Genomic DNA, 56,463 nt, shown 5'->3' with positions numbered 1-56,463 from the left:
TGAAGCCTGGCACCTGCACCTCGTGTACACCCGTAGCTACTGGGACGATTTCTGCCGTGGTGTGCTGGGCAGGGATATCCATCACGAACCGACCGAAGGCGGTGCTGCTGAAAACTCCAAATTCCACGATTGCTACAGGCGAACGAAGGAACGGTATCAGGAAGAATTCGGCACCATGCCGCCGTCCGACATCTGGCCGGGCGAGCAGATTCGCTTCGGCGACGTCGAGCGACACACGGTCGTCGAGACATCGCGGTTGCCATATGTCACGAAGAGCCAACTCGGCACCGCTGCCTTCTATGCCTTTTTCGTCTTGTGGACTGGATGGAGTCTCGATTGGAATTCGTCCGCGTGGACGTTGATTGCCGGATTGACGGTTTTCTTCGCCCTTACGCGCCTGCTTCCTGTCTGGCGGCCGCGAAAAGACAGACGGAACGCCAATGGCGGTGGCTGCGGCAGTGGTGGCTGCGGTGGAGGCGGTGATGGCTGCGGCGGCGGGTGTGGCGGCGGCGGTGAATAAGCGGTTCCGGGCAGGAATGTCTCCTGCCCGGCCATTCTTCCGGACCGCTGACGTCTGCTATGGCCGCCCCTATGTGGTGCAGCTTTCCCCCCCGCTTAGCGGGCGATTTCTGCCACAACTTGTAGCTTGTGTTTACCACCACGGGTTAAACCCAAAGACAGGCAGTTGGCGGGAACGACGGGATGACATTATCTCCTGACATCATTTGCGATTCAACTCCGAATGGTTGCATCGCGAGCCACGTCCCAACCGGTGCGATTATTTCACTGTTTGTTCTCTTGGGCACTTTCCAAGCATGGAAGCGCCTGGATTTGAATGTTTTTTGAAAAACTGCCGCTGGCCAGTTTTAGCTTTCAAAATGGCTAGTTTGAAACTTGTCGGGCCAGTACCTGGAAATGTTTTTCACTAACGATTTCGTTCACTCCAGTGAGCTGTTGCTTCGCATTCTCGTCTTTCTAGCGAAGCGGCTCGGGAGCCGCTTCAAGTGCACCACATTGGCTTTCAGGCGTCCAGTTTTGGATTTGGCACCAAGATGATGCCGTCAATTCACGAAGCCGAGGCGGCATCGGTCCTCAGCTGCACCCGCTCGTCGAGCCGCAGGTGTCGCACTTCTCGCAGGTGCCGTTCCGCACCATCGTGAAATTGTGGCATTCCGAGCATTCGTTGCCGGTGTAGCCCTGCATTAGGGATTGCTGGCGCCTTGTAGCGGCAAGCGCCTTGGCCTCGGCCGCTTCTTTTGCGGCATCGTCGGTGAACAGCCCAGTCGGGTCGGTTGCCTCGTCGTAGACGATATCCTCGACCAGTTCCTTCGCCCGCTCCTCGTAGTCTCGCTTATAGGCGATCGCTTCGTCGCTGGCCGGCTTCAGCGCCAGCACGTTGGAGCCTGAGAACGCCGTCGGCGCCGAGCGAGTGGGAGCGGGAGAGGGGCTTGAACCCCCAAACCCCTTGGGGTCGGCACCCATGCCCGATACCAGCTTGACCGGCGAGACGCCGCGGGTCAGCCCCTTCGAGAACGGCGTCGCCTTGCCTTCGTTGATGCCGCGGCCGAGTGCGGTCTTGTCGAAATCCGACTGGTCGACATGGGCGAGGTCGTGGCGGGCAAGATAGGACACGGCAAGCTCGCGAAACACGTAGTCGAGGATCGACGTGGCGTTCTTGATCGCGTCGTTGCCCTGCACCATGCCGGCCGGCTCGAATTTGGTGAAGGTGAAGGCTTCGACATATTCCTCGAGCGGCACGCCATATTGCAGGCCGAGCGAGATGGCGATGGCGAAGTTGTTCATCATCGCCCGGAAGGCCGCACCTTCCTTGTGCATGTCGATGAAGATCTCGCCGAGGCGACCGTCGTCGAATTCGCCGGTGCGCAGATAGACCTTGTGGCCGCCGACGACCGCTTTCTGGGTATAGCCCTTGCGGCGGTTCGGCAGCTTTTCGCGGTCGCGATAGAGGCGTTCGACGACGCGTTCGACGATCTTTTCGGTCACCTGCACGGCGCGCTGTGAAGCAGGTGCTGCGATCAACTGCTCGACGGCATCGTCCTCGTCGTCTTCGACGTCGGCAAGCAGCGAGGCGTTGAGCGGCTGCGAGAGTTTCGAGCCGTCGCGATAGAGCGCGTTGGCCTTCAGCGCCAGCTTCCACGACAGCATGTAGGCGCCCTTGGCGTCTTCCACCGTCGCGTCGTTCGGCATGTTGATGGTCTTGGAAATGGCGCCGGAGATGAAGGGCTGGGCTGCCGCCATCATCTGGATGTGGCTGTTGATCGACAGTGAGCGCTTGCCGATCTTGCCGCACGGGCTGGCGCAGTCGAACACCGGCAGGTGCTGGTCTTTCAGAAATGGTGCTCCCTCGAGGGTCATCGCACCGCAGACATGGATGTTGGCGGCCTCGATGTCCTTCTTCGAGAAGCCGAGCGCCGGCAGCATTTCGAACGAGAAATCGTTGAGCTGCTCGTCGGTGAAGCCAAACGTCTCCTTCACCCAGTCCGCACCCAGCGTCCACTGGTTGAAGACAAACTTGATGTCGAAGGCCGACTTCAATGCTGCGTTAAGTGCCGCGATCTTGTCGTCGGTAAAACCCTTGGCCTTGAGCGAGCCGGGGTTGACGGCGGGCGCCTGGTTGAGGTTGCCGTGGCCGACAGCATAGGCCTCGATCTCGGCGATCTGGCTTTCCGAATAGCCGAGCGTGCGCAGCGCTTCCGGAACGGCGCGGTTGATGATCTTGAAATAGCCGCCGCCGGCCAGCTTCTTGAATTTGACCAGCGCGAAGTCGGGCTCGATGCCGGTGGTGTCGCAATCCATGACCAGGCCGATCGTGCCGGTCGGCGCGATCACGGTCGCCTGCGCATTGCGGTAGCCATGCTCCTCGCCGAGTTCGATGGCGCGGTCCCAAGCAGCCTTGGCATGGGCGGCAAGCTCCGGCTGCTTCAGGTCGGAGGCGACCAGCGGCACCGGGTTGACGGCGAGTTTTTCGTAGCCGTCCCTGTCGCCATAGGCGGCACGGCGATGGTTGCGCATGACGCGCAGCATGTTCTGGGCATTGCGGTCGTAATCGGGGAAGGCGCCGAGCTCGGCGGCCATTTCGGCCGAGGTGGCATAGGCGGTGCCGGTCATGATTGCGGTGAGTGCTGCGCAGATGGCGCGGCCCTCGTCGGAATCATAGGGAATGCCCGAGGTCATCAGCAGGCCGCCAATATTGGCGTAGCCGAGGCCGAGCGTGCGGTATTCGTAGGAGAGCTTGGCGATCTCCTTCGACGGGAACTGCGCCATCATGACGGAAATTTCCAGCACCATGGTCCACAGCCGAACCGTGTGCTCGTAGGCAGCGATGTCGATGGTGCCGTCGGCGTTGCGATAGGGCAGCAGGTTGATCGAGGCCAGATTGCAGGCGGTGTCGTCGAGGAACATGTATTCCGAGCACGGGTTGGACGCCCGGATCGCACCGGCCGCGGCGCAGGTGTGCCAGTCGTTCATCGTCGTGTTGAAGTGCAGGCCCGGGTCGGCCGACGCCCAGGCGGCATAGCCGATCTTTTCCCACAGATCCCTGGCCTTCAGCGTCTTCAGCACCTTGCCGTCCTTGCGGGCGGTGAGATGCCAGTCGCCGTCCTGCTCTACGGCGCGCAGGAAATCGTCCTTCAGCGAGACCGAATTGTTGGAGTTCTGGCCCGAAACCGTGAGGTAGGCATCCGAATCCCAGTCGGTGTCGTAGGTCTTGAACGACATCGAGGTGTAGCCCTGCCTGGCGAACTGGATGACGCGGTAGATGTAGTTCTCCGGCACCCCGTCCTTCTTGGCCAGCTTGATCTCACGCTTCAGCGCGGTGTTGATCGCCGGGTCGAAGCAATCGTCGTCCTGGCCTTCGCAGTTGATGCAGGCCTTCATGATCGCTTCGAGGTGCTTCTTGACGATCTTCGAGCCGGTGACCAGCGAGGCGACCTTCTGCTCCTCATTGACCTTCCAGTCGATGAATTCCTCGATATCGGGATGGTCGGCGTCGACGATGACCATCTTTGCGGCGCGGCGCGTCGTGCCGCCCGACTTGATGGCGCCCGCCGCGCGGTCGCCGATCTTGAGGAAGCTCATCAGGCCGGACGAGCGGCCGCCGCCGGACAGTTTTTCGCCTTCGCCGCGCAGGAACGAGAAGTTGGAGCCGGTGCCGGAGCCGTATTTGAACAGGCGCGCTTCACGCACCCACAAATCCATGATGCCGCCTTCGTTGACGAGATCGTCCTGCACGCCCTGGATGAAGCAGGCATGCGGCTGCGGATGCTCGTAGGAAGACTTCGACTTGGTCAGCTTGCCGGTGAACGGGTCGACATAGAAGTGGCCCTGGCTCGGGCCGTCGATGCCATAGGCCCAGTGCAGGCCGGTGTTGAACCATTGCGGCGAGTTCGGCGCAACGCGCTGGGTGGCCAGCATATAGGCGAGCTCGTCGCGGAAGGCGCGCGCGTCTTCCTCCGACTTGAAGTAGCCGCCCTTCCAGCCCCAATAGGTCCAGGTGCCGGCGAGCCGGTCGAAAACCTGGCGGGCGTCGATCTCGGAGCCGTAGCGCTCAGCCTCGGGCAGTTTTGCCAGTTCGGCCTCGTCGGCGACGGAGCGCCACAGGAAGGAGGGGACGTCATTCTCCTCGACCTTCTTCAGCCGTGCCGGCACGCCGGCCTTGCGGAAATATTTCTGCGCCAGGATGTCGGCGGCAACCTGGCTGAACTGCGCCGGCACATCGATATTGTCCAAGCGGAACACCACCGAGCCATCCGGATTCTTGATCTCCGAAAGCGCCTTGCGGAATTCGATCTCCGCATAAGCCGCCCGTTCTTGACCTGCTAGCCCTTGCTTGGTGAAACGACGCTCGATGCGCATTGGTCCTATCCCTTTGTGTCTAGATATAGCGCCTTTCCCAGGGGATTTCTGCCCCCCATTGCGAAACGCGCGTGTCCGCCGTCTGCCGGCGTTCGAAAACGGCCGGCTCCCTTTCACGAGGCTCCGCCCGCCCTGCTGGTCGAACTCCTTGCGAAGTAGCCGTCCAACGCGCCGACGGACCCTGCGGGTCCCTCAAGACTGAAACTTTTTTGCGACTCCCTCAATCGAGGGAACTTCACATTATCTAGCGTCGAACCTACCTGCAAACACTAAATATAGTATTAACAGACAATTTATTCCAGTCCGACATTTTTCCCTTTCGTCCCCAAAAAAACCCAAAATCCCGACGCCTCCGCCGGCCCCGTAGCCAGGGCGGAAATGCGGCCAAACGCACATAATCCGGGAAAAAAGACCGGGCTCAAAACTTTCCGGTCGCGCTCTCAACAGGAGCGCATGGCCTATAAAAGGCGACTCGTTTTGCGCCGTCAAGGATTCGTTTGCGTAGCTTTTGTGACCCCAACATCTTGTGTGTCACATATGTGGATAACGGGGAAAGAAGTAGCCGCAGGATTTTCGATTCTTACCACGTGCAGGCCGCCGGCCCGACAGCGCATGCCCAAAGCTGGAGTAGCCAAATCGATTCGCTTTGCCAAGAACATCGCCGGTGATGCGCGGCAGGTGCGCGGCTTTGGCCGCTATGCTTGCTCAGGAGAACTGGTGCGGGTCGGCACAGAAATAGGCGATGATCTGGCCAAGGTCCGGCTCGTTGACCATGCGCGCGGCCTCGGCTGGGCTGACCCATTTGCGGATGCGCGACCGCTTTTCCTTCCACCGGTCGGCGATCTTGTCGACCCGCAGCGGAAACACCAGGACTTCGCAAGGCACTTCCTCGCCGGAAGCCAAAGCCTTGGCATAGAAGTAGCGGCCGGCTTCGTGGTGGGAGACCGTGCCGCGCAGCCCGGCTTCCTCGCCGGCCTCGCGCGCCGCCGCTTCGCAAAGCAGTTCCTTGGCCTCAGGCCAGCCCTTGGGAAGCACCCAGCGGCCGGTATCGCGGCTGGTGATCAGCATGATCTCGACGCCATGCCCGGTATCGCGCCAAGGCAATGCTGCAACCTGCAAACGGCACGGCGCTGTGCCGAAGAGCCGCTGGACCCTTTCGGCCAAATGGTTGTGCGTTACTGGCCTCGTCAACATCGGAGAAGCTTGCCCCAGCCTCCAGAATCACTTGCCGTCTCGTGAATCTTACGGCTAATCATAAGCAATAAAAGTAAAAAACCTCATACGCACGAATTAACCACACACGAGACGTCGATTCAGGAATATCGTGCGCCGCTGCACTCTTTCAAGAAGTGCGCCGGCAAGAAGGCCGCCCCGGTATGTTCCGGGAGGAGAAAAAGCAGCTGCCGCGAATCAGCCGGCGTGGTCGTCGGCGATCGGCTTCTGGTAGGTGAAGCCCATGTCCCACGGAAAATAGATCCAGGTGTCCTGGCTGACCTCGGTGACGAAGGTGTCGACCAGCGGCCTGCCTTTCGGCTTGGCGTAGACGGTGGCGAAATGCGCCTTGGGCATCATGGCGCGGACGATGCCCGCGGTCTTGCCGGTGTCGGTGAGGTCGTCGATGATCAATACGCCGGCGCCGTCATCGGCGAGCAGTGCCGGCGTGACCTCCTTCAGCACCTGCAACTGCCCCTGGCTGGCATAGTCGTGATAGGAGGCGACGCAAACCGTCTCGATGACCCGGATGCCGAGTTCACGCGAGATGATGGCGGCCGGCACCAGGCCGCCGCGGGTGATGCAGACGATCGCTTTCCATTGGCCTTTGTTGGCGCCGGCAAGCCGCCAGGCGAGCGCACGCGCGTCGCGGTGGAACTGATCCCACGAGACGGGAAAGGCCTTTTCGGGAAGGGACATTTTTCTGCGCACTCCGCAGCGCGCGAAAAACCGCGCGCAGACACTTGAAGGAACGCGCGGAATTAACTGGAAAGCCCTGGGCCTGGCAAGGGGCGATGCAAGAACGGGGCGGCGGCAGGGCTTCAGACAAAAGAGGGCCTTCGGCTCATGTCGGTGTGACCAGTCCTGGGTGTTGGCGCCGCCCCTCATTGCCCTGCCGGGCATTTCTCCCCGTTAACGGGGAGAAAGAAGCTGGCCGCAACCTTGGCACCCATTCTGCAACGCTGGAGATTGGCGAAATCCTTTGCGAAGGCGTCTTTCTCCCCGTCACTATACGGGGAGAAATGCCCGGCAGGGCAATGAGGGGCGGCGCAACACTGAAGGATTGCCCTGCAAGCGATCCCTGTGGACTTACCGCGACAGGAAAGCTGCCACCGGCAGGGTGCGCAGCACCGTGCGGGTGACCCCGCCGAACAGCAGCTGGCGCAGCCAGGAATGGCTGTAGGCGCCGAGCACGAGCAGGTCGGCGCCAGTTTCGGCTACCCTGGTCTGGATCACCTCGTCGACCGAGTGGCCGGCCGATTGCAGCACCGAGACGCTGACCGTGGCGCCATGCCTGGACAGGGCGGCGGCGATTTCGGCGCCGGCCGCCTCCGGGGCCTCGTCGAGCGTATCCGGTGGGTCGATGACGACAATATCGGTTTTTTCGGCCTCGATGATGAAGGGCAGGGCGTCGAAGGCGGCGCGCGCCGCCTCCTTGCTGCCGTTCCAGGCGAGCAGCACATGCTTGAAGCTGGTGACGAGCGGTCCTGAGTGCGGCACGACCAGCACCGGCCGGCCGGCGTCATAGACCAGCGTGTCGACATCGGCGCTCGGATCGCCGCCCGTCTCGCGCTGCGCGGCGATGATCAGGTCCGCGGTGCGAACGGTCGGGATGCCGGTCAGCGCGCTGTCTCCGGAAAAGCTCTCGAGGCTGCGCCACTCGAAGGACAGGCCGGACTCCTCGACATGCCGGAGGAAAACCGCCCGCAATTTTTCAGCGCGCTCCTTGTTCATGTCGGCCGAGACTTGCAGGAACTCGGTGTCGGGAAAGCCTGTGGCCGAGGTGTAGGGGACGGGAAGCGCTTCGGCATGAATGCCGATGAGATGGCTCTCGAACTTGTCGGCAAGCGGAATGGCGCATTCGAGCACGCGCTCCGCGTCCTGTTCGTTCTGCAGTATGGCGACGATGGTCTTGAATCGCATGGTAACCCCTCAATTCTCGGGCGAGCGAAACTCGCCCGCATGAAACGTTACAGCACCATGCTTGGTTCCGGCTAACCCGGATACGGGCTAATGCATGTCGCCCAAAAGCATACTTTGGGCACGAGGGTGCGCAGCGGATTTGGGATAGCGCCGTGCATACAGACAAGAAAGTTAAAGCGCGTCGCATGGATCGTCTCAGACGTGACGCGCTTTAGATCAGCTGGCCGCGCTGGTGAGGCCTGCGACCATCGCTTCGACCTCGGCGCGGGCGGCGTCCAGCGCTTCCTGGCTGCGGGCACGGACGACCAGCTCGGTCCAGAACTTGCCGTCGCCATATTTTGGATAGGAGCCGATGATCGTGTCCGGGTGCGCCTTCTGGATGTCGCCCAGCGGTCCGCCGACCAGGCCTTCGCCGAACGGACAGTGCACCGTGGCCGACAGCATTTTGGTGCCGGCCTTCAGCGTCGGCACCACATTGTCGAGCATCGCCTGAAATATCGCCGGCACGCCGGCCATGACATGGACGTTGCCGATGCGAAAGCCCGGCGCGATCGACACCGGATTGTCGATATGGTCGGCACCGCGCGGCATCCGCGCCATGCGCTTGCGCGCCTCGGTGTATTCGATGCCGCGCGCCGCGTAGCTCGCTTCCAGCATGGCATAGGCTTTGGAGTCGTAGTCGCAGGGCACGCCGAACGCCTTGGCAATGGCATCCGCGGTGATGTCGTCATGCGTCGGACCGATGCCGCCGGTGGTGAAGACATAGGTGTAGCGGGCCCGCAGGGCGTTCACTGCGGCGACGATCTCGTCTTCCTCGTCGGCAACGATGCGCACCTCCTTCAGGTCGATGCCGATCGCCGTCATGATGTCGGCGAGGTGGCCGATATTCTTGTCCTTGGTGCGGCCGGACAGAATCTCATCGCCGATGACGAGCATGGCGGCGGTGACGATTTCGGGCATTGGAGGCTCCGGCAGAAGGTCGCGTTAGGCAGGCAGGTCGCCCGAGGCAGACAAGGTCGCCTGGGCAGACAGGGTCGCCTGAGCAGACAGGGTCGCCTGAGATAACGCGGCGGATGGTTGGCGGCAATGCGCCTCTTCTTCCTTCTCCCCTTCTTGTGGGAGAAGGTGGATTGGCGCGCAGCGCCAAGACGGTTGAGGGGTGTTGGACGGAGTGCTGTTGGTGCCAAGCTGGAACACCCCTCATCCGACCGAGCTTCGCTCGGCCACCTTCTCCCACAAGGGGGAGAAGGGAGAAGGCGCCCCGCAGGGCGCTATTCCTTCACCGCTCCGGTCATCGAGGAAACGTAGTGCTCGACGAAGAACGAATAAAGCACCACCACCGGCAGCGAGCCGATCAGGGCTCCGGCCATCAGCGCTCCCCACTCGTAGACGTCGGAGCGGACAAGCTCCGTGAGCACCCCGACCGGCACCGTCTTGTTTTCGGACGACTGGATGAACGTCAGCGCATAGATGAATTCGTTCCATGACAGGGTGAATGCGAAGATGCCGGCGGAAATCAGGCCGGGCACCGACAGCGGCAGCACGATCTTCATGAGGATCTGCCAGCGGCTCGCCCCGTCGATGAGCGCGCATTCCTCCAGTTCGAACGGGATCGAACGGAAGTAACCCATCAGCAGCCAGGTGCAGAAAGGCACCAGGAAGGTCGGGTAGGTGAGGATGAGCGCGAACGGGGTGTCGTAAAGCCCAAGGTTGAACACCATCACCGACAGCGGGATGAACAGGATCGACGGCGGCACGAGATAGGCGAGGAAGATCGCCAGCCCGACCTGCCGCGCCCCCGAAAACCGCAGCCGTTCGATCGCATAGGCCGCGAACACCGCAGCCAGCAGCGACAGGAACGTGGCGGCGGTGGAGATGATGATCGTGTTGAGCAGCCAGCCCGGATAGGACGTATCGAACAAGAGATAGCGGATGTGCTCGAAGGTCGGATGCACGACCCATAATGGATTGAAATTGGCGTAGTCGGTCATCTCGAGGTTGGGTTTGATCGCCGTGATCGTCATCCAGTAGAACGGGAACAACAGCACGATGACGAACACCAGCAACGGCAGATAGACCGTCACCACGCGCCGCGGCAGGCTCTGAAGGTAGCCCATGCCGCCTTCGTCGAGTTCCGGACGTTTCGTTTTTTTGATCGTGGCCATGTCAGTCTCCGCCGCCTTGCTGCCATTTGCGGCGTTGCAGGCCGAAATAGCTGAACAGGATCGCCGCAAGCAGGAACGGGATCATGGCGACCGCGATAGCGGCGCCCTCGCCAAGCTGGCCTCCCGAAATGCCGCGCTGAAACGACAATGTCGCCATCAGATGGGTGGCATTGACCGGTCCGCCGCGGGTCAGCACATAGATCAGCTGGAAATCGGTGAAGGTGAACAGCACCGAAAACGTCATGGTGATGGCGATGATCGGCGTCAGCAACGGCAGCGTCACAAAACGGAACAATTGCCAGCGACTGGCGCCGTCGAGCGTGGCGGCCTCGTAGAGCGACTGCGGAATCGTCTGCAAGCCGGCCAGCAGCGTGATCGCCACGAACGGAATGCCGCGCCAGACATTGGCGGCGATGACCGAAGCGCGCGCGTTCACAGGATCGCCGAGGAAATTGATGCGATGGTCGATCAGGCCCATTTCCATAAGTGCCCAGGACAGGATCGAGAACTGCGAATCATAGATCCACCAGAAGGCGATTGCCGACAGCACCGTCGGCACCACCCACGGCAGCAGCACGATCGCGCGGAAGAACGATTTGAAGGGAAGGTTCTGATTGAGGATAAGCGCCAGCCAGAGGCCGAGCGCGAATTTCAGGATCGACGCGCTAATCGTGTAGAGCAAGGTGTTGAAGACGGAGAGCCAGAAGACGGCGTCATCCGACAGATATTGGTAGTTTTCGATGCCTATGAAGATGCCGGGGCGGCCGATGCGGGCATCGGTGAAGCCGAGCCAGATGCCGAGCCCGAGCGGATAGGTCAGGAAGACCAGCAGCAGCGCTGCCGCCGGCAGCATGAAGCCGAAGCCAAGCGCGTTCCGGCTGTCGGCCAGGAGCGATAGGCTCCGCGACAGGATCGACGGACGCGGCTGAACGGCAGCGGACGACACGGCCATGGGACGGCTCCTCATAAGCTCTGCTGGCATGGTGGCCTGAGTGGCCGCCACACGATTCTGGGAAACAGACCGGGCAGCGCGGTCGCGGCTGCCCGGCTGCGCTGCGATCAAACGCGATAGTAGCGGTTGGCGCGTTTCTCCGCCTCTTCCACCGCCTCCTGCGGCGTCGCCTGGCCCGTCACCGCCTTGGCGAACATGTCGACCAGCACATAGTCGGCCATGGTCGCAGCCGAGGCGTAGCCGAGCGGCCCGGCATAGCCATTGGGTCGCAGCGTCGCCGAGGCTTTGGCGTAAGCTGCGTTGTTCGGGTCGGCCGTCCACACAGGATTGTTCTCGAAGGCTTTGAGTGTCTGGCAGCAATAGCCGGCGGAGGAGGTGATCCACTCTGCCATTTGCTGTTCCTCGAACATGAACTGCAGATAGGCTTTTGCCGCGTTGGGGTAGGGCGTGTAGTCGAAGATCACCGCCGTGGTCACCTGGAACAGCTCGACGGATTTCCCGACGGGACCGATCGGCAGGCTGGTCGTGCGCATATCCTTTGCGATTTCAGCCAGTTTCGGATCATTGTCCTTGTTGGTTTTTGCCGTGTTATACACGGAAATGCCGTTGGCGATGACGCCCAGTTCGCCGGCCAGGAAGGCGCGGTTGTTGTTCACGTCGAGCCAGCTTTCGGTGCCGGGGATGAAGGTCTTGTAGAGTTCCTGCGCGTATTCGATCGCCTTGAGCGTCTCGGGGCTGTTGATCGTCACCTTTCCGCTCTCGTCGACCATCTGGCCGCCATGGCTCCACAGCAGCCAGTGAGCATAGTTGTTGCCGTCGCCGACGCCATGGCCGTGCGTGAAGCCGGCCGGATGCCCCTTCGCCTGCAAGGCTTTGCAAAGCTCGAGGAAGCCCGCCGTGTCCTTCGGAAACTCCGAGAAGCCGGCCTCCTTCACCCAGCTTTCCCGATAGACGATGGCATTGCCGATGGTGGCCAGGGGCAGGCCGAGGAATTTTCCCTCCCGCGTCGCATACTGCTTTGGTCCGTCGTGCCAGCCGCCATATTTCGTGCCGAGATACTCACCCAGTTCCGACACGTCGTGCAGCTTGTCGGGGTACTGGTGCGGGTCGTCGAACCAGACCAGCATCAGATCTGGACCGGAGCCGACATTGGCGGCAACCGCCGCCTTGGGGCGAATGTCCTCCCAGCTTTCCTTGTCGACGCGGACCTCGACGCCGGTCGCCTCGGTGAACCGCTTGGTGTTGGCCAGCCATTGGTCTTCATCGCCCTGAACGAACGGCGACCAGCGCAGCATGCGCAGCTTTGCGCCGTCTTCGGGCTTGTACGTCAACCCCTCCTGGGCAAAGGCGGAAGAGCCGACGAAGCGGCTTCCCAAGGCTCCCGCCGCCACGCCGGCGGTCGTGCGGATCACGTCACGTCTGGTGAATTTCATGCTCGTTTCCTCCTGTTTATTGTCTCGCCTTATGGTTCTTACTGCCGGGCGCGCAGTTCGAAGCGCTGCCCGGTTTCGCCATGAAAGAGATGGATGAGGCCCGGTTCGGCCGTGAGCCGGACGGTCTCGCCCGGCGTGAAGGAATGGCGCTCGCGGAAATTGGCGACGATCTCGTCACCGCCGGCCGTCCGGCCGATAAGCTGCACTTCCGACCCGGTCGGCTCGACCACCACGACGGTGACTGGAATGCCGTCGTCCTGGGATAGCCGCAGATGCTCGGGGCGTATCCCCAGCACCACCTGCTCGCCACTGCCGGTCGACGGCACTGCGGCCAGCGGCAGGGAAATCCCCCCGGAACCGCGAAAAGACGGTGAGCCGCCATCGACAGCGATTTCGCCCCTCAGCATGTTCATGGCGGGCGAGCCGATAAAGCTGGCGACAAAAAGGTTGTTGGGCCGGTCGTAGAGTTCCAATGGCGGCCCGATCTGCTCGACGATGCCGTCATGCATGACCACGATCTTGTCGGCCATGGTCATGGCCTCGATCTGGTCGTGGGTGACATAGACCGTCGTGGTCTTCAGGCGCTGGTGCAGTTCCTTGATCTCGGCGCGCATCTGCACCCTGAGCTTGGCGTCGAGATTGGACAGCGGCTCGTCGAACAGGAAGACCGCCGGATCGCGCACGATCGCCCGGCCCATGGCGACGCGCTGGCGCTGGCCGCCGGAAAGCTGCCGGGGATAGCGCTCCAGCAACGGCACCAGCCCCAGGATTTCGGCGGCGCGCTTGACGCTGGCAGCGCTTTCGGCTTTCGCAACACCCTTGAGCATCAGCGAGAACGCCATGTTCTCGGCGACGGTCATGTGCGGGTAAAGCGCATAGTTCTGGAACACCATGGCGACGTCGCGTTCTTTTGGCGCAACGTTGTTGACGACGCGCTCGCCAATCGCGATCTGGCCGCGCGAAATCTTTTCCAGGCCGGCGATCATCCTGAGAAGGGTCGATTTTCCGCAGCCCGACGGCCCGACCAGCGTGACGAACTCGCCATCCTCTATATCGACGCTGACACCGTGGAGAATCTCGACGGTTCCGAATGATTTGTAGACATCGCCAATCGCGACAGACGCCATCGATTTCCTCCCGAATGCTTCCTGCGACGTCTTCGAAGGAAACCGCTTTCCTGACTGGCCGCGGCAGTTCCCAAAGCTCCTCCCTGGTCACGCGCGATGATGAAACGGTAGCGCTACCAGACTGCCCTGTAAAGCGGCTGCGTGGCAAGCACGCTTCTTCGCCGCGCCTGATCGTGTTTGTCCCCGATGGGATTGGAGTTCGCCATGTCCAGGGTCGCAGCAGGAGAATGATTTGCCCAGCCCCAGCCCTTGAAACCGGAGGTGCGAGAAGCCATCAGCTACGACACCAGCCTAATCGGAAACTTCGGTTTGCGGGCGGTCGCGGCCGTCGGCGAGCTCGTCATGCCATTTGCCTTCGGCGTCCTCGTACTGGATGCCGTCGGTGGTGCCGGCGACCTGCTGTTCGGCCGAAGCGATCTCGGCGGCGCGCAGCGCGTCCTCGTGAGTAGGGAACGTCTCCGAAAATGTCTCGCCGACCTTATAGGCCCAGCCCCCGTCATGCTCGACGATCTTGTAGGTCAGCTTGGCCATGAAATCCTCCAGTGGAAAAAGCTCAGGTTGCTCAATGCGGTTTGCCTTGGGGCAGTTTGCGGTCGGGCAGTTTGCCTTCGGGCAATCTCTCTTCGGGAACCAGCACGTCCGATTCCATGGCAGCCTCGACCAATGCCCGGCGCGCATCCGCTGTCGAACGATAACCTTCCAGCACTTTTAGGCAAGTGTCGAGAGCATCGCGATGCCGAGGGCCACGATTGAGCGGCCAGACGGTCATCAGGCACTCCGCAGCTTCCTGGGTGCTGCGGATCTCACGGTATTTGCCGACACGGCCAAGTTCGACCACGACCGGCTTTTCAAAAGGCTTGCTGTCCATCATCGCCGCCAACGCGGAGCCGCCGATTTGGTTGCACGCCCCTTGGCGTGCGCAAATGTCTCGGGGTAACGGTCGTTGCGGCGGCGGCCCTGCAATCGGGCCGGTCAGCCGGCCGCCTTCATCCAGTGCTGCATCGTCGTCACCGAGCGGGCAAGCTGCGGCGCCGGCTGGATTTTTTCGCCGAAGGTGGCCGCGGCGCGCCACGCCCAGCGCGGATCGGCGAGGAAGGCGCGGGCCAGGGCCACCATGTCGGCACGGCCCTCGGCGACGATCGCCTCGGCCTGCTTCGGATCGTCGATCAGGCCGACGGCCCTTGTCGGGATTCCGGCACCGTTACGAACGGCCTCCGCCAGATGCACCTGGTAGCCGCGACCTGCCGGCAGCTTCTGCAGGGGCGAATTGCCGCCGCTCGAGCAGCAGAGATAGGCGACGCCCGTTGCCTTCAGCGCCTTGGCCACTTCGATTGCGTCGTCGACGTCGAAGCCGCCATCGACCCATTCCTTGACCGACAGGCGCGCCCCGAGCATCAGCCTGGGCACTGCCTTTCTCACCGCCTTGGCGATCTCGACGACAAAACGCATGCGGTTTTGCAGCGAGCCGCCCCAGCGGTCGGTGCGCTGGTTGGAAAGCGGCGACAGGAACTGGAAGATCAGATAGCCGTGCGCGGCGTGCAATTCGATGAAGTCGAAGCCGGCACGTTCGGCCCGCCTTGCCGCCTCGGCGAAGCGTTCGATGATCTGCAGGATCTCCTCGTCCTCCAGCGCCCGCGGCACCTGCCAGCCCGTGTCGTAGGCGATGGCCGAGGCCGACACGATCGGCCACGGGTCCTGATCGGCGTTCAGCGGCCCGCCGCCTTCCCAAGGTTTTTGGTTGGAGGCCTTGCGGCCGGCATGGGCAAGCTGCGTGCCGAACCTGGTGCCGGGAGCGGCAACGCGCCTGGCCGCATCCAGCGCGCGCCGGGCGGCCGCCTCGTTGTCGTCGGAATAAAGGCCGAGGCAGCCATGCGAGATGCGGCCGCGCCGCTCGACGTCGGTCATCTCGACGGTGACCATGCCGGCCCCGGACATCGCCAGGTTCATCCAGTGATACAGGTGCCAGTCGCTGGCCGAGCCGTCTTCGGCGGAATACTGGCACATCGGCGCCACCGCAATGCGGTTGGGAAAGGTCAGGCCGTCAAGCGTGATCGGCTGGAAAAGGGAAGGGGTCATCAGGAAACTCCGGGGAGGGGCTGTCGCTATTTAGGCAATGGTTTGCGCCTGCGCCATACACGAGGCGGTGAAGCGCTGCCCGTCTGCCCCTGCCGGGCACCTCAAACGTTCCGCAGCAGGCACCGTCGGCCAAGCTGCTGTCGGGATTGCGCGAAGGCCCGATCACCGCTACGCCTCGCCGGCAACACGGAGTTCACCATGGAAGATCGCATTCGCATCCGTTCGGAGGAAGTCCTTTCCGACGACTGGGCCGTCCTGAAAAAGACCGTCCTCGACTATCGCCGGCGCGACGGGCAATGGGAGACGCAGATCCGCCAGACCTACGATCGCGGCGACGGCGCGGTGATCCTGCCTTACGACCCGGAGCGCTCGACGGTTCTGCTGGTGCGGCAGTTCCGCTACGCGGCCTACGCCACCGGCCACCGCGAGCCGCTGATCGAGGCCTGCGCCGGCCTGCTCGATGAACACGATCCCGAAACCTGCATCCGCAAGGAGGCGGAAGAGGAACTCGGCTACCGGCTGAAGGACGTGGAGCGGCTGTTTTCGCCCTATATGAGCCCTGGCAGCGTGACTGAGCGGCTTTGGTTCTTCGTCGCCCGCTATTCACCGACCGACCGCATCTCCGACGGCGGCGGTGCATCGGACGAAGGCGAAGACATCGAGGTCCTGGAGATGCCGCTCGACGAGGCGCTGGCCGGCATCCACGACGGCAGCATTATCGACGCCAAGACCATCATCCTGATCCAGCATTTGAAGCTGAATCCGATCCGGGTTTGATCCAAGCCCGAACCTGGATGCGCCAGCGCAGTGGCGCCGGCGTTGCTGGTGCGGACGACGGGAATCGAACCCGTACGATCAGAGATCGAGGGATTTTAAGTCCGAGGTGAGGTGGTGCGAGCGACGGGGATCGAACCCGTAAGCCATTGTAGTGGCGGCAGATTTTAAGTCTGCTGAGTTTACCAGTTTCTCCACGCTCGCTGGCACAGTTGGCCCTGTTTGGCACAGCCGTGGCACTGTGTCACGAAGGTTTCTCAGCAGGATTGGCACGGGCAAACTTGGTGCGCTGCTGCGGTGCAGAACCTTTTGATGGCGGAGCGAGGCGCCCCCCTCTGTCCTGCCGGACAGAGGGGGGCGCGAAGGATCGCTACGGAGCGCGTTTATTCTGAGCCGTTGCATTCTTCGGCGGATGTCACGGAATGGATCCCAGGGTCTGCGCCGCGTCGCTAGGATGACGAAGGCGCGGCGGCTTTCGGCCAATCGCAGACGTTGGAGAATTGGCGGCTGCAGGCCGGTCAGCAGCGACGGGCCATCCACTGATTCAAACTTGATCAAAATCATCCCGGAACCATTTCGCAACGGCTGAGTTTCGGGCTAAAGCTACTGGAACCCCTGACATGGCAGAGTTTGACGCAGGACAAGGGAAGTCTGTTGCCAACGCGGTACGGCAATTGCTGCGTTCTGAAGACTATCGCCGGCACCTGCACGGCGTGCTGAATCTTGCCGTCGACCCACGACTGCCCAGCACCTTTGTCCCATTGCTTGAGGCGCTTGATCAGGCCGGACGGGAACTGTTTTCGCATTCCCGGAGCCCAAACGAGCGATAACCGAGAAAACGCGCCAATCTTCTCCTGCACCCGCTAATCTCCTCCTGCACTCCATGACTCAACGCTACGACACTGAGAAGACACCTGAAGGCACCTGGGACATCATCGATGTGTTCACGGGACTGCCGGTTGTCGAGGTCGGCGTCCCGTTGATCGACATGCCGATCGAAGAGGCCGACGATCTGGTCGAGCTTCTCAACTGCCGCGACAGGGAACTGAGGGGCGATACTTGACGGCCGCCTTGTCTGATCGAAACTCCCGAACGTCAATTCAAAGAAAGATCCGCTAACGGAATCGCCTTCCGTTGAGGCATTTTGTTGTGGATGGCATCGTGTGCTGCTGCTCGGTCTTCACCTCTCGTTGCCCCGACCCTCCGGAGTAGGCGCCGTCGGCGAAGCTGTCGATCTCCCCCCTTGCGGGGGAGATGCCTGGCAAGGCAGAGGGGGGTGCTGTCCCTCCGACTTCTCAAGACCTAAGCCTAAGCTGCCTCGCCCACCGCTTCGTGGGGAGAGGAACCCAAGCTGGTATAGGCCGCGATCCTTCCCACCCCCCTCTGTCCTGCCGGACATCTCCCCCGCAAGGGGGGAGATCGGATGTCGCTTCGGATTTCGCCAATCACCAGCGCAGGAACGATAAGGCGCGGCCCAAACGACCCGCATTCGAGGCGGGTTTTATTTCAGGCGTAGCCGCACACGACCCACAAGTTCCCCGCTGGTCAAAATCCGCGCGGCTTGGCACAGTCGGGAAAACAGGAGTCTCCTCATGGCGAAGGCCGCGCGCTCGACGAAACCAAAACCCTGGGCTGAGGCGGCGACGCATCTGGTCGACGTCGCGATGGGCAGGAGGCCGGCCGATCTCGTCATCCGCAACGGGCGCTGGGTCAACGTTCATTCCGGCGAGATCATCGCCGGCACCGACATTGCCATTGCCGGAGGCCGTTTCGCCTATTGCGGGCCGAATGCCGGCCATGCCATCGGCCAGGGCACCAAGGTGGTCGACGCCGGCGGGCGCTATCTGGTGCCGGGCCTTTGCGACGCGCACATGCATGTCGAGAGCGGCATGGTGACGGTGACGGAGTTTTGCCGCGCGGTCATCCCGCATGGCACCACCTCGATGTTCATCGACCCGCACGAGATCGCCAATGTGCTCGGCCTGCCGGGTGTGCGGCTGATGCATGACGAGGCCGTCGCCATGCCGATCAACGTGCTTGTGCAGATGCCGTCCTGCGTGCCTTCCGCACCTGGGCTGGAGCATGCCGGCGCCGAGCTGACGGTCGCCGATGTCACCGAGGCGATGGGCTGGGAAAACATCGTCGGACTTGGCGAGGTGATGAACTTTCCCGGTGTCGCTGCCAACGATCCGGTGATGGCCGGCGAGATCGCCGCGACGGTGAGGGCGGGCAAGACCGTCGGCGGCCATTATGCCTCGCGCGATCTCGGCCTGCCGTTCCACGGCTATGTTGCCGGCGGCCCCGAGGACGACCACGAAGGCACGCGCGCCGAGGACGCCATCGCTCGCGTCCGCCAGGGCATGAAGGCAATGCTGAGGCTGGGCTCGGCATGGTACGACGTCGCCTCGCAGATCAAGGCGGTGACGGAGAGCGGGCTCGATCCGCGCAACTTCATCCTGTGCACCGACGACAGCCATTCCGGGACGCTCGTCCATGAAGGCCATATGGACCGGGTGGTCCGCCACACCATCAGCCAGGGGGTGAAGCCGGTGACCGCGATCCAGATGGCGACGCTCAACACCGCCCAGCATTTCAGGCTGGAGCGCGAGTTGGGTTCGATCGCGCCGGGGCGGCTCGCCGATCTGCTGATCGTTTCCGATCTGGCCGCAATGACCATCGACGAGGTCTATGGCCGCGGCGTCAGGCTGGCCAAGGGCGGCAAGCTCGACATCGACATTCCGGCCTATGACTATCCGAAGACGGCAAAGAACACCGTCAAGCTCGGCAAGAAGCTCAAATCGGAGGATTTCAACATCATCGCGCCCATCGGCGCCAACGAGGTTCGGGTGCGGGTCATCGGTGTGATCGAAAACCAGGCGCCGACGCGGGCGCTCGAGGCCGACCTTCCGGTGGAGGACGGGCTGGTCGCCATGGACCGCCGCAACGACGTCTGCCAGATCGCGCTGGTCGAGCGCCACCGCGGCACGGGCGGCGTCACCAATGCCTTCGTCTCCGGCTTCGGCTATATGAGCGACTGCGCCATGGCCTCAAGCGTGGCGCATGATGCGCACCACATCATCGTCGTCGGCACCTCCAAGCAGGACATGGCATTGGCGGTCAACCGGCTGGGCGAGGTCGGCGGCGGCGTCGTGCTGTTCTCCAGGGGCAAGGAACTGGCGCTGGTCGAAATGCCGATCGCCGGCCTGATGTCGGACGAGCGCGCCGAAATCGTCGCCGCCAAGGCCGACAAGCTGACCGAGGCAATGCGCCAGATGGGCTGTTCGCTGAACAACGCCTATATGCAGCACTCGCTGCTGGCGCTGGTCGTCATCCCGGAACTGAGGATTTCCGATGTCGGCCTGATCGATGTGACGACGTTCCAGAAAGTCGACTTGTTCGTTTAGTCCAAGGGCGGGCCAGCGCCGCTATCGCAAAACCGCTGCGCACCCTCGCCACGAGGACATGCTTTTGTGCGACGCGTTAGCGCCAGCTTACCGTCGCCTCATCGGGGGTGTGCCAACAAGCCGTTGAGGACGAGATCGATATGCGCCTCGATAAAGGCGGCCTCATCGATAGGATTTCTGTCGGCGAAGATCAGTTTCCAGATCGTGAGGTGAACGGCCGAGCTGATCACCACTTCCGGCGTATTTGCAGCGGCGCTCTGGTGAAACTCGCCCGAAGCCACGCCTTGCTCGATAAACGCGCGAACTGCGTCGAGCAGGGGTGCGATAAACGCGCCATAATGCCGGTCGATGATGTTGGGGAAGCGTGATCCCTCAGCCAATTGGAGGCGCAACAACTCCCTCGTCTTCCTGTCGCCGGCGAGTTTGTCGTATCCCAGGACAAGCAATTGGCGCAAACGGTCGGATTGAGAGCCTCGCAGCGCATCGATGGAAGCTCTGACGTCTTGGAACGGCGCCGAGACATGTCCCATCGTTGCCTCGAACAAAGCGTCCTTCGTCGGAAAATACAGATAGACCGTGCCTTTTGTGACGCCCAGGCGCGCGGCGACGTCTTCGACGCGCGTGGCTGCATATCCCTTTTCGACAAACTCCTCGAACGCCGCATCGAGGATCTCGTGCGGGCGCCTCGCTTTCTGTTCTGCTCGAGAAAGTTTCTTTTCCATAGCTGACATCCTTCGTCGAACTGCTCACACGACTTTGGCCAAAACATCCATTGACTAACTCGTCAGTCAGCGATATCTAGCCCACCGTTTCCTCTGATGCAACGGTGCCTGGAGCAATGAACACATTTCGCGCACTCATTCTGGGTCTCGCCTGTGCCGCCCTGGTCGGCTGCGAAGACCATACCTCAAGCCAAACGGCACCGCAGCCGGTGCAAGCAATTGCCGCCTCGCTGGCTCAATACCAGCCGGGCGCCGCGGTCACCGGGGAAGTGAAGGCCCGGGTTCAATCCGAGTTGTCTTTCCGGACCGGCGGCCGGGTGAGAGAACGCCGCGTCGATGTCGGATCACGGGTGCGTGCGGGCGACGTCCTGATGCGCATCGACGACACCGAGCAACGCGCCGATGTCGATTCCGCCCGGGCGGGCCTGCGGTCGGCACAAGCAACCGTCAAGCAGAAGGCGCTTGCCTTCGAACGCTACAAGACATTGCTGAAATCGCGAGCGATCGCTCAGTCGACCTATGATGCGGCGCGAGAGGCGCTGACGACAGCGCAGGGCTCTCTGGAGGTCGCCCAGGCGAGTTTAGCGACGGCGCTGGATGCGCTTTCCCATACGGAGCTCAAAGCCGACGCAGATGGCGTCATCACCTCGCGCAGCGTCGAAGCAGGCCAGGTGGTCTCTGCGGCGCAGCCGGCGCTGGCGCTTGCGCGCGATGGCCCGCGGGACGCTTCTTTCGAGGTGTTCGAAGCCTTCTTCCTCCCAGGCCGACCGACGAGTGAAGTCGAGGTTGCTCCGGTGGGTGATCGGGCGCGCACGGCACGGGGCAAAATCCGGGAAGTCTCTCCAGTCATCGATACGAGCACCGGGACCATCCGCGTCAAGGTGGCGCTGCCGCAAGAGGCGCAATGGTCGCTCGGAACGTCGGTGGTGGGTGAATTCCATTCACCGTCTCGTGAAGGTGTGATCCTGCCGTGGAGCGCCATGGCCTCCGCCGGGGGTGAGCCGGCCGTATGGGTCATCGACGCGGCAAGCAAATCGGTCTCGCTTCGCAAGGTCGCGGTCGACCGCTATCGAACAGCCGATTTCATCGTGACCGGTGGGATTGCGCCAAAAGATCTGATCGTCACCGACGGCGGAAAATTTCTGAGGCAAGGCCAGGCTGTGGCCTGGCAGGAGAAGTGACATGACCAGCTTCCGTTCACGCATCTCAAGCCGGTTCGTTCAGGTGATAACGATCCTTGTCTTGCTTCAGGCCGTTCTGGTGCTGTTGCTTCTTTCGGGCTGCGACCAAAGCCCAGCCGCGAAAGCGGCCCCGCCACGACCGGTCAACGTCGTCACGGCGAAACCGGAGCAGCCCGCTGTTTTGGGTTTCGCCGGCGTCGTGCGGGCGCGGGTTGAAACAGATCTGGCATTCCGGGCATTGGGCCGCGTCATATCGCGCAGCGTCGAGGTCGGCGATCTGGTGCACAGGGGCGATGTTGTGGCCGAGCTCGATCCTCTGGCGCTGCAGCTTGCCGTTACGAGTGCAGAGGCTGATCTGCGCAATGCCGAGGCGCAGCTCGAGAACGCCACAGCCACCGAAAAGCGCAAGCGCAATCTCGCGTCTGCAAATACCGGCAGCGTTGCCGATTCCGAAGTTGCGGAGCAGGGCCTCAAGTCGGCCGAGGCGGATGTGGGACAGGCGCAGGCTCGTCTCGACAAGGCACGCGAGCAGCTTGGATATTCGCGGTTGAAAGCCGAATTCGACGGCGTGGTGACCGCCACTTCGGTCCAGGTCGGGCAGACGGTCACGGCCGGTCAGACGGTCCTGAGGTTAGCCGGCCTGGATCGGCGTGATGTTGTGGTCGATGTGCCCGAAGCCCAGATCGGTTCACTACGGCCTGGGACGCGCTTCGACATCGCTCTTCAGCTAGACGACACGGTTCGGACGGCGGGCGTTCTGCGAGAGATCGGCCCGGAAGCCGACGCCAATACCCGCACCCACAGGTTGAAGATCGCCTTGAACGAGGCACCCGAGGTTTTCCGTCTCGGCTCCGTCGTCACGGCGACGGCGGCAAGCGAAGCGACGACCCGCGCGATCGTGCTGCCGGCCTCCGCAATCCTTGAGCGGGATGGCGCCGACCATGTCTGGGTGATCGATCGGGCCAAACTCACAATCTCGCTGAGACCGGTCGGGCTCGAAGCCCGGCCCGCCGGGGCTGCTCGTGTCCGGGTCCTGTCGGGGCTGCAGAACGGGGAAGAAGTTGCCGTCGCCGGCGCCAATGAACTCGCGGACGGCCAAAGTATAAGACCTGAACAGGAGCTGCCCCAGTGAACAAATTCAACCTTTCTGACTGGGCGCTCGAGCATCGCTCCCTTGTCTGGTATTTCATGATTGCCTTTGCCTTGGCAGGCATCTTTGCCTATGTCGGGCTCGGCCGCGAGGAAGATCCATCCTTCACCATCAAGACCATGGTGATCCAGGCGCAATGGCCGGGTGCATCGGCACAGGAAGTTACGCAGCAGGTTAGCGACCGTATCGAAAAGAAGCTGCAGGAACTCGAATCTGTCGAGCATACCCGCAGCCTGACCACGGCCGGCCAGACGATTGTCTTCGTCGATCTCCTGCCATCGACGAAGGCCCGGGATGTCGAGCCAACCTGGCTGCGCGTCCGCAACATGATCGCCGATATCCAGGCGGATTTTCCCTCGGGTGTCGTCGGACCTTTCTTCAACGACCGCTTCGGCGATGTCTACGGCAACATCTTCGCCTTCACGGGCGATGGGCTGAGCCAGAGGCAATTGCGCGATCTCGTCGAGGGCGCCCGCACGAAGATTCTGGCGGTTCCGGATGTCGGCAAGGTCGAGATCGCCGGGGCGCAGGATGAAGCGATCTTTCTCGAATTCTCGACCCGCAAGATCGCTGCCCTCGGCATCGACCGGTCTTCGATCATTTCCACGCTTCAGGCGCAGAACGCCGTCACCCAATCAGGATTCATCGAGGCGGGACCGGAACGTATCGCGCTGCGTGTCGGCGGCCGCTTCATCTCCGAGGAGAGCCTGCGAGCGATCAATCTGCGGGTCAATGACAGGTTCTTTCCGCTGACCGACGTCGCAACCATAACCCGCGGCTACGTCGATCCGCCGACCTCCCTGTTTCGTTTTAACGGCAAGCCGGCGATCGCCCTGACTGTCGGCATGAAGGCCGGCGGCAATCTCGTCGACTTCGGCAAGGCGCTGGAAAAGATGATCGCTGAAATTACCCAGGATCTTCCGGTCGGCGCGGCGGTAGAGCGTGTGTCCGACCAGCCGGCAGTCGTCGATGAGGCGGTATCGAGCTTCACGCATGCCTTGTTCGAAGCGATCGCCATCGTGCTTGCCATAAGCTTCGTCAGCCTCGGGATGAGGGCTGGACTGGTGGTGGCGATTTCAATTCCGCTGGTTCTCGCCATTACGTTTCTGGTGATGCAGTACACAGGCATTTCGCTGCAGCGAATCTCGCTGGGGGCGCTGATCATCGCCCTTGGTCTTCTCGTCGACGACGCCATGATCGCCGTCGAGATGATGGTAGCCCGGCTCGAGGTCGGCGACAGTCTCGAAAAAGCCGCTACCCACGTCTACACCTCGACCGCCTTCCCGATGCTGACCGGTACGCTTGTCACTGTCGCGAGCTTTATTCCGGTCGGCTTCAACAGCAGCAGCGCGGGCGAGTTCGTCTTCTCGCTTTTCGTCGTCATTGCCGTGTCGCTCATCGTTTCCTGGGTGGTCGCGGTTCTGTTCACGCCGTTGCTCGGCGTGACGATACTGCCGAAAACCATGAAAAAGCATGCGGATCACAAGGGCTGGTTTGCAGCCGGCTTTGCTCGCATTCTGCATCTTTGCCTGCGCTGGCGATGGGTGACGATCGCCGTGACGGTCGCTGTCTTCGCCTTGTCCATTGCCGGCATGTCGCTGGTCCAGCAACAGTTTTTCCCCAGTTCCGATCGGCCGGAACTGATCGTCGACTGGAACCTTCCGCACAACAGCTCGATCAGCGAAACCAGCCGGCAGATGGCGCGGTTCGAACAAGAGAAGCTCGCCGGCAATCCCGATATCGATCATTGGTCGACCTATGTTGGAAGGGGCGCACCGCGCTTCATCCTCTCCTTCGATCCGCAGCCGAACGACATCACCTTTGGGCAGACCATCATTGTGACCAAGGGGCTGGACGTCCGCGACAAGCTTAGAAAGGACCTGCAGGATTACCTGCATCAGACGTTTCCAGGCACCGACGCCTTCGTGAAACTGCTCGATATCGGTCCGCCGGTCGGCAAGCCGGTTCAATATCGGGTATCGGGCCCCGATATCCAGACGGTTCGCGATCTCGCTGGCAAGCTGGGCTCGATCGTCGGTACCCAATCATCGCTGACCAATCTTGCCTTCGACTGGAACGAACCGGCGCGCGTGGTGAAGATCGACGTCTTGCAGGACAAGGCGCGACAATTGGGCGTTTCCTCGGAGGATATCGCCACGGCGCTGAACAGCATCGTCGAGGGAGCAACTGCGACGCAGGTCAGGGACGACATCTATCTCGTGAACGTGATCGGCCGTGCCGAAGCCGAGGAGCGCGGATCCGTCGACACGTTGCTCGATCTTCAACTATCGAGCAGCAGTGGCAAGGTCATCCCGCTGTCATCCGTGGCGACGTTCCGCTACGAACTCGAACAGCCGACGATCTGGCGGCGCGACCGGATCCCGACCATCACGATCAAGGCCGGCATCAAGGATGCGACGCAGCCAGCAACCATTGTGGCGGCGCTTGCCGAAAAGGTCGAGGCGTTCAAGACGACATTGCCCGCCGGCTACTCCGTCGAGGTCGGCGGGTCTGTGGAGGAAAGCGCCAAGTCCCAGGGTCCTATCCTGGCGGTGGCGCCGGTCATGCTGTTTGCCATGGCAACGCTCCTGATGATCCAGCTCCAGAGCTTCCATCGGCTGTTCCTCGTCTTCTCCGTCGCGCCGCTTGCCCTGATCGGCGTTGTCGCGGCACTGCTGCTCAGCAACGCGCCGCTCGGCTTCGTCGCCCTTTTGGGTGTGCTGGCCCTCATCGGCATTCTCATCCGCAATTCGGTCATCCTGGTCGTGCAAATCGAGGAATTGCGTGGATCTGGAATGTCTCCATGGAAAGCAGTCGTGCAGGCAACGGAGCACCGCATGAGGCCGATCATGCTGACGGCCGCAGCCGCCACGCTTGCCCTGATCCCGATATCGCGGCAGATCTTCTGGGGCCCGATGGCCTATTCAATGATGGGCGGCATCATCGTCGGGACAGTGCTGACCCTGCTCTTTCTGCCTTCGCTCTACGTCGTCTGGTTCCGGATTCGCCCCGATGCCGAGGAGGCATGACGTGACCGCATTTCGCTGCTGGTGCCGTGCATTGCTTTTGCCGCCACTTATTCTGTGCGTCCTGGCTGGCTGCGCGACGCGGCCACAGAGCGTGCTCAGGCCGCTTGCGCTCGCCCCCGGCGGCGATGCCGCTCAAGTCGACATGCTGGTCGCGACGACCCGCAAGCCGGTCGAGGATCCCGGGCGGCTCTATTCTGGCGACAGAGGAACGGCGATCTCATTGAACAGCATCGTTGTCTCCATTCCTCCAGATCGAAATCGCAAAGTCGGCGAGGTCCAGTGGCCCTCGCACGTGCCGGCGAATCCCGAGAAGGATTTTGCGGTCCTGAAGGTCGGCAAAGTCGCATCGGAACAGAATGTCCTGCGGTGGTTTCGCAAGAACCGCAACGCCAAACGGCAGGCCGTCATCTTCGTCCACGGTTTCAACAGCAGCTATTCTGATGCGGTCTTCCGCTTTGCTCAGATCGTTCATGATTCCGGAACGGATGCAGCGCCTATACTGTTCACCTGGCCTTCGCGCGCCAGCGTGTCCGGCTATCTCTACGACAAGGACAGCACAAACTATTCGCGTCGGGCTTTGGAAGACATGATCCTTCAGGCCGCCGAAAGCCCCGACGTCGGCGAAGTCACGATACTCGCCCATTCTATGGGAGCCTGGCTTACGGCGGAGGCGCTGCGTGGCGTCGGCATGCGCAACGGGACAATTCCAGCCAAAATCAACAATGTCATCCTGGCGTCACCGGACATCGATGTGGACGTGTTTCGTCGCCAGGTCATCGAGATGGGGCCAAAGCTGCCGCATTTCACGATCTTCACCTCGACTGAGGACAAGGCGCTGGGGATTTCACGATTGATCTCGGGCGGCGTCAATCGCGTCGGAGCTCTCGGCGACGCCGATCTCGCTCCTCACTCGGCCGATCTCAAGCGGCTCGGCATCACCGTGATCAACACGAGCGCTGTCGATCCACGCGATCCGCTCGGTCATAATGCGTTTGCGGACAGCCCCGAAATGATTCGTCTTCTCGGGCGCGGCTTGGCCGGCCAGTCTTTGGAAGCAGGGCAGGCCACCTTCGCAGGTCAGGTCAGGATGGCGGCAACCAGGACGGCTGGTCTCGCCGGTTCCGCGGCGCGAGCGGCAGTTGTGGCTCCAATGTCGGTAATGAGCGGCGAACGGGTTTTCAAACGCGACCCTTACCGTGAAGCAGAGATTGTGGATGGCGCGATAGCCTACTGAGCCGGCAAGCCCGCCACAGCTTGGGTCCCGTTGTCCACCTCCTCATCCGCCGGTGGCGATGGTCAGCACCTTGAACGGCGTGGTGATGACGATCTCGGCGACGGAGCCGACGGCCTTGCCGATGCCCTGACCGAGATTGTCGATCGGCCGCGCCGGATCGACCTCGTCTGATGCCAGGCCGGCCGGGGCGCGCAGCCGGTCGCCGAGCAGTTGCACCAGGAACGGGTTGTCGGCGAATTTGGCGTGGTTCAGGCGGTCGCCGCCTTTGGTCTTGCTCAGGTCGACAACCGACACGCCATAGCTGGCGAGGTCGGCGGCGTCGCCATAGTCGCCGACGCGCGGCTTGTCGCCGGAGATCAGCGAGGACAGCCTGAGGGCGCGATCGTCGCCCGAAAGCAGGATGGCGAAGGGCTTGTCGGGCTTGCCGTAACGGATCATCTGCTTCTTGAACACATCGACATCGATGTCGGGCGAGGCCAGGATGACATAGCCGAGCTTGTCGCTGAGATCACGGTCGCCGGTGATGGCAAGCTGCCGCAGCGCCTCCATCGTCACCCAGGTGCCCATCGAATGGGCGATGATGTCGATGCTCTTGGCCTTCGTCTTGGCCAGCATCCGCAACGTCTCTTCGAGATCGTCGCGCGCCGCGTTGGCGCTTTCCTTGTCGTAGATATAGCCCGTGGTCTTGCCGCTCGACGCCCATGAGAATAGCACCGGCGTGCCGGAGTATTTTGTGTCGTGCGCGATCTGCGTCAGCCGGTAGATGCCGTCGTCGAAACCGTTGTTGAAGCCGTGTACGAAAACCAGTGCGCGGTCGCCGCGCATGGCGATGTCGGCGCCGACCGCCTTGGCGAATTGCGGGGCGCCTTCGTAGAATTCGACCTCAGTTGCCGTGAAATCCTTCGCCGGATTGCTGTTGGCGGAGCCCCTGACCCGCTCGATGGCGCCGACCTGATGGGTTTTCGGGACGGTGACTTCGACACTGGCAAAACCGGTGGTCGGTGAACGGTCACCGTCGAACACCTGCCGCGGGTCCTTCGTCGCCTTTTTTCGGGTGGTGGCGACGAAGATCTCATGCGTGGCGGCAATGTCGGAGGCAGGCACCGTCACGGTCGTCGTGTTGAGAAGGTCGTGTGTCTTGCGGCCGGCGCAGCCGGTCACGGCGAGCGCAAACGCTACGACGAGAAAAATCTTCGAACGCACCTCACTGCCCGAGCAGGCTGATGCGGTCGGTCACCTCGCGGTCGCTGGCAAATCCGTCATCCTCGCGCAGCCGCTGGCCGATCATCTTCACCAGCTCGGGGTTGTCGGCAAATTTGGTGTGGTTGAAGCGATCCGATCCCTTGACGCTGGAGAGATCGACGACGCTCACGCCATAGTCGGCGAGGTCGGCGGCGTCCTTGTAGTCGCCGACGCGCGGCCGCGAGCCGGCGATCAGGCCGGAGAGCCGCAGCGCCCGGTCGTCGTCGGACAGGAGCAGGATGAATGGCTTGTTCGGCTTGCCGTAGCGGCGCATTTGGCTCTTGAACACGTCGACATCGATGTCGGGCGAAGCCAGCACGACGTCGCCGAGCTTGCCGCCGAGATCGCGGTCGCCATTGATGGCGAGCTGGCGCAGCGCTTCCATGGTAACCCAGGTCCCCAGCGAATGGGCGACGATGTCGATGCGCCGCGCGCCGGTCTGCGCGAGCATTCTCAGCGTCACTTCCAGCTGGTCGCGGGCAGCACTGGCGCTTTCCCGGTCGTAGACATAGTCCCGGGTCTTGGCGCCCGACGCCCAGGAAAACAGCACCGGCGTGCCCGGGTAGCCGGAATCATGGGCGATCTGGGTGACGCGGTAGACGGCGGCGTCGAAGCCGGTGTTGTAGCCGTGGACGAAAAGCATGACGCGGCCGCCGCGCGCGGCGATGTCGGCACTGAGCGCGTTGGAGAATTTCGGCGCGGTGTCATAGCCGACGACGTCGGAGGCCATGAAATATTTGGCCGGGTCGTTCGACTTGCCGCGCGAGCGCCGCTCGATCTGACCGGCTTCGTGGGTTCCCGGCACGGTGACGTTGACGCGGGCATAGTTCAGCGTGGCCGAGCGCTCGCGGTCGAAAACCTTGCTGGGATCGTCGGAGCGCTTGCGCGTCGTGGCGATGAAGATGCTGTGGTTGCCGGCGATATCGGTCACCGGCGCCGACACCATGGCGCTGCCGAGCAGTTCCTCGGTCTGCCGGCCGCCACAGCCGGCAACGAGCAAGGCAAGGACAAGGATACAAATCTTCTTCAACTCTAGAATTCCACTCCGGCCGAAAGGCTTGATCCAACCTCCGCGACCCCTCCCGGACAGCCGAAGTGCGGCAGAAGTAAGTCGTTTCCTGCCGAAATGCGCTCAGCGGCTTGCGACAGTCATCGCACTGTTGCGCGAAAGCCAGAACGATTGCCCTGATCAAACACGTACGGCGTGTGCTAGCTTCGCGAACACCACAGACGATCCGGGGTAATTTTTTCGATGACCAGTTTCTCTTCCCGCGTCGCGGTCGCCGCTGCCGCGATCCGCCAGATCTTCCCGGAAACACCGCTGCAGGAAAACGATTATCTGTCGAAGAAGACCGGCGCGCGCGTGCTGCTGAAGCGCGAGGACCTGTCGCCGGTGCGCTCCTACAAGATCAGGGGCGCCTTCAATTTCTTCCGCAAGGCGCTCGCCGCCGGCAACGATGCCGAGCTGTTCGTCTGCGCTTCCGCCGGCAACCATGCCCAGGGCTTTGCCTTCGTCTGCCGTTATTTCGGCAAGCGAGGCGTGGTGTTCATGCCGGTGACGACGCCGCAGCAGAAGATCGACAAGACGCGGCTGTTCGGCGGCGAATTCGTCGAGATCAGGCTGGTCGGCGACTTTTTCGACGACTGCTACCGCGCCGCCTCCGAATTCACCGAAAGCGCCGGCGCGCACATGGTGCCGCCGTTCGACCACAAGGACATCATCGAGGGGCAGGCGACGGTCGCCTGCGAGATATCAGGCCAGATGCCGGGCGCGCGCATGCCCGACATCATCATGCTGCCAGTCGGCGGCGGTGGCCTGGCTGCGGGTGTGACGCATTATTTCGCCGACCAGCGCCGCGACACGCGCTTCGTCTTCTGCGAGCCGGCCGGCGCGCCAAGCCTGCGCGAGAGCCTCGCCACCGGCAAGCGCATCAAGCTTGCCAGGGTCGACAATTTCGTCGATGGCGCGGCGGTGGCCGAGATCGGCCGCGAGCCGTTGCGGCATCTCAGGGACTTTGCCACCGAGGCCGTGCGGCTGATCCCGGAAAACCGGCTTTGCGCGACCATGATCGAGATGCTGAACGTCGAAGGCGTGGTGCTGGAGCCGGCCGGCGCACTGGCGATTGACGCGCTGAAGGATTTTTCGAAGAAGGAAATCAGGGGCAAGACCATCGTCGCGGTGGTCTCGGGCGGCAATTTCGATTTTGAGCGGCTGCCGGACGTGAAGGAAAGGGCGCTGCGTTTCGAGGGGCTAAAAAAGTATTTCATCATCCGCTTTCCGCAGCGGCCGGGCGCGCTGCGCGACTTCCTCGAATTGCTCGGTCCCGACGACGACATTGCCCGCTTCGAATATCTGAAGAAATCGGCGCGCAATTTCGGCTCGGTGCTGATCGGCATCGAAACCAAGGACCGCCGCAATTTCGAGCTGCTCAACGCCAATTTCGAGGCCGAGGGCGTTCAGTATCAGGACATCACCGACAACGAGACGCTGGCCGGGTTCATCATATGAGCGCCCGGGCGAAGATTTTCGTTGCGTTGTTTTCCGGCATCAATGTCGGCGGCAACCGCATCGTCAAGATGGCGGAGTTGCGGTCGTTCTTCGAGGAACTCGGCTTTGGCGACGTCGCCAGCTATGTGCAGAGCGGCAATGTCGTGTTCCGTTCGGCAAAGGGCGACGCGGCCACGCTGGCCAAACAGCTGGAAGCGGCCTTCGAGAAGAAATGGGGATTTCACTCGCGCATCATGGTGCGCGATCTCGGCTGGTTCGAGCGGCTGGTGGCGGAAAATCCCTATCCGGAAATTGCCGGCGAGCCGACGAAGCTTCACGCCTATGTGCTGGAGCGCCCGCCGACCGCCGACGAGGTCGCGCGGCTGGCCGAAAAATGCACCGGTCCCGAACGGTTCGAGGTCAGGGGCGACGTGCTTTACCTGCACGCACCGGAAGGCCTCGGCAAATCGGTATTTGCCAACCTCATCCCGCGCACGCTGAAAGTGCCCGCCACCGCGCGCAACTGGCGCACGGTGCTGATGCTGCTGGCGATGGCCGGCCGCAATGGCGGAGCCTAGTAGCCTACGCTGCCGAAGCCTTTCTCCAATCGAAGGTCAGCTCTTCGCGGAAAGCGAAGCGTTTGATGTGGTCGGCGACGACCGTCTCCAGCCGCTCCAGCGAGCCGGCTTCGTCGGCGGTCACCGCGATATGCAGCGCTGCCGGGTCGGCATCGAGAACCGTGCGGCCCAGTGAGAGATCGATCGTGCCGTGGCTCGGATCGAACGCGACGGGAAATTTGTGCGCCCAGTGCTTGCAGAGCTGCTGCAGATAGCGGCTCGCATGTTCAGTGACGACAGTGGCATGGCTGGTCGGCATGAATGGATTCTTCCCTAATGTCGCTGGTTACCAGCTTCCAGTGTTCGGCATCGACGCCCAGGGCTCGGCCTTGGCCTTGGCCGGGCCTTTCTGCAAAAGCTCGATCGAGATGCCGTCCGGCGATTTGACGAAGGCCATGTTGCCGTCGCGCGGCGGCCGGTTGATGGTGACGCCCTTGTCCATCAGCTGCTGGCAGGTGGCGTAGATGTCGTCGACCTCGTAGGCGAGGTGGCCGAAATTGCGGCCGCCCTTGTAGTCTTCCGGATCCCAATTGTAGGTGAGCTCGATCAGCGGCGCCTTGTCGGTGATGCCGCTTTGCTCGTCTTCGTCCGCTGCAAGGAAGATCAGCGTGTAGCGCCCCTGTTCGTTTTCGTGGCGGCGCACTTCCTTGAGGCCAAGCTTGTTGCAGTAGAACTCGAGCGAGGCATCGATGTCGGCGACACGGACCATGGTGTGGAGGTAGCGCATGTGATTTTCCTCGAAATGTTGCTTTGCGGCGGAACATAGGGGCCACCCGGCCAAAGGGCAATTCCCGATAGCCGCTCCTGCCGGCAAACAACAAATCCGGTATTCCCGCAATGAACCGTGAAAAAACGCAGCTCAGGTCTTGCACACACCGGAAACGGAAGTGTTAATCTAACGTCAAGAATCAGTTGCGGTATTCTTGGAAAAAGGGGGGCGTTGTTATGGGGGAAAAAGCCTCTTTCATGGGGCGGGACGGAACCGGTCACGACGCCTTGCAAAGAGACGAGAGCGGCGACACGGCCGGTCTTGTCGAGATTGCTGGCGCTATCAAATGGTTCGACGTGGCCAAGGGTTACGGTTTCATTCTTCCCGATGACGGCTCTTCCGGCGATATTCTCCTCCATGTGACATGCCTTCGAAAAGACGGTTTCCAGACCGCCTTGGAAGGTGCGCGCGTTGTCTGCCTGGTCAAGCAAGGTGAGCGCGGATTGCAGGCGTTCCGCGTGCTCTCCATGGATCTCACCACGGCGACCCATCCGGCGGAGATGCAGGAGCAGCGCACCCACGTCTCGGTGACGCCGGAAAGCGGCCTCGAACGGGCGCTGGTGAAATGGTTCAACCGCACCAAGGGCTTCGGTTTCCTGACCCGGGGCGAGGGCACCGAGGACATTTTCGTCCACATGGAGACGCTGCGCCGTTACGGCATTACCGAGCTCAGGCCGGGGCAGGTCGTGTTGGTCCGCTTCGGGCGCGGCGACAAAGGCCTTATGGCTGCCGAAATTCACCCGGATATGGGGACCTTGCCCGTCTCGCATTAGGGTGCGTTGATATTCAGGCCTTACTCAGATCTTTTCGAACGTTTGCGCTGCCCCTCACCTGCCTGCCGGCATCCTCTCCCCGTATAGTGACGGGGAGAGGGGCGCTGTCATCAATGATTTCGCCAATTTCCGGCCGTTGTAGAAATGTATGCCACCGTTGCGGCCAGCCCCTTCTCCCCGTCACTATACGGGGAGAAGTGCCCGGCAGGGCGATGAGGGGCAGCGCTGAGATCAACAATCGGTGGGTCGCAAGCGCAGGGAACTATATACAGGCTGGAACCACTTGAATATCAACATACCTAGGACGATGGCCGAGGAGTCTGAATGACTTACAGGAACTGGCTGACAACGGGCGTAGTCTGCGCCGCGATCGCCTTTGTCATCGCCACAGGCGCTTTCTTCCATTCGCAGCAACCGGCTTCGGCAGACAGCCGGGCGATGATCCTTGCCGTCGACCCGCAGCCGCTGGTCGCGGTGACGAAAGGCGGCGAACGCTCTTTCTCCGTCGAAATCGCCGACACCTCGGCCGAGCGCGAGGCCGGCCTGATGTTTCGCCAGGAGATGGCCGACGATCATGGCATGCTGTTCGTGTTCGAGGAGCCTCGGGATGTCAGCTTCTGGATGAAGAACACGCCAATGCCGCTCGACCTGATCTTTGTCGGTGAGGACGGCAGGATTCGGGCTATCAAGCAAGGCGAGCCGCAATCCGAGGCGATGATCTCGCCCGGCGAGCCGGTTCGCTTCGTGCTCGAGCTCAAGGCAGGCACCGCCGCCAGGAGCGGCATCGACGACGGCGACCTGTTGCGTCACCCGGCAATCGGCACTGCGCACAACTGAACGCGCAGGATCCATCGCAGATGCAGTTTTTTTCCCATGACGGTTTTGATCTTGCCTTCCTCGACCGCCAGCCGGCATCGGGGCAGGGCGATCCGGTGCTCATGATCCATGGCTTTGCCTCGACCCATTACGTCAACTGGGTGTCGCCCGGCTGGTTCAAGGCGCTGAACGATGCCGGCTACCGCGCCATCGCCTTCGATAATCGCGGCCACGGCGCCTCGTCGAAGAGCTATCAGGAGGCCGATTATACGCCGGCAAGAATGGCTTCCGACGGTGCAGCGTTGCTGAACCATCTCGGCATCGAACGCGCCCATGTCATGGGCTACTCGATGGGCGCGCGGATTTCCGCGTTTCTGGCGCTTTCCGACCCGGATAAGGTGGCGACGCTGGTCTTCGGCGGTCTCGGCGTCGGCATGGTCGACGGCGTCGGCGACTGGGATCCGATCGCCGCCGCGCTTCTGGCCGACGATCCCGATGCCACCAGCCATCCACGCGGCCGCTCGTTTCGCGCCTTCGCCGACCAGACCCGCAGCGACCGCCGGGCGCTGGCCGCCTGCATTGCCACCTCACGGGAATTGCTGGCCGAGGCCGACATTGCGCGCATTGCCCAGCCGACGTTGATTGCCGTCGGCACCAAGGACGATATCGGCGGTTCGCCCGACGAACTGGCCGCCTTGATGCCGAACGCCAGGGCTTTCCACATCGAGGGCCGCGACCACATGCTGGCCGTCGGCGACAAGACCTTCAAGCAGCGGGTGCTGGAGTTTTATGCCGAAAATCCGCTGTGAGTACATCGGTGGTTGAGTTGGGGTGACCCAAGGCCTGAAGGATGCAGCGGCTCAGGATAAAGCCGATCCGTAGCGATCCTTCGCGCCGGCATCAAAGGTGCAGCGCCCCGAGCGCTTCGAGCGAACGCGCCATGTTTTGCCGAGCCTGAGCCTCGAACCGCTGCCGGAACTCCTCGGTGTGGAAGATGTGCGGGCGGGCGAGGAAACTCTTCAGAACCGCACTGCGGCCGGCGCGCCACATCGGCTCTTCCACCCAGCCATATTCGCGGCGCACCGCCTGTTCATAGGCGTCGAACGCATCAGGCGGCGCCCCCAGGATCGCCAGGTCCATGTCGAGGAACAGCGCTGCGTCGCGGGCGGCATTCTCGTCGTCAAACTGCGGCAACTCATGTGTGGCGGTGGCTGATATCATTGCAATGATGGAGCCAAGGCGCTGCACATCGGTGCGGCCGGCGAGCTTTTTCTCGGCAAGGACGGCACTCCTCGCCTCGTTGTCCTTGGCCCGGCTGTTATAGATGGCGTCGTGGAACCAGATCGCCGCCTCGACCGCCTCGGGATCGTGCAACGATGCCCGATAGTGGCCGGCCAGCGCCAGCATCGCCTCGATATGGGCAAGGCTGTGATAGTGGCGGCCTTCGGCCTGGTAGAGCGCGGAAAGCTCGCGCTTCAGCGGCTCGTCGATCAAGGCTTGGTTTTCCATGGCCGCTTGAATTTCCGTGAACCAAATCCATTTGACAAAGCACTAAGGAAAATTGAGTTCAACCGTGCTATGATCTGGCTTATAGAGCATGTCGCGCAAAAGTGCGCAGCGGTTTTGGTGCCAAGCCGGAGACATTAGGCCGGAGTCCATTGATGAACAGCGTTACGATTGCCCGCCCGACCATGGTGAAGCCGATCGACCCGATCTGGCGCTCGATCCGCGACGAAGCGATGGAGGCGGTCAACCGCGATCCGCTGCTGGCGGCGTTCCTCTATTCGACCATCCTCAACCAGGAAAGCCTGGAGGAGGCGGTCATCCATCGGCTGGCCGAGCGGCTCGCCCATCAGGATATCGGTTCCGATCTCATCCGCCAGACATTCAAGGCGATGGCAGCCGACGACAAGGATTGGGCATCGACGGTGCGTGTCGACATTCAGGCCTATTACGACCGCGATCCGGCCTGCGACCGCTTCATCATGCCGGTACTTTATTTCAAGGGTTTTCATGCCATCCAGACGCACCGGCTGGCGCATTGGCTGTGGAACCAGGGCCGCCAGGATTTCGCGCTCTATCTGCAGAGCCGGTCGTCCTCGGTGTTCCAGACCGACATCAACCCGGCCGCCCGCATCGGCAAGGGCATCTTCCTCGACCACGCCACCGGCCTCGTCGTCGGCCAGACGGCGGTGATCGAGGACGACGTGTCGATCCTGCACGGCGTGACGCTGGGCGGCACCGGCAAGGCCGGCGGCGACCGCCATCCAAAAATCCGCTACGGCGTGCTGATCGGCGCCGGCGCAAAGATCCTCGGGAACATCGAAGTCGGCCATTGCTCCAAGATCGCGGCAGGGTCGGTGGTGCTGTCGCCAGTGCCGCACAACAAGACGGTTGCCGGCGTGCCGGCCCGCGTCGTCGGTGAGACCGGCTGCGACCGGCCCTCGCGGCAGATGGACCAGCTTTTGCCGTCGCAATCGATGGACCACGTCGTCAGCTTCGACATCTGAACGCTCGGGCAGCGCCCGTTGCAAAGGCGTCTTTCTCCCCGTCACTATACGGGGAGAAATGCCCGGCAGGGCAATGAGGGGCAGCGCAAACCTCTAGCGATTGCCCCGGTTCTCTCGCCGGCTTGCCTTTACATCGCCATTGTCGACGTGCCAGAAGCGCGCTCAAACGAGCAAGACCGACGATCGGAGAAGACTTTTGAAGCCGGACGAAATCAGAAAGCTGGACGCCTATTTCAAGCGCGTCTTCCAGAACCCCAAGCTTGAAGTGAAGGCGCGGCCGCGCAAGGATGATTCGGCTGAGGTCTATGTCGGCGACGAATTCCTCGGCATCGTCTTCAAGGACGAGGACGACGGCGACTATAATTTCTCGATGGCGATCCTCGACATCGACCTCGCCTGAGCCGGGAGGCGCTCGGTGCCGGCCGACCTTGAGCCAGCTTGCTCGCCGCACCCTCTTCTTCAACGTTGGCGATTGGCGAAAGAAGAACGAATAGCCAATCTCCCCCCTTGAGGGGGAGATGCCCGGTAGGGCAGAGGGGGGTGCTGTCCCGCCGACGTCGCGCAAATTTCTGCGCTGCTGCGCGATCAAAAGTCACTGAGCAGATTCTCGCACGGTTCGCTTCATCATCATCCTAATGCCCGGCCTTCAGCATACGCGCAGCCTTGGCGGCGATGGCTGCGTCGAGCGCCTGCCAGTCGACCAGAAATTCCATGGGAAAGCGGTAGGTGAGGCTGAGATTGTCGCCGACCAGAATGTCGCGTTCGCAGGGCGCCAGCGATTGCGCAGCACTTGGGCCGCTCAGGCAGCGGGCCACGAACGGGTCCTTGCCCCGGCGATTGCCGACCGCCAGCACCTCGTTGAAATAGCCCGATTTTTCATCGAAGCCGTAAAGCGTCGTGCCGCCCGGACCGGGCGTGCCGGGCTCGACGATCAGGGCGCTGTAGATCGGCGCGAAGCGGCCGCTCATGTCACGCGACATGACCTGTCGTTCGAACGACAGAAAAATGATGCTCCTGGCTGATCCAGTGTGGTTGAAATCGTCGCGGGCCGCCTCGCTGTAGCCGTCCATTTCGGGATAACGCAGATAGAGGTCGAGGCGCGAGGCGATGCCGTCGCGCCGCGCCTGGTCGAAGCGGATGACATTGGCCGGCACGGCGATGACGTTGTTGCCGATCACCACCTCGTGGACTGTCGTGTCGTCGGTATATCCGGCCATGGCGATCGAGCGGCCCAACCATTTGCCGCCAAGGCTGATCGTCATCGAAAGCACCACCAGCGCCGCGAACACGTAGAACACCCGCTTCATCAGCTGGGAATCGACGACGGTGAGTTGCGGACCGTTGGCGGTGGCTGCCTGCTTCATCGCGATCCCCGATTATCGGCAGCCTGTCTCAATGTGTCTGTTCCCTTGGGCTGTCCTTGAGCGACCCATGTGCGTGGCACGGCTCTTGCGGCACGCCTGTCGAAACACGACTGTGCGATTTCATGGTAAATGGAAGGTGAAGATGGGTCCGGTTGGTCACACACTCGTTGCTTTTAGTGTTGCCTGACGGCCCCGATCTCTTGCGGTTGCACGGCGACGATCTTTGGCGTTGGGCGTCGTGCTGATCGACATTGCATCCCAGGCAGGCACTCTCCTAGGGTCGACCGATCTTTCAGCCTGAGACGATTCGGAGGAGAAAAATGCCGCTCTATGCGATCGATGGAAAAGCCCCCGGTTTCGAGGACGCCGACAGCAACTGGATCGCGCCCGACGCTACCCTGATCGGCGACATACAGATCGGCCGCAACGCGGGCTTCTGGTTCGGTGTCGTCATCCGCGGCGACGACGAGCCGATCATCATCGGCGCCGATACCAATGTGCAGGAACACACGGTCATGCATACCGATGTCGGTTTTCCCTTGACCATCGGGCAAGGCTGCACGATTGGCCATCGCGCCTTGCTGCATGGCTGCACGATCGGCGACAACAGCCTGATCGGCATGGGCGCCATCGTGCTGAACGGCGCGAAGATCGGCAGGAATTCGCTGGTCGGCGCCGGCGCCCTGGTCACCGAAGGCAAGGAATTCCCCGACAATTCGCTGATCATCGGCTCGCCCGCCCGTTTGGTGCGAACACTGGACGATGCCGCGGCCGCAAGCCTGCGCGCTTCGGCCGCCCACTACGTCGCCAACGGCAAGCGCTTCAAGGCGGGGCTGACGAAGACCTGAGGCCAGCCTTGTCAAATCTTCGGCTATAGGTTCACCGGCATCTTCGCCCAACTCACCGTCCATTGGAGCCGCGCCTGGTCATTGCATCGCGCAGCAACGAAGCGCCGGCTTCAAAGCCGGCATTGTCGGCGTCCTCGAGGGCTGTCGTATAGTCGTCGATGCGGGTTTCGAGCGATGGGTCGGCGCCCGCCGCCAACAGCAGGCGGATGGCATCGACGCTACGGATGGCGACCGCATAGTGAAGCGGCGTCCAGTCGTTTACGCCCCGCATGTTCAGGTCTGCGCCCCCATCGATCAGGGTTCGGACTATTTCCAGTCTGTCAGCCCGGTCGGCGGAGAGTGCCGCAATGATTGCCGGAAAACCGCCGTGGTGGTGATAGTTCGGGTCCGAGCCTGCATCCAGTAAGATCGAGATGAAAGCGGCGGGGCTCCAATAGATCGCATACTCCAGTGGATGCCCAAGGCCGAGTTCAAAGGGCATCTGCTCGTCGAACCAGCCGGGTGAGCCGCCGAGAGCCACACCGAGGGCCTCGAAGTCGCCCCCCTTGAACGCGTCGTCGATGGCCTTGAACAGGCGGTGGCGCTCGCATCGATCTTCCGGGATTTCCAACATCGCAGCGATCCGGAGGTTTAATTGGCCGCCATATTGCTCCCGCCCGGCGCTGTCTGAAAGCCCCATGGGCGGGTTGCGATTGGAGAGCAGGTCGATAGCTTTGCGCAGCCGTACGCCGAACTTATCGCATCGACATCAAGTTCGTGATCAGACCTGCCTTGATGTCGAGTGCGGGTCGATGGGCCTCCGGATGACCGATGTCGTTCAGCTGATCGGCCGTCAAGTCGGCCAGTGCCCTGCGTCTTGCGACGGTCCGTCGCCACCCCCTGAAATCGGCGATCATCATTGTTACGCTTTTCAGGCTGGGTCCAAACAGATGTCTTTTCGAGGTGCGGGCGGCGCGAGTTTGCGTGTCAGCCATTTTTAGTCTCCCATTTCGAGATTTGCGGATGAGAGCGTGCCACGCGGGTGTTTTCGGGCTGTTCGGCTGTGCGTGAAAAAAACCGAAAAGCCCGACGAGCTGCCGTTAAATCGGTGTTAAAACTATCCTCCGAAATGTATTCCGCCGCGGCGGTCAAAGTCTGGAGACCATCTGTGCGCATCAGGTTGCTGGGCGGCCTCGAGGTTACTTCGCCGGAGCGCCGGCCCGTCCGTTTCGCCACGCGCAAGACTTCGCTTCTTTTTGCTGCCCTGGTGCTGGCGGGCCACCGCGGCCATCGTCGCGAGCAGCTTTCCGAGGCCTTTTGGCCGGGACGAAGCAATGGCCAGGCCCGCAATAGTTTGCGGCAAGCGCTGGTCGACATCCGGCGCTCGTTCCCGACCAGCAAGGATGCCACCCTCTACATCGATGGGGATCAGGAAGCCATCGCGCTGATTGCCGGTCCGGATGACGCGGACATTTCGATCTTCGACCGGAAACTGGAGCAGGGCGGGGCGGCCGATCTCGCCGTCGCCGCCGACCTCTACCGCGGTGGGGTGCTTGCGGGGGAAGCCATTCCTGAGGAACTGGATGAGTGGTTTGGACCCTATCTGGACAGGTATCAGCGCAAGGCCCTGCAGTTGGTCGATCGGCTGAGCCTCGCGCTGCCGATACCCGGCTCAGCGGAAGAGACGGCCTGCGAAGGGCTGGCAGAGAGATTGCTTGCCTCAGATCCTACCGCGGAGGCCGCCCATCGGGCGCTTATCCGGATCCATGCTCATCGCGGTCACGAAAACGCCGCCTTGCGCCAGTTCGAGCTTTGTCGGACTGCCCTGAAAAAGCAGCTGGATGCGGAGCCGGAGGCGCAGACAAGCTCACTGGCGGCTTCTCTGCAGTCCCGCGGACGAACTAGAGATCGGCGGCCCGGGCCAAGCTCTGGCGTCGCGTCGCCGGTGCAGGTGCTGGCAGTCCCAACGAGACACGACGACCAGCCGTCGATTGCGGTGCTGCCGTTTCAGAATCTAAGCGGTGATATGGAGCAGGAATACTTTGCCGACGGTATGGTGGAAGACATCGTCACCGCCCTGGCTCACTTTCGTCACCTGTTCGTAGTCGCACGGAATTCGAGTTTTACCTACAAGGGACGCTCGATAGACATAAAACAGGTCGGGCGTGAACTGGGCGTGCGCTATGTGGTCGAGGGAAGCGTGCGGAAAGCGGGTGAGCGCCTGCGCATCACCGGACAACTCCTCGACGCTTCGAGCGGCCTCCACCTGTGGGCTGACCGTTTTGAAGGTACTCTAGCCGAGGTTTTCGATTTTCAGGACCAGATCGCCTCGAGCATCGTCGGCGCGATCACCCCAAAGGTCGAGGAGGCGGAAATTGAGCGCGCCAAGCGCAAGCCGACTGAGGACCTCGACGCCTACGACTATTATCTGCGCGGGTTGGCGTCCCACGACCGAGCGGTCAACACCAAGGAAACCATGGATGACGCTCTGCGGTTCTTCATGAAGTCGATCGGCTGTGACCCGGTGTTCGCTGCCGCCTATGCCCGGGCGGCGCGCTGCTATGCGGCGCGAAAGAGCAACCGCTGGATGATCGATCGCCTAGAAGAGACTGCCGAGGCGACGCGACTGGCAAAGAGAGCGATCGAACTTGGATGGGACGATGCAATTGCTCTTTCGTACGGCGGATACGTGCTCGGCTATGTAGGCGGCGATGTGGAGGAAAGCGCGGCTTGCATCGAGCGTGCGCTTGGCCTGAACCCGAACCTGGCTGCGGCGTGGGGTTACAGCGCGTGGGTTCAAGCGTGCTTAGGTGAGCCGGAGAAAGCCGTCGAGCGCGCCGCGCAGGCAATGCGCCTCAGTCCGTTCGATCCTCGCTTTTTTGTTTGGGAATTTTGCACCGCGCTCGCTCACTTTTGTGCCGGGCGCTACAACGATGCTGCTGAGTGGGCGAAAAGGTCTTTGCGTTCGCAACCAAACTACGCGAGTGCGACGCGTGTGGCGACGGCAAGTTACGTCTTGGCCGGTCGGCTTTCGGAAGCCGAGAAGATGATGACTCGCCTGCGCGAACTCGATCCCACGTTGCGGCTTTCGAATCTCGCTGAGGTGCTGCCGCCGTTTTATCGACCGGACGATCGCAGCAGATATATCGAAGGCCTTCGCAAGGCGGGCCTGCCGGACTAGCGCCGTGTCAGCGTGAAGCGAGGCAAACGGCTTCGACACCAGATGGCCGACGTACTGCCGATGGATGCTAACTATAAGGTGACGGTTGACCGTGGAGGCCTGTGACCTAGCTTAAAGCTTAGCCGGACCGTCCAGAGCCGGAAATTGTGGGATGGTGCGCTACCGTGGTAGAACTCTCGGGACGTTGAGATGCAGAGGTGCAAGTCGGCTTTTCAGAGCCTGTGCGCCCTTGGCGGCCGACAATCGGCGGCCACGGCCTGTCAAGTTTCGTTTCAAACAAAAGTTATCTGCGCCGGCACGACTATCAACGCGCGACCGCCGCTCCGCCATGCAACAACAATTCGAGCACTGGAGGGCCCTCGAAGCAAGTGACAGCTTCGAACGCGATCAAAGGCTTTAGCCAGCACCAAGGCGAGGGGCCAACACCGCTTCACGATCTTAAGAACACACCCAAGACCGCACAGGCACGGCAATGTCAAATCCTCTTGCCGAAATTTACGCAAACGACGCAGATCTCGCCATCCTGGGCGGGATAGCAACATTTGCCTCGGTGGGCCTCTATCTTGTGCTCCGGCATATCCATATCGCGGTGCAACGGCGTCGCCTCAAATCAGATGTGAGCGAAGGCGGATCTGACCTCCCCGAGGAGGAGGAGGTTTCTTGGGATTGGGAAAGCCCGGTCGACCTTGCAACCGAGCCTGCTTCTTCTTCTCAGGTTGCCGTGCCCTCAGACACGGCAGACCTGGGTATTCGGCGTCAGGATGCCAATAGCCTTCGGTTCGGGGTGCAAATCGAGTATTTCGACGTGATCTCCGAAGCTTGCGAGAGTTCGTCTGTGACCCAGACCAACGCTTTCGCTTCCGCGACGAACATAGCGCAACCCGGCCGACTTGCGACATCGATCAGGGAAATCGCTGGCTATGTTCATAGGCGGGTGGCGGCTGATGTTGCCGCTCTAAGTAATCCCGTGCTGAGTGCTCTGACCCGTATGCCGACGCAACTCGCCCTCGCGGAGAATCCCGACCCCACCACAGCGACGGCCTCACCTCCTCGCGTTCGCAGGCCGATCGGTCTTGTGCCCCGCTTTGGCGTCGCAGCAATCTGTCTGGCCGTGCCGCTTAGCTATGCGATTACGAGACAAAACTGGGTCGAAAGCGCCCCCGCCATTTCGCTGGTCCAGGGCAACGTCAATCCGGAGCTTTCGCGATCCTTCGAGCTTCCGGCGAGTGCTGCATTGGATGTGCGTAGGCCAGCCCAGGGAGACGAGCGCACGAGTGTCGAATTGCTCAGCCCGGATCTCACGGCTGCCCGGGCGCAAGTCGGAGCAGCTGGTGCTCAGGCAGCCGCAGCGAATGAATTGGACGGCCAGGAGCGCCGGGCGGCGGAAGGTGAGCGCGCCAGGAGCGCCGCTCTGCAGCGAGCGCTGCTCGAATCGCGCAAGGAGATCGACGCGCTGAGGACAAGCATGGCAGCCGCCGCCAACGTACGCCAGGAGCAATTGCGCAACGAGCTCGCGGCAGCCCGTACAGCTGACGCATTGCGGCGCCTTGCGGGAGATGCCCGCACGATGCTGAGCGAGGCCACCAACTATGTCTTTACGGAGATGCCCGCTGCTCACCTGGAGCGTCGGCGAGCCGGATGGGTGGCGCGCGATCTATCGCGAGCGCAGGCGCAAATTGAGCGGCTTGAGACCGAGGCCGCCGAGGATCGCGCCAAGGCCAAGGCTTCGCTGGCGCAAGCGAGCGGAATGCTCGATGACGAACGCCGAAAGTCAGACGAACTTCGTGGCGAGCTCTCCAAAGTGAAACTGTCCAATGCTGCGCTCATGGAGCGCGCGGACGCGGCTGAGCAGGAATTGACCGGTGCCGTCACAGCGAGAGAACGAGTGGAGCAGACGGCAGCCGAGACGGAGCGGGCGCTGGCGCGACAACAGGCGGCAGCAGCGTCGACGCGTGAGGAGCTGAAAAAAGCTCGCCTCGAGCGCGACGCGGCTGAACAGGAACGAGCCAGGGCAGTCTCAGCGAGAAAGCGTGCCGAGCAGACTGCAACCGAGACATCGCAGGCTCTGGCAAGAGAACGCGCTGCAGCAGTCTCGACGGGGGAGGAGCTGAAAAAAACTCGCATCGAGCGCGACGCGGCTGAACAGGAACGAGCCAGAGCAGTCGCAGCGAGAGAACGAGTGGAGCAGACTGCAACCGAGACGGCGCATGCTCTGGCACGAGAACGCGCTGCGGCTGTCTCGACCCATGAGGACCTCGATAAAGCTCGCCTCGAGCGCGACGCCGCCCGAGCACTTTTGCTACAGGTCGCCAAGCTGAAGGAGGCTTTGGACAAGCAACGTGACGTCACTGTTTCTCTTTCCCGCGACCTGGCCGCCGCGCGCGCGGACAATGACAGGCTCAGGGCTGAGCGTCGCAGCGCCAAGATTGAGCCGCCGCTGAAGCGGCGCGCTGGCCGCGCAGCCGCCGCTGCCGGCGGGGTGAAGGCTGTCAGCCAGAAGACTGCACGCAGCAAGGCTCGCGACCCGGCGCGGATTGCGGGGGTGCGTTCTCTCACACTTCCCTATCCCCTCAGGCCAAGACAGGCGACATTGGAGTGATTTCCAAAACGACTGCGCGGTCCTCCTGTTGAAGGCCCAAGCTCTTTGAGATCATTGCGACACGTGTGTATTGCGAGAGTAGACTAGGATGAATCGAATCACCCCATTCGAATTCATTTTGCTCTCGTCGGCGAGTAGTTCTGCGCGATACGCTATGTCAGCCCGATCACACTGCCTGTAGCATTCAATTCGCATTTGATCGGCGCCTGCCGCGTCTCCACGTTGCCTTGCCGTCCATAGTCGATGCTGACCTCGACGGGAGCTGAGATCGTATCCGGGCTCAACCGACGTATGGAACCTGCGCTGCTGACGCGCACACTGGTCGCGCCAAACGGGGCGGCGGCCGACTCGATCGCATCACGGCAGGCGCGAACGACTTCATCCGGGACGCCCGGCAGCGCCTTGATTGGACTGACCGTTGCTGGACTGTCGACGTCACCAGGAGGCTGAAGGCTGGACGGAAGGTCGAGCGACCGTCCACTTGCGGACCGGGCGACACTGACGGCGGTGGCGGCCGTGGTTGCCGCAACTGCCGCCGTTGCAGTGGTGCTGGTCCCATCGTCATCCACCGGTGACCTGCTGCTGGAGCCGCTGGGTCCTTTGTGCGCGCCGCCTTTGCGGCCTTCACCGTGATGGCTGCCAGCGCTATTGCCTCCGCCACCGTGGCTGCCAGCGCTATTGCCTCCGCCACCGTGGCTGCCACCGCTATTGCCTCCGCCGCGCTCGCCGCCGGCGGCAGCTCCTGCGAAAGCTACCGCGATCGAGCAAACGAATACGAAATATGCCCAGCTGGATTCAGAGGATTGACGCACGACCACCTCCATAAAGTGCGTCGGTCGAACCGTCTTTCCGCGGCATGCAGTCAGGACGGCACAACCGCCGCTGCCCCCAGGCAAAACTCGCGACCAAGGCGCCCACGGAGGTAACTAGGGGATCAATCCGGTGCATCAAGGACGCGGTAAGCGGTACCGGCGTCGTCCCGGTTGCTGGCGGGAGGGGAGGCCGCGATTTGATCCCGTCGCTGCCATTCTGAGGTGCAGCCTAAGCGATTCCGTCGCGCCGCGGAGACGCCGTTCAACATGGCGCTGGAGGCTCGCCCCTAGTGTGCGGACGCTACCTGGCGCTGCCGTCACAAATGCATGTCGCGCAAAAGTGCGCGGCGCTTCTGCGACAGCGTGCCGCTTGAAAAAAGTGGAGCCGGCCCGGGGACGGGGCCGGCTCCTAAACCCGGTCGTTGGGGACGGGGAGGTGGGGCTCGACCGGGTTTTTGCGTCGCGTCCTTAGCGGACGCTGGCAACCGCGCCGGAGCGGCCGTCGTTGATCGTTACCCAAGCGCCCGAATTCTGGCTCGATTGGCGCTTCAGGTAGGTGTAGTCGGTGTTGGTCCAGGACAGCACCCTGGTTTCGAGATTATCGAGGATGAACTCTCCGAGGCTGGTGCGCACGGTCAGCACCGCGTGGCCGTCTCCGTTCGGCTGGCGCGCAACCGTCATCAGCAGGTCGCCGGCCGGAACGCCGATGTTCATCAAAGCGCGGCGCTTTTCCAGCGCATAGTCCTCGCAGTCGCCGAATTCGCTGTTGGAATAGGACCAGACCTCTTCCTTGCCCCACAGTTCCATATCGGTGCGCGGCGCGATCCTGCCGTTGACCGAATTGTTGATGCTGACGATCTTCGCCCACACCTTGCGGGTCAGTTCGATCGGCGCCTGCTTCGGCGTCCGCTGATTGCATTCCTGCGGAATCTTCTGGCAGAACTCGTAATGGCCGACCGGCTGTGTGGTGCGGCTGCCGGTGTGCATGAAGGCAGGTCCCGCTGCATACGCTGTTCCCCAGGCGGTAAGCTGCGTCGCCATTGCCAAGAGCAACAGCTTGCCCCTCATCTTCTTCATCGTCCAGTCTCCCCGTTTGAGGAGACAATGACACGATTGGATTTATTCGACGCAAAGGCTCGAAGTAGACATTAAGTAAAACTCCCATAGAATAAACATAAAATTTGAATCATTTCAGTATAAAATTGTTGAGGCGTTTTTCGCGGGGATCACATCGGCGCGGCGCGGCGCCTTGGCGCGGCATCGGTGGCAGGCTGCGTTGACCGGCGCACACCAACAAAAAACCGGCCGAAATGGGCCGGTCGATTGCGGGAATGTGCGCTGTTTGTCAGGTGCCGGATGCGTTGAATTCGGAATCGAGCGTTTCCGGCCGCTGGATGACCGCGAACTCGATGGCGATGCCGTCCTCGAAATGGCGCACCACCTGGCCGCGCATGGTGCCCAGCATGACCTGGATGCCGATTGCCGGCTTGACGTCGATCTCGACCGCGGCGCCCGAAAGCGACAGGTCGATGATGCGGCACTGGTACTGGCGCCCGTCGCCGAGCTGAAGCACGCTGGTCGGATTGCGCGGCGCCACGCGTTCGTGGCGGCGGTCTTCCGGCAGATCGAGCTCGTGCTTGTTGGCAAGCCAGGTCAATTGCGCTGCAAGCTTGTCCTTCTTGCGTTCCGACGCGATGACCGTCATCGCGAAACCGTCCTGCAAGATGCGGGTGACGACGCCTTCGATGCGGCCGATGTGATCGATATAGGCGATGACTTTCTCGCCCGGCATGCCGATGCGTTCGGTGCGAAGCGCTACATTGCCCGGCGACATGTCGACCACCTGGCACGGATGTTCGGTGCGATCCTCCAGCATGAAGCGTCCATAGATCTTCACGCGGACGCGCTGAAAGTTGCGCCTTTCAGCTTGGGACGGCGCGGTGTCGACCGCCGCTGACCTCATGACTGCCTACACCCCGTTTGGCATTCCGCGCGTTGATGCGAGGAACCTCGCCGGAAAGCTACAGCGAAGCGGGTTAACAAAGGGGAAAGCCTGACGCCGCTACTTTAGGATTTTGGATTATTCCCCGCGCCCGCCGTCGAATACGACCAGATGACGGATGCGGCGTGCCTGGCCGAGCGCCGAAATCGTCTGGGACGGATCGAGTTCCGACGGGACAAGCGAGGGAACGTCGATGGCCGGCCGGTTCTTGAGGAATTTCGGTTCCTTCTCCGGATCGACGAGACGGATCGAATCGATCAGGGCGTCGGCGATCGGATCCGCGCCCAGCCAGAAGGGTTTTTCAGCGGCGCTTATCACGCCGAGGCAGCGCGGATTGTCGACGCCGCCGTCGAGCGGCAGGGCGAGCAGCTCGAACTTGCTGGAACGGTCGGTGCGGCTGAAACCTTCATAGGTGATGAGCACGACGGATTTTTGATCGAAGACGCCCTGGATCAGTTTCGAGATAAGCCGCTGGTCCTTCTCGCGCCACAGCGAGGGAAAGGAAAACCCCTTGAGTTCACGGCCATAGACCGCGCAAAGCCTGGTGCCGGCGAGCCGGAATACCGCTTCGCCGCGCGTATCCTTTTCCAGGATGAATGTGTCGGCCAGCAGCGACTTGATATCGGCCGGCTCGACTTCCGAACGCTTCGGGGCAGGGCGCCCGTCACGCAGCCGGTTCCAATAATGGAACAGCGTGATCGATCCGTTCTGGTTCATGTTATGCTGCTCCGCGCAATCTGTCGTCTGATGTCCCATCGGTGAACAGAAGGGCGCCCTCCGAGGACCTACATGCGTTGCGGAGCAGGATGCGTGCCAGCATCGTTAACACTTGTTCACGGGTCGGGGCCGTTAAGGTTAACAAGTGGTTTACGTTGCGCTCCGCCCAGGCCCGTGGCACGTTAAAACCACTCCAGAAGCGGTCGTATCGCAGCGATCGGCAGCATTTCAGTCAAGAGTTTGGGGGAGCATGGGGGCTCGATCAGCCGTTCAAGGGCAAACCTTGGACGGCTTCTTTTTGATTCGCGCCGATTTTGATTCGCGCCGTTTTGATTGCGTGGGGCGATTCGCCCTTTGTGAATCGGGTGACCGTGATCTACATGCTCGCCAAGTCGAAACCAGCGACTGAGTGCGAGCCATATGAGCGAACCAGCAAGCCCCTCGGAAATCGAACAGGGCGAGGGCGGACCTGTCGGCCATGAGCCGGAGCCGCGCCGCGAGCCGGTGTTCAACATGCCGCCCGTTGTGCTGGCGGTGATCGGCATCTGCGTCGTCCTCTATCTCATGCAGGAGTACGTGCTTAGCCAAAGCCAGCTGCTGACATTGTTGTACGATGCGGCCTTCATTCCAGTTCTTTATACTGGCCAATATGGCTTCGACTGGTTCCTGTTTTCCCGGCCCTTCACCTATGCCTTCCTGCATGGCGGCTTTGCTCATCTGGCCGTCAACATGGTGTGGCTGGCGGCTTTCGGCTCGCCACTGGCGAACCGCTTCGGCGCGCTTCGTTTCAGCCTGTTCTTCGCCGCGACGGGGCTGGCGGCGGTGGTGCTGTTCTGGGCCGTGCATCCGCTCGGCGAGGCGCCGCTGGTCGGCGCATCGGGGGCGATTTCCGGCATGATGGGGGCCGCCGCGCGCTTCGGCTTCCGCACCGACCGCTCGTCCGGCAAAGCCGCCTTCGCCGGCGCGCCGCTGCCGATGGCGGCGGTGTTCCGCTCGCGCGGCGTTGTGACTTTTCTTGCCATCTGGATGGTGATCAATCTCGCCACCGGCCTCGTTGCCTTCGCGCCCGGCATCGACAGCCAGATCGCCTGGGAGGCTCATATTGGCGGTTTCGTCGCCGGCTTCTTCGGCCTGCGGGCTTTCGATCGGCGGCAGCAGGCGGACGAGTTCAGCGCCTGAGCCTCGCCGCACTTGAAAACCAATCGATCGCGGCGCACGATGTCTGGCACTAGGGAAAGCCGGTCAGGGCAGGAACCGGCAAGGTAAACTGAGGAGGACGCCATGACTGTTAAGGCAATTCTCGAGCAGAAGGGCCACGACGTGTTGACGCTCGGGCCGAACGAAAAACTGAGCGAGGCCATTCGCATCCTGGCCGAGCACAGGATCGGTGCGCTGGTCATCACCAATGGCGATCACAAGATCGTCGGCATCCTTTCCGAGCGCGACGTCGTGCGGGTCCTCGCCCGGGAAGGGGCCGCCGCATTGGATATCGCGGTGCGTTCGGCGATGACTCCCAAAGTGAAGATCTGCAATGAGAACCACACCGTCAACGAGGTCATGGAGATCATGACCAGTGGCCGTTTCCGCCATCTGCCGGTGGAGAAGGACGGCCTGCTCGACGGCATCGTGTCGATCGGCGACGTGGTCAAGCGGCGCATCGAGGATGTCGAGCGCGAGGCCGCGGAGATCAGGGCCTATATCGCGACGGCGTGAGATCGCCAGCAAGTTTTGTCGAAATCGCCGCCCCCCTCATCGCCCTGCCGGGCACTTCTCCCCGTATAGTGACGAGGAGAAGGGGCCGGCCGCAGCCTTGGCGGCTTTTCTTGCTACAATGGAGATTGGCGAAATCGTTGATGCGGGCGCCCCTCTCCCCGTCACTATACGGGGAGAGAATGCCGGCAGGCAGGTGAGGGGCAGCGCAAACGTTTCCAATAACGGTTGCCCCTACCAGCCTGCGGCTTCACGCTTGTCTCCTTTTGCGGTTTGCATTAGCGGATGACTTCACTTTAAACGTCGAATTCACGTGAATTCCGTCACCGATAACGCGCAGGCCGCCATGACCCTCATCGACACCCGCACACCCGACGCCAAGCGCCTGATATCAGGCGCCACCGGCGACTGGGAGATTATCATCGGCCTCGAGGTCCATGCGCAGGTGACCTCGCAAGCAAAACTGTTCTCCGGCGCCTCGACGGCTTTCGGTGCGCCGCCAAACGCCAATGTCAGCCTCGTCGATGCGGCGATGCCGGGCATGCTGCCGGTCATCAACGAGGAATGCGTCAAGCAGGCGATCCGCACCGGCCTCGGGCTGAAGGCCGAGATCAACCACAAATCGGTCTTCGACCGGAAAAACTATTTTTATCCCGATCTGCCGCAGGGCTATCAGATTTCACAGTTCAAGCAGCCGATCGTCGGCGAGGGCAAGGTGATCGTCTCCGTCGGTCCCGACCGGCAGGGCGAGTTCGAGGACATCGAGGTCGGCATCGAGCGCCTGCATCTGGAGCAGGATGCCGGCAAGTCGATGCACGACCAGCATGCGACGATGTCCTATGTCGACCTCAACCGCTCCGGCGTGGCGCTGATGGAGATCGTCTCCAAGCCCGACATGCGATCCGCCGACGAGGCCAAGGCCTATGTCACCAAGCTGCGCACCATTGTGCGATACCTCGGCACTTGCGACGGCAACATGGACGAAGGCTCGCTGCGCGCCGATGTCAACGTCTCGGTGCGCCGGCCCGGCGCCGAATTCGGCACGCGCTGCGAGATCAAGAACGTCAACTCGATCCGCTTCATCGGCCAAGCCATCGACTACGAGGCGCGCCGCCAGATCGCCATTCTTGAGGACGGCGGCAAGATCGACCAGGAAACGCGGCTGTTCGATCCCAACAAGGGCGAGACGCGCTCGATGCGTTCCAAGGAAGAAGCGCACGACTACCGCTATTTCCCGGATCCAGACCTTTTGCCGCTGGAATTCGACCAGGCCTATGTCGATGCGCTGGCAAAGGATCTGCCTGAACTGCCCGACGCCAAGAAGGCGCGGCTGATCTCCTCGCTCGGCCTGTCGACCTACGACGCCTCGATCCTGGTGTCGGAAAAGGCGGTCGCCGACTATTTCGAGAAGGTGGCCGCTGGTCGCGACGGCAAGCTTGCCGCCAACTGGGTCATCAACGATCTGCTCGGCGCCTTGAACAGAGCCGGTAAGGGTATTGAAAATGCTCCGGTTTCGCCCGATCAGCTCGGCGCGGTCATCGATCTGATAAAAGAGGGCACCATCTCCGGCAAGATCGCCAAGGATCTGTTCGAGATCGTCTGGAACGAAGGCGGCGATCCGCGCCAGCTGGTCGAAAGCCGCGGCATGAAACAGGTCACCGACACCGGCGCCATCGAAAAGGCGGTCGACGAGGTGATATCAGCCAATCCCGACAAGGTCGAGCAGGCGCGCGCCAAGCCGAGCATGGCCGGCTGGTTCGTCGGCCAGGTGATGAAGGCGACTGGCGGCAAGGCCAACCCGCAGGCCGTCAACGACCTCGTCAAGGCCAAGCTCGGGATCGAATAGGATGATGTTCGTTCGCACCGCTGGCGAGCGCGATCTTGCCGCGGTCCGGGCGCTGCTGGTCGAAACGTGGCACGCCACCTACGACGCCATCTATGGTGCTGCCAAAGTCGCTGAGATAACTGATGAATGGCATTCGATCGCCTCGCTCAAGGCGCGGCTGACACGGCCGAACTCCGAATTCCTGGTCGCAGACGATGGCAACCGCATTGGCGGCATGGCGTTCGCCGCAGCCACCACGGATGCGAAGATCGTCATGCTGAACCAGCTCTACGTGCATCCGACCTGCCAGAGGCAAGGGATCGGCCAGGCGCTGCTGGAGGAGGTCGAGGCCAGCTTTCCCGAGGCGCGGACGCTGCGTGTCGAAGCGGAAGAGGCAAATGCTCCCGCCGTCGCCTTCTATCGCTCGAAAGGGTTTTTGCCGGCCGGGAACACTGCTGACTGTGGCGGTGGCTCAGGGCTGCCGGCGCTGATTATGGAAAAGGCGATCGAATAGATTTGCCTGGCCTGACAGGTCGCAGTCAGTTGCGTTTTTACGGGGCTGCGCCGGTCGGTTGCGGGCTGAATTGCGGAATCGCGGTCCGCAAAAAACACGCCCCGCAGGTAGTAATTCACCAGTGGCTAACGCTGAGGCAAAAAAGCATGGTGCGACGCACAAAAAATATTGCAATGCACTGCGGATGCCGTAACGTCAGGTTCTAGATGAACGAGACGGCCTTTCTACAAAGGTCGCCCACCGCAAAGGATGGAAACCATGACCAAGACCGCTGATAAAACTGCTGAAAACGTTGAGAATGCAGAAGTCCAGACCGAGGTAACCGATCAGTTCCGTGCTGTCGCCGAAAAGGGCGTCGAGCAATCGAAAGAAGCCTTATCGAAATTGGCGACCGGCGCCGAGGCGACCCAGAAGGCTCTTGAGTCATCTTTCGAAACAGCCAAGACCGCTAGCAATGAGCTGTCGCTGAAGACGATCGCCGCTTTGCGCGCAAATGTTGAGGCCAGCTTTTCTCACCTCGAAGCCCTGGTTACCGTGAAATCGCCCTCCGAGTTCGTCGAACTGCAGACAGACTTCTTGCGCAAGCAGGTGGAAAAGACGGTCGAGCAGAGCAAGGAGCTTCAGGCGGCGGCGACGAAAGCCGCCGAAGACGTATCCAAGCCGATCAAGGATGTCTACGAGAAGGCGATGAAGGATCTCAAGGTCGCCTGATTGGTCCTTGATGCCTGATTGGCCCTAAGGCATGTCGCGCAAAAGCACGGCCTCGGGCTTGAACCGAGGGTGCGAAGCGGTTTTGCAATTACGACAATGCATCAAAGCAACAACTTGAAGCGCGTCGCATGAATCCATCCAAACGGCACGCGCTTCAGGCGGAGGGAACTTCCACATTGTCGATCAGCCGGGTCTTGCCCAGCCAGGCGGCTGCGAGCAGGCGTCCGTCGCGGTCTCGCCGCCACGGGGCGAGCGTCAGGCTCTCGCGCGCCGCGACATAATCGACTTGTTCGAAGCCGGCCTCGACCAACGCGCGGCTGGCCTCGGCGGTCGCGCTGCCTTCATCCGCGCCTGCCGCGAGTGCCGCCGCCGTTCGGCGCAAAATGGCGTTGAGCTGGCGCGCCACCGCGAGCTCGGTTTCGCCGAGATAGGCGTTGCGTGACGACATGGCGAGCCCGTGCGCGTCGCGTATTGTTGGCGCGCCGATGATGTCCACCGGCAGATCAAGATCGCTGCAGAGCTGCCTGACGACGCAAAGCTGCTGATAATCCTTTTCGCCAAAGACCGCGCAGTCGGGCGACGCCTGCAGGAAGAGCTTTGCCACGACGGTTGCGACGCCGTCGAAGAAGGTCGGCCGGAAATCCGATTCCAGCCCGGCGGCTGGCCCGCCGACCGAGATCTTGGTGGCGAAGCCGGCCGGGTACATCTGCGCCACACCCGGGGTGAAGGCAAGTTGTGCGCCGGCCTCGGCCAGCCGATCAAGGTCGCGGCCGAGCTGGCGCGGATATTTGTCGAGGTCTTCGCTCGGCGCGAACTGGGTTGGGTTGACGAAGATCGAGACAACGCAGCGATCGGCCTTCTCCAGCGCGATCCTGATCAGCGAGATATGGCCGTCATGCAGCGCACCCATGGTCGGCACCATGGCAAGGCTAACGCCATCGCGACGCCAGTCGCGGATTTGCGCGCGAAGGGCGGCGACGCTGTCGACGACGAGAGGTCGGCTCATGCTTCGCCCCGGCTCATGCTTCGCCCCGGCTCATGCTTCGCCCCGGCTCATGCTTCGCCCCGGTTCATGCTTCGCCCTTGTCGGCTGCGGCCGAAAAAACGTGGCTCGGGCCGGGGAATGTCCGGCTGCGCACCTCGGCTGCATAGCTGGCTGCCGCCTGCGATATGACGCTGCGCAGGTCGGCATATTGTTTGACGAATTTCGGCACCCGGTCGACGGTCAGGCCGACCATGTCGTCGATGACCAGGATCTGGCCGTCGCACTCGCCGCTGGCGCCGATGCCTATGGTTGGAATGGAAATGTGCCGGGTGAGGTCGGCGGCGACGGTCTCGACGGTGCCTTCAATGACCACCGAGAACGCGCCGGCCTTTTCGACCGCTTCGGCGTCGCGATAAAGCGCAGCCACATTCTCGTCGGTCCGGCCCTTGATCCTGTAGCCGCCGTCGCTTTCCACCGATTGCGGCTGCAAGCCGATATGTCCCATGACCGGAATGCCGGCAGCGACAATCGCCGCAATCTGTCGGGCAACTGTGACGCCACCCTCCAGCTTGACGGCCTGGCAACCGGTTTCGCCGACGACCCGCCGCGCCGAGGCGACGGCTTGGCGCGCCGTTGCCTCATAGCTTCCGGCCGGCATGTCGACCACCACACAGGCCTTGGCTGCCCCTCGCATCACCGCTTGTCCGTGGGCGATCATCATCTCCAGCGAGGCGCCCAGCGTGGTCTTGTGGCCATGGAGAACCATGGCCACGCTGTCGCCGACCAGAAGCAGGTCGACATGATCGTCGAGCAGGCGAGCGATGGGATAGGTATAGGCGGTGAGGCAGACGATCGGCTCGCCGCCCTTGCGCAGGCGAATGGCGCTGGCACTGATCCGCGGATCCGCGCCGGATGCGTCTGGGGCCATCATTCCCTCCCTCAACCGTCAATCAGGCTGGGTACCTGCATGCGGCGCGCTGAGCTTTAGAAAGACCAGGCAGCCTTGGCAAGGCATGCCTCGACAGGACGCGAAAGGCTTGCCACGGTGCGTCGGTTTTCCGACGGCCATTTGCGCGGCTCATGCGGCAAAACCCTTGCCTTGGCGACGGCCTGACGCCATAAGCAGGAACAGGCGCCGCCGCTGCCGCCGCGAGGACTTGCCGCGAGGATTTTGGATGAAGACGTTCCTTCTGCAGTTTTTCACCTGGTGGAACAGCCAGACGCTGGGCACGCGCTTCCACACCTGGCGGCATGGCAAGAAAGTCGGGCAGGACGAGGCTGGCAACGTCTACTATGAGGGTGGTGTCGATTCGGAAGGCCGCACCCGCCGCTGGGTCATCTATCGCGACTATTCGGAAGCCTCGATGATTCCGCCCGGCTGGCATGGCTGGATGCATCACCGCGTCGATGTCCCGCCGACGAGCGACACCTACAAGCCACGCGACTGGCAGAAGCCGCATCAGCCGAACCTCACCGGAAGTGCCGCGGCCTATCGCCCCAAGGGCTCCATACTCAGCAATCAGCACCGCCCGCAGGTGACCGGCGATTACGACGCCTGGACGCCGGGGTCGTAAGAGACTGTTTCGAAATTCGCTCTGGCGAGTCATATGGTGGTGGTTTCGAGAACCGGCGCGGAGCGGACATTAGAGCGCCGCGCGTCCATTGGACGCGCAAAGGACGCTCTAACACTTTGGTTGGCGCATGATCCTTTCCGGAAACCGAAATCGGTTTCCGGGGTCATGCGCTGGTCCATGAGCACCGGAAGCGCAGAAAGCGCCGTCAGATGGCCGCCAGAGTAGAGTTTCCAAACGGTCTCTAACCGCTCGCCAAGGGCGGATCGATCCTTTATCGCCACAATTGGCGTTTAGCAGCTTGTCGATCTGACAGCAGCGACTAGCCTTGGGCGCGACAGAATCACCCCGGGCGCAAACCACCGGATCCCTACATGAGCATTTTCAGCCGAATCTCGATAGGCGGACTGACGGTGGCCGCCACCGCTTTTGCGGCTTTTAGCATCGCCGCCGCTCAGACGCTGGAGGCGCCAGTGGACCCGGGGGCGCCGACAGAATTTGAGGCGCCAGTGGACCCGGGGGCGCCGACGGAATTTGAGGCGCCAGTGGACCCGGGGGCGCCGACGGAATTTGAGTCGCCAATGGAGCCGGAGGCGCAAGTGGAACCGGAGGCGCCAGTGGACCCGGCTGCGCCGCCATTGGACCCGGATGCGACAATGGAACCGGATGCGACAGTGGCGCCGGCGGCACCAGCGGCGCCACAACGCATCACCAATCCTGTCGCCGAATTCGCCGGCATCGACAAGATCACCGGCCGCATCATCACCTTCGATGTCTATATCGACGAGACGGTGCAGTTCGGCGCTTTGCAGGTGACGCCGCGCATCTGCTATTCGCAGCCGCAAACCGAAGAGCCGAAGACCGATTCTTTCGTCGAGGTCGACGAGATCACGCTGGATCGCAAGATCCGCCGTATCTTCACCGGCTGGATGTTTGCCGAAAGCCCCGGCCTCAACGCCGTCGAGCACGCCGTCTACGACGTCTGGCTGAAGGGCTGCAAGCAGAAGTCGGAAGTGCCGGCACCCGACGCGGCCAAAACCAATTAGCCAAGACCAGTTATAATCGCTGGCGTGCGGGATCGCCTCTTCGGGATCCCTACTGAGCCTTCCGGAACCGCCTTATTCTCCGTGCGTTGGTCATGGCTGGCGTTACGGAGATGTTCCCATGATGGCC

General features: G+C 62.1%; 53 protein-coding genes and 1 tRNA gene (2 of these 54 running past the window's edge). 26 read left to right on the top strand and 28 right to left on the bottom strand.

Features of this window, described 5'->3' with window-relative positions; all coding sequences use genetic code 11:
* On the top strand, window positions 1–520 hold the 3' portion of the coding sequence (locus BLT09_RS05865) for a glycine-rich domain-containing protein (RefSeq protein ID WP_139172529.1). Its footprint begins 266 nt before the window's first position; 520 of the gene's 786 nt are visible here — the last part of the coding sequence; its start codon lies off the left edge, out of view; its stop codon occupies window positions 518–520.
* A gap of 572 nt (window positions 521–1,092) precedes the next feature.
* Here the strand turns inward: BLT09_RS05865 and BLT09_RS05860 are convergent.
* From BLT09_RS05860 to BLT09_RS05795, 12 genes are all read right to left on the bottom strand, one after another.
* Window positions 1,093–4,875, bottom strand: coding sequence for a vitamin B12-dependent ribonucleotide reductase (locus tag BLT09_RS05860; RefSeq protein ID WP_091591333.1), 3,783 nt, complete (start codon window positions 4,873–4,875; stop codon window positions 1,093–1,095).
* Between the two features lie 705 nt (window positions 4,876–5,580).
* Window positions 5,581–6,069 carry an NUDIX hydrolase gene (locus tag BLT09_RS05855; protein WP_023798206.1) on the bottom strand — a complete coding sequence of 163 codons (489 nt, stop codon included), beginning with the start codon at window positions 6,067–6,069 and terminating at the stop codon, window positions 5,581–5,583.
* A gap of 216 nt (window positions 6,070–6,285) precedes the next feature.
* A complete protein-coding gene (gene gpt / locus BLT09_RS05850; RefSeq protein ID WP_023798205.1) occupies window positions 6,286–6,786 on the bottom strand; it encodes a xanthine phosphoribosyltransferase in 501 nt (166 codons plus the stop codon).
* 390 nt (window positions 6,787–7,176) lie between these two features.
* The gene (locus BLT09_RS05840) at window positions 7,177–8,010 is read right to left on the bottom strand and encodes a universal stress protein (RefSeq protein WP_091591331.1); all 834 of its coding nucleotides are present in this window, start codon (window positions 8,008–8,010) and stop codon (window positions 7,177–7,179) included.
* 216 nt (window positions 8,011–8,226) lie between these two features.
* A complete protein-coding gene (locus BLT09_RS05835) occupies window positions 8,227–8,970 on the bottom strand; it encodes a competence/damage-inducible protein A (RefSeq protein WP_091591329.1) in 744 nt (247 codons plus the stop codon).
* 311 nt (window positions 8,971–9,281) lie between these two features.
* Window positions 9,282–10,175 carry a carbohydrate ABC transporter permease gene (locus BLT09_RS05825; protein WP_091591324.1) on the bottom strand — a complete coding sequence of 298 codons (894 nt, stop codon included), beginning with the start codon at window positions 10,173–10,175 and terminating at the stop codon, window positions 9,282–9,284.
* Between the two features lies 1 nt (window position 10,176).
* Window positions 10,177–11,028, bottom strand: coding sequence for a carbohydrate ABC transporter permease (locus BLT09_RS05820; protein ID WP_413468443.1), 852 nt, complete (start codon window positions 11,026–11,028; stop codon window positions 10,177–10,179).
* Window positions 11,029–11,234: 206 nt separating this feature from the next.
* Window positions 11,235–12,560 (bottom strand): ABC transporter substrate-binding protein, encoded by a 1,326-nt coding sequence (locus BLT09_RS05815; protein WP_091591321.1) that lies wholly within the window; start codon window positions 12,558–12,560, stop codon window positions 11,235–11,237.
* Window positions 12,561–12,598: 38 nt separating this feature from the next.
* Window positions 12,599–13,687, bottom strand: a complete 1,089-nt coding sequence (locus BLT09_RS05810; protein WP_091591319.1) for an ABC transporter ATP-binding protein — start codon at window positions 13,685–13,687, stop codon at window positions 12,599–12,601.
* 291 nt (window positions 13,688–13,978) lie between these two features.
* Complete coding sequence (locus BLT09_RS05805; protein WP_023798198.1) at window positions 13,979–14,218, bottom strand: DUF2188 domain-containing protein; 240 nt, start codon at window positions 14,216–14,218, stop codon at window positions 13,979–13,981.
* A 31-nt stretch (window positions 14,219–14,249) separates the two neighbouring features.
* Entirely contained in the window at window positions 14,250–14,558 is a 309-nt protein-coding gene (locus tag BLT09_RS05800; RefSeq protein WP_051407746.1) for a DUF982 domain-containing protein, read from the bottom strand.
* Between the two features lie 101 nt (window positions 14,559–14,659).
* A complete protein-coding gene (locus tag BLT09_RS05795; RefSeq protein ID WP_091591318.1) occupies window positions 14,660–15,763 on the bottom strand; it encodes an NADH:flavin oxidoreductase/NADH oxidase in 1,104 nt (367 codons plus the stop codon).
* 198 nt (window positions 15,764–15,961) lie between these two features.
* On the opposite strand from BLT09_RS05795, the gene BLT09_RS05790 reads away from it, so the two are divergent.
* Window positions 15,962–16,540 (top strand): NUDIX domain-containing protein, encoded by a 579-nt coding sequence (locus BLT09_RS05790; RefSeq protein WP_091591316.1) that lies wholly within the window; start codon window positions 15,962–15,964, stop codon window positions 16,538–16,540.
* Between the two features lie 112 nt (window positions 16,541–16,652).
* On the opposite strand, the gene BLT09_RS05785 is transcribed toward BLT09_RS05790, so the two are convergent.
* Together BLT09_RS05785 and BLT09_RS05780 are read right to left on the bottom strand one after the other, a co-directional pair.
* Window positions 16,653–16,741 (bottom strand) — tRNA-Leu (locus BLT09_RS05785).
* A gap of 356 nt (window positions 16,742–17,097) precedes the next feature.
* Window positions 17,098–17,397: a hypothetical protein gene (locus tag BLT09_RS05780; RefSeq protein ID WP_139172527.1), complete on the bottom strand. Its 300-nt coding sequence runs from the start codon at window positions 17,395–17,397 to the stop codon at window positions 17,098–17,100.
* Between the two features lie 23 nt (window positions 17,398–17,420).
* Between BLT09_RS05780 and BLT09_RS05775 the strand changes: the two genes are divergently transcribed.
* Together BLT09_RS05775 and ade are read left to right on the top strand one after the other, a co-directional pair.
* The gene (locus tag BLT09_RS05775) at window positions 17,421–17,600 is read left to right on the top strand and encodes a hypothetical protein (protein WP_091591311.1); all 180 of its coding nucleotides are present in this window, start codon (window positions 17,421–17,423) and stop codon (window positions 17,598–17,600) included.
* 529 nt (window positions 17,601–18,129) lie between these two features.
* Complete coding sequence (gene ade, locus BLT09_RS05770) at window positions 18,130–19,941, top strand: adenine deaminase (RefSeq protein ID WP_091591310.1); 1,812 nt, start codon at window positions 18,130–18,132, stop codon at window positions 19,939–19,941.
* Window positions 19,942–20,039: 98 nt separating this feature from the next.
* Here the strand turns inward: ade and BLT09_RS05765 are convergent, their stop codons facing one another.
* On the bottom strand, window positions 20,040–20,672 hold the full coding sequence (locus BLT09_RS05765) for a TetR/AcrR family transcriptional regulator (protein WP_091591307.1): 633 nt from the start codon (window positions 20,670–20,672) through the stop codon (window positions 20,040–20,042).
* 107 nt (window positions 20,673–20,779) lie between these two features.
* Here BLT09_RS05765 and BLT09_RS05760 point away from each other — a divergent pair, with 107 nt between their 5' ends.
* Genes BLT09_RS05760 through BLT09_RS05745 form a run of 4 tightly spaced genes read left to right on the top strand, consistent with a single transcriptional unit; the run spans window position 20,780 to window position 27,257 of the window.
* A complete protein-coding gene (locus BLT09_RS05760; RefSeq protein WP_091591305.1) occupies window positions 20,780–21,844 on the top strand; it encodes an efflux RND transporter periplasmic adaptor subunit in 1,065 nt (354 codons plus the stop codon).
* Between the two features lies 1 nt (window position 21,845).
* Window positions 21,846–22,976, top strand: a complete 1,131-nt coding sequence (locus BLT09_RS05755; protein WP_091591304.1) for an efflux RND transporter periplasmic adaptor subunit — start codon at window positions 21,846–21,848, stop codon at window positions 22,974–22,976.
* A complete protein-coding gene (locus BLT09_RS05750) occupies window positions 22,973–26,023 on the top strand; it encodes an efflux RND transporter permease subunit (RefSeq protein WP_091591301.1) in 3,051 nt (1,016 codons plus the stop codon). The genes BLT09_RS05755 and BLT09_RS05750 overlap by 4 nt, the downstream gene beginning before the upstream one ends.
* The gene (locus BLT09_RS05745) at window positions 26,007–27,257 is read left to right on the top strand and encodes an alpha/beta hydrolase (RefSeq protein ID WP_091591299.1); all 1,251 of its coding nucleotides are present in this window, start codon (window positions 26,007–26,009) and stop codon (window positions 27,255–27,257) included. Before BLT09_RS05750 ends, BLT09_RS05745 begins: the two co-directional genes overlap by 17 nt.
* Window positions 27,258–27,299: 42 nt before the next feature.
* Here BLT09_RS05745 and BLT09_RS05740 read toward each other — a convergent pair whose 3' ends face one another.
* Both BLT09_RS05740 and BLT09_RS05735 read right to left on the bottom strand, forming a co-directional pair.
* On the bottom strand, window positions 27,300–28,460 hold the full coding sequence (locus BLT09_RS05740) for an alpha/beta hydrolase (protein WP_091591296.1): 1,161 nt from the start codon (window positions 28,458–28,460) through the stop codon (window positions 27,300–27,302).
* 1 nt (window position 28,461) lies between these two features.
* Window positions 28,462–29,529: an alpha/beta hydrolase gene (locus BLT09_RS05735; RefSeq protein ID WP_236473755.1), complete on the bottom strand. Its 1,068-nt coding sequence runs from the start codon at window positions 29,527–29,529 to the stop codon at window positions 28,462–28,464.
* Between the two features lie 222 nt (window positions 29,530–29,751).
* Here BLT09_RS05735 and ilvA point away from each other — a divergent pair, with 222 nt between their 5' ends.
* Window positions 29,752–31,008: a threonine ammonia-lyase IlvA gene (gene ilvA, locus BLT09_RS05730; RefSeq protein WP_091591293.1), complete on the top strand. Its 1,257-nt coding sequence runs from the start codon at window positions 29,752–29,754 to the stop codon at window positions 31,006–31,008.
* Entirely contained in the window at window positions 31,005–31,565 is a 561-nt protein-coding gene (locus BLT09_RS05725) for a DUF1697 domain-containing protein (protein WP_091591291.1), read from the top strand. Before ilvA ends, BLT09_RS05725 begins: the two co-directional genes overlap by 4 nt.
* Before the next feature lie 4 nt (window positions 31,566–31,569).
* On the opposite strand, the gene BLT09_RS05720 is transcribed toward BLT09_RS05725, so the two are convergent.
* Window positions 31,570–31,863, bottom strand: coding sequence for a DUF2218 domain-containing protein (locus BLT09_RS05720; protein WP_091591289.1), 294 nt, complete (start codon window positions 31,861–31,863; stop codon window positions 31,570–31,572).
* A gap of 27 nt (window positions 31,864–31,890) precedes the next feature.
* Window positions 31,891–32,331, bottom strand: coding sequence for a lactoylglutathione lyase (gene gloA, locus BLT09_RS05715; protein WP_091591288.1), 441 nt, complete (start codon window positions 32,329–32,331; stop codon window positions 31,891–31,893).
* A 239-nt stretch (window positions 32,332–32,570) separates the two neighbouring features.
* On the opposite strand from gloA, the gene BLT09_RS05710 reads away from it, so the two are divergent.
* From BLT09_RS05710 to BLT09_RS05695, 3 genes are all read left to right on the top strand, one after another.
* Window positions 32,571–33,146, top strand: a complete 576-nt coding sequence (locus tag BLT09_RS05710) for a cold-shock protein (protein WP_329608822.1) — start codon at window positions 32,571–32,573, stop codon at window positions 33,144–33,146.
* 324 nt (window positions 33,147–33,470) lie between these two features.
* Window positions 33,471–33,983, top strand: coding sequence for a DUF192 domain-containing protein (locus tag BLT09_RS05700; RefSeq protein WP_091591285.1), 513 nt, complete (start codon window positions 33,471–33,473; stop codon window positions 33,981–33,983).
* A gap of 20 nt (window positions 33,984–34,003) precedes the next feature.
* Window positions 34,004–34,771, top strand: coding sequence for an alpha/beta fold hydrolase (locus tag BLT09_RS05695; RefSeq protein WP_167366345.1), 768 nt, complete (start codon window positions 34,004–34,006; stop codon window positions 34,769–34,771).
* Between the two features lie 91 nt (window positions 34,772–34,862).
* On the opposite strand, the gene BLT09_RS05690 is transcribed toward BLT09_RS05695, so the two are convergent.
* Window positions 34,863–35,471 carry an HD domain-containing protein gene (locus BLT09_RS05690; protein WP_091591282.1) on the bottom strand — a complete coding sequence of 203 codons (609 nt, stop codon included), beginning with the start codon at window positions 35,469–35,471 and terminating at the stop codon, window positions 34,863–34,865.
* Between the two features lie 152 nt (window positions 35,472–35,623).
* Between BLT09_RS05690 and cysE the strand changes: the two genes are divergently transcribed.
* Window positions 35,624–36,472, top strand: a complete 849-nt coding sequence (cysE, locus tag BLT09_RS05685) for a serine O-acetyltransferase (RefSeq protein WP_023798183.1) — start codon at window positions 35,624–35,626, stop codon at window positions 36,470–36,472.
* Window positions 36,473–36,668: 196 nt separating this feature from the next.
* A complete protein-coding gene (locus BLT09_RS05680; protein ID WP_013531334.1) occupies window positions 36,669–36,872 on the top strand; it encodes a DUF3126 family protein in 204 nt (67 codons plus the stop codon).
* Between the two features lie 232 nt (window positions 36,873–37,104).
* Here the strand turns inward: BLT09_RS05680 and BLT09_RS05675 are convergent, their stop codons facing one another.
* On the bottom strand, window positions 37,105–37,836 hold the full coding sequence (locus BLT09_RS05675; RefSeq protein ID WP_091591280.1) for a hypothetical protein: 732 nt from the start codon (window positions 37,834–37,836) through the stop codon (window positions 37,105–37,107).
* A 320-nt stretch (window positions 37,837–38,156) separates the two neighbouring features.
* On the opposite strand from BLT09_RS05675, the gene BLT09_RS05670 reads away from it, so the two are divergent.
* The gene (locus tag BLT09_RS05670) at window positions 38,157–38,684 is read left to right on the top strand and encodes a gamma carbonic anhydrase family protein (RefSeq protein WP_091591278.1); all 528 of its coding nucleotides are present in this window, start codon (window positions 38,157–38,159) and stop codon (window positions 38,682–38,684) included.
* A gap of 52 nt (window positions 38,685–38,736) precedes the next feature.
* Here BLT09_RS05670 and BLT09_RS05665 read toward each other — a convergent pair whose 3' ends face one another.
* On the bottom strand, window positions 38,737–39,363 hold the full coding sequence (locus BLT09_RS05665; RefSeq protein ID WP_091591276.1) for an ankyrin repeat domain-containing protein: 627 nt from the start codon (window positions 39,361–39,363) through the stop codon (window positions 38,737–38,739).
* 55 nt (window positions 39,364–39,418) lie between these two features.
* Window positions 39,419–39,658, bottom strand: coding sequence for a DUF1127 domain-containing protein (locus BLT09_RS05660; protein ID WP_023798179.1), 240 nt, complete (start codon window positions 39,656–39,658; stop codon window positions 39,419–39,421).
* 173 nt (window positions 39,659–39,831) lie between these two features.
* Here BLT09_RS05660 and BLT09_RS05655 point away from each other — a divergent pair, with 173 nt between their 5' ends.
* Both BLT09_RS05655 and BLT09_RS34600 read left to right on the top strand, forming a co-directional pair.
* On the top strand, window positions 39,832–41,844 hold the full coding sequence (locus tag BLT09_RS05655) for a BTAD domain-containing putative transcriptional regulator (RefSeq protein ID WP_091591799.1): 2,013 nt from the start codon (window positions 39,832–39,834) through the stop codon (window positions 41,842–41,844).
* Window positions 41,845–42,316: 472 nt separating this feature from the next.
* Window positions 42,317–44,443: a coiled-coil domain-containing protein gene (locus BLT09_RS34600; protein ID WP_208602480.1), complete on the top strand. Its 2,127-nt coding sequence runs from the start codon at window positions 42,317–42,319 to the stop codon at window positions 44,441–44,443.
* Window positions 44,444–45,723: 1,280 nt separating this feature from the next.
* Here the strand turns inward: BLT09_RS34600 and BLT09_RS05640 are convergent.
* From BLT09_RS05640 to BLT09_RS05630, 3 genes are all read right to left on the bottom strand, one after another.
* Entirely contained in the window at window positions 45,724–46,332 is a 609-nt protein-coding gene (locus tag BLT09_RS05640; protein WP_091591274.1) for a transglutaminase-like cysteine peptidase, read from the bottom strand.
* A gap of 268 nt (window positions 46,333–46,600) precedes the next feature.
* Window positions 46,601–47,218, bottom strand: a complete 618-nt coding sequence (locus BLT09_RS05635) for a PilZ domain-containing protein (RefSeq protein ID WP_027154470.1) — start codon at window positions 47,216–47,218, stop codon at window positions 46,601–46,603.
* Window positions 47,219–47,335: 117 nt separating this feature from the next.
* The gene (locus BLT09_RS05630; protein ID WP_091591271.1) at window positions 47,336–47,974 is read right to left on the bottom strand and encodes a PAS domain-containing protein; all 639 of its coding nucleotides are present in this window, start codon (window positions 47,972–47,974) and stop codon (window positions 47,336–47,338) included.
* A 420-nt stretch (window positions 47,975–48,394) separates the two neighbouring features.
* Here BLT09_RS05630 and BLT09_RS05625 point away from each other — a divergent pair, with 420 nt between their 5' ends.
* From BLT09_RS05625 to BLT09_RS05600, 5 genes are all read left to right on the top strand, one after another.
* Window positions 48,395–49,153 carry a rhomboid family intramembrane serine protease gene (locus tag BLT09_RS05625; RefSeq protein ID WP_091591269.1) on the top strand — a complete coding sequence of 253 codons (759 nt, stop codon included), beginning with the start codon at window positions 48,395–48,397 and terminating at the stop codon, window positions 49,151–49,153.
* 102 nt (window positions 49,154–49,255) lie between these two features.
* On the top strand, window positions 49,256–49,687 hold the full coding sequence (locus tag BLT09_RS05620) for a CBS domain-containing protein (protein WP_023798170.1): 432 nt from the start codon (window positions 49,256–49,258) through the stop codon (window positions 49,685–49,687).
* Window positions 49,688–50,030: 343 nt separating this feature from the next.
* On the top strand, window positions 50,031–51,530 hold the full coding sequence (gene gatB, locus BLT09_RS05610; protein WP_091591798.1) for an Asp-tRNA(Asn)/Glu-tRNA(Gln) amidotransferase subunit GatB: 1,500 nt from the start codon (window positions 50,031–50,033) through the stop codon (window positions 51,528–51,530).
* A gap of 4 nt (window positions 51,531–51,534) precedes the next feature.
* Entirely contained in the window at window positions 51,535–52,023 is a 489-nt protein-coding gene (locus BLT09_RS05605) for a GNAT family N-acetyltransferase (protein ID WP_091591796.1), read from the top strand.
* A gap of 258 nt (window positions 52,024–52,281) precedes the next feature.
* Window positions 52,282–52,734 (top strand): phasin, encoded by a 453-nt coding sequence (locus BLT09_RS05600; protein ID WP_027154463.1) that lies wholly within the window; start codon window positions 52,282–52,284, stop codon window positions 52,732–52,734.
* 154 nt (window positions 52,735–52,888) lie between these two features.
* On the opposite strand, the gene panC is transcribed toward BLT09_RS05600, so the two are convergent.
* Complete coding sequence (panC, locus tag BLT09_RS05595; RefSeq protein ID WP_091591266.1) at window positions 52,889–53,740, bottom strand: pantoate--beta-alanine ligase; 852 nt, start codon at window positions 53,738–53,740, stop codon at window positions 52,889–52,891.
* A gap of 64 nt (window positions 53,741–53,804) precedes the next feature.
* Entirely contained in the window at window positions 53,805–54,647 is an 843-nt protein-coding gene (gene panB / locus BLT09_RS05590; protein WP_091591795.1) for a 3-methyl-2-oxobutanoate hydroxymethyltransferase, read from the bottom strand.
* 247 nt (window positions 54,648–54,894) lie between these two features.
* Between panB and BLT09_RS05585 the strand changes: the two genes are divergently transcribed.
* The 3 genes from BLT09_RS05585 to BLT09_RS05575 form a co-directional block, all read left to right on the top strand.
* On the top strand, window positions 54,895–55,293 hold the full coding sequence (locus BLT09_RS05585; protein WP_023798164.1) for an NADH:ubiquinone oxidoreductase subunit NDUFA12: 399 nt from the start codon (window positions 54,895–54,897) through the stop codon (window positions 55,291–55,293).
* A 653-nt stretch (window positions 55,294–55,946) separates the two neighbouring features.
* Entirely contained in the window at window positions 55,947–56,336 is a 390-nt protein-coding gene (locus BLT09_RS05580; protein ID WP_287234924.1) for a DUF2155 domain-containing protein, read from the top strand.
* A 118-nt stretch (window positions 56,337–56,454) separates the two neighbouring features.
* Window positions 56,455–56,463 carry the beginning of a hypothetical protein gene (locus tag BLT09_RS05575; protein ID WP_091591264.1) on the top strand. It continues 360 nt past the right edge of the window, so 9 of the gene's 369 nt are visible here — the first part of the coding sequence; its start codon is at window positions 56,455–56,457; its stop codon lies off the right edge, out of view.

The sequence above is a fragment of the Mesorhizobium muleiense genome (assembly GCF_900099905.1).
Classification (GTDB): Bacteria; Pseudomonadota; Alphaproteobacteria; order Rhizobiales; family Rhizobiaceae; genus Mesorhizobium; species Mesorhizobium muleiense.
The sequence above is the reverse complement of the archived record's forward strand: the minus strand, read 5'-3'. Positions and strand labels throughout refer to the sequence as shown.

Bases quoted from the DNA above. Each gene is read 5' to 3' on its own strand.
- BLT09_RS05860 (WP_091591333.1), bottom strand. From the start codon at position 4,875: ATGCGCATCGAGCGTCGTTTCACCAAGCAAGGGCTAGCAGGTCAAGAA.
- BLT09_RS05855 (WP_023798206.1), bottom strand. From the start codon at position 6,069: ATGTTGACGAGGCCAGTAACGCACAACCATTTGGCCGAAAGGGTCCAG.
- gpt (WP_023798205.1), bottom strand. From the start codon at position 6,786: ATGTCCCTTCCCGAAAAGGCCTTTCCCGTCTCGTGGGATCAGTTCCAC.
- BLT09_RS05840 (WP_091591331.1), bottom strand. From the start codon at position 8,010: ATGCGATTCAAGACCATCGTCGCCATACTGCAGAACGAACAGGACGCG.
- BLT09_RS05835 (WP_091591329.1), bottom strand. From the start codon at position 8,970: ATGCCCGAAATCGTCACCGCCGCCATGCTCGTCATCGGCGATGAGATT.
- BLT09_RS05825 (WP_091591324.1), bottom strand. From the start codon at position 10,175: ATGGCCACGATCAAAAAAACGAAACGTCCGGAACTCGACGAAGGCGGC.
- BLT09_RS05820 (WP_413468443.1), bottom strand. From the start codon at position 11,028: ATGCTGCCGGCGGCAGCGCTGCTGCTGGTCTTCCTGACCTATCCGCTC.
- BLT09_RS05815 (WP_091591321.1), bottom strand. From the start codon at position 12,560: ATGAAATTCACCAGACGTGACGTGATCCGCACGACCGCCGGCGTGGCG.
- BLT09_RS05810 (WP_091591319.1), bottom strand. From the start codon at position 13,687: ATGGCGTCTGTCGCGATTGGCGATGTCTACAAATCATTCGGAACCGTC.
- BLT09_RS05805 (WP_023798198.1), bottom strand. From the start codon at position 14,218: ATGGCCAAGCTGACCTACAAGATCGTCGAGCATGACGGGGGCTGGGCC.
- BLT09_RS05800 (WP_051407746.1), bottom strand. From the start codon at position 14,558: ATGATGGACAGCAAGCCTTTTGAAAAGCCGGTCGTGGTCGAACTTGGC.
- BLT09_RS05795 (WP_091591318.1), bottom strand. From the start codon at position 15,763: ATGACCCCTTCCCTTTTCCAGCCGATCACGCTTGACGGCCTGACCTTT.
- BLT09_RS05790 (WP_091591316.1), top strand. From the start codon at position 15,962: ATGGAAGATCGCATTCGCATCCGTTCGGAGGAAGTCCTTTCCGACGAC.
- BLT09_RS05775 (WP_091591311.1), top strand. From the start codon at position 17,421: ATGACTCAACGCTACGACACTGAGAAGACACCTGAAGGCACCTGGGAC.
- ade (WP_091591310.1), top strand. From the start codon at position 18,130: ATGGCGAAGGCCGCGCGCTCGACGAAACCAAAACCCTGGGCTGAGGCG.
- BLT09_RS05765 (WP_091591307.1), bottom strand. From the start codon at position 20,672: ATGTCAGCTATGGAAAAGAAACTTTCTCGAGCAGAACAGAAAGCGAGG.
- BLT09_RS05760 (WP_091591305.1), top strand. From the start codon at position 20,780: ATGAACACATTTCGCGCACTCATTCTGGGTCTCGCCTGTGCCGCCCTG.
- BLT09_RS05755 (WP_091591304.1), top strand. From the start codon at position 21,846: ATGACCAGCTTCCGTTCACGCATCTCAAGCCGGTTCGTTCAGGTGATA.
- BLT09_RS05745 (WP_091591299.1), top strand. From the start codon at position 26,007: ATGCCGAGGAGGCATGACGTGACCGCATTTCGCTGCTGGTGCCGTGCA.
- ilvA (WP_091591293.1), top strand. From the start codon at position 29,752: ATGACCAGTTTCTCTTCCCGCGTCGCGGTCGCCGCTGCCGCGATCCGC.
- BLT09_RS05725 (WP_091591291.1), top strand. From the start codon at position 31,005: ATGAGCGCCCGGGCGAAGATTTTCGTTGCGTTGTTTTCCGGCATCAAT.
- BLT09_RS05720 (WP_091591289.1), bottom strand. From the start codon at position 31,863: ATGCCGACCAGCCATGCCACTGTCGTCACTGAACATGCGAGCCGCTAT.
- gloA (WP_091591288.1), bottom strand. From the start codon at position 32,331: ATGCGCTACCTCCACACCATGGTCCGTGTCGCCGACATCGATGCCTCG.
- BLT09_RS05710 (WP_329608822.1), top strand. From the start codon at position 32,571: ATGGGGCGGGACGGAACCGGTCACGACGCCTTGCAAAGAGACGAGAGC.
- BLT09_RS05700 (WP_091591285.1), top strand. From the start codon at position 33,471: ATGACTTACAGGAACTGGCTGACAACGGGCGTAGTCTGCGCCGCGATC.
- BLT09_RS05695 (WP_167366345.1), top strand. From the start codon at position 34,004: ATGCAGTTTTTTTCCCATGACGGTTTTGATCTTGCCTTCCTCGACCGC.
- BLT09_RS05690 (WP_091591282.1), bottom strand. From the start codon at position 35,471: ATGGAAAACCAAGCCTTGATCGACGAGCCGCTGAAGCGCGAGCTTTCC.
- cysE (WP_023798183.1), top strand. From the start codon at position 35,624: ATGAACAGCGTTACGATTGCCCGCCCGACCATGGTGAAGCCGATCGAC.
- BLT09_RS05675 (WP_091591280.1), bottom strand. From the start codon at position 37,836: ATGAAGCAGGCAGCCACCGCCAACGGTCCGCAACTCACCGTCGTCGAT.
- BLT09_RS05670 (WP_091591278.1), top strand. From the start codon at position 38,157: ATGCCGCTCTATGCGATCGATGGAAAAGCCCCCGGTTTCGAGGACGCC.
- BLT09_RS05665 (WP_091591276.1), bottom strand. From the start codon at position 39,363: ATGGGGCTTTCAGACAGCGCCGGGCGGGAGCAATATGGCGGCCAATTA.
- BLT09_RS05660 (WP_023798179.1), bottom strand. From the start codon at position 39,658: ATGGCTGACACGCAAACTCGCGCCGCCCGCACCTCGAAAAGACATCTG.
- BLT09_RS34600 (WP_208602480.1), top strand. From the start codon at position 42,317: ATGTCAAATCCTCTTGCCGAAATTTACGCAAACGACGCAGATCTCGCC.
- BLT09_RS05640 (WP_091591274.1), bottom strand. From the start codon at position 46,332: ATGAAGAAGATGAGGGGCAAGCTGTTGCTCTTGGCAATGGCGACGCAG.
- BLT09_RS05635 (WP_027154470.1), bottom strand. From the start codon at position 47,218: ATGAGGTCAGCGGCGGTCGACACCGCGCCGTCCCAAGCTGAAAGGCGC.
- BLT09_RS05630 (WP_091591271.1), bottom strand. From the start codon at position 47,974: ATGAACCAGAACGGATCGATCACGCTGTTCCATTATTGGAACCGGCTG.
- BLT09_RS05625 (WP_091591269.1), top strand. From the start codon at position 48,395: ATGAGCGAACCAGCAAGCCCCTCGGAAATCGAACAGGGCGAGGGCGGA.
- BLT09_RS05620 (WP_023798170.1), top strand. From the start codon at position 49,256: ATGACTGTTAAGGCAATTCTCGAGCAGAAGGGCCACGACGTGTTGACG.
- gatB (WP_091591798.1), top strand. From the start codon at position 50,031: ATGACCCTCATCGACACCCGCACACCCGACGCCAAGCGCCTGATATCA.
- BLT09_RS05605 (WP_091591796.1), top strand. From the start codon at position 51,535: ATGTTCGTTCGCACCGCTGGCGAGCGCGATCTTGCCGCGGTCCGGGCG.
- BLT09_RS05600 (WP_027154463.1), top strand. From the start codon at position 52,282: ATGACCAAGACCGCTGATAAAACTGCTGAAAACGTTGAGAATGCAGAA.
- panC (WP_091591266.1), bottom strand. From the start codon at position 53,740: ATGAGCCGACCTCTCGTCGTCGACAGCGTCGCCGCCCTTCGCGCGCAA.
- panB (WP_091591795.1), bottom strand. From the start codon at position 54,647: ATGGCCCCAGACGCATCCGGCGCGGATCCGCGGATCAGTGCCAGCGCC.
- BLT09_RS05585 (WP_023798164.1), top strand. From the start codon at position 54,895: ATGAAGACGTTCCTTCTGCAGTTTTTCACCTGGTGGAACAGCCAGACG.
- BLT09_RS05580 (WP_287234924.1), top strand. From the start codon at position 55,947: ATGGAACCGGATGCGACAGTGGCGCCGGCGGCACCAGCGGCGCCACAA.